We start from the raw sequence: 46,740 nt of genomic DNA, 5'->3' as shown, positions 1-46,740 counted from the left end.
CCATCGGGGCCCCCGGGTGGCCGGATTTGGCTTTCTGTACAGCGTCCATGCTCAGCGCACGAATAGCGTTAGCAAGCTCTTTACGTGAGGACATTTTGACTCCAGTTCGGACTGTTGAAGGCCATGCCCTTAACGACTTGACGAGAGCGCGTTTTGGGCTACGCCGGAAAAAAGTGTGAACAATGTAACCCAAGCGACAAGTCATGTACATGGAGCATCCTTTTGCCCTTTAAGAAATCTCTGGAACAGGTTGTGCTACCCCGGAATCCGCTCGCCCGCATCCTGCGATACTCTTTATAATTTACGCAGAATACGGTTCCCTGCCGTCGCCGTATTTTCGGATAAACAACCATAAGATTGTGGAAGATAAAAAATGAAAATTCGCTCAACCGTACTTGCTCTTGGGATCGCAGCAACCCTCACCGGATGTCAGAACATGGACTCCAATGGTCTGCTCAGCTCAGGCGCCGAAGCCTTCCAGGCGTACTCCCTCAGCGATGCGCAGGTGAAAACCTTAAGCGACCAGGCCTGTAAAGAGATGGACGCCAAAGCGAAAATCGCCCCGGCCAGCAGTGAATACAGCCAGCGTCTGAGCAAAATCGCGACCGCGCTGGGCGATAACATCAATGGCCAGCCAGTGAACTACAAGGTCTATGAGACCAAGGATGTGAACGCCTTCGCGATGGCGAACGGCTGCATCCGCGTTTACAGCGGGCTGATGGACCTGATGAACGATAATGAAGTTGAAGCGGTTATCGGCCACGAAATGGGCCACGTTGCGCTGGGCCACGTGAAGAAAGGCATGCAGGTCGCGCTGGGCACCAACGCCGTGCGTGCGGCGGCGGCCTCCGCCGGCGGCATCGTCGGCAGCCTGTCGCAGTCGCAGCTGGGCGATTTAGGCGAAAAACTGGTGAACTCGCAGTTCTCCCAGCGTCAGGAATCGGAAGCGGATGACTACTCTTATGACCTGTTGCGTAAGCGCGGCATCAATCCGTCGGGACTGGCCACCAGCTTCGAAAAACTGGCCAAGCTGGAAGCCGGTCGTCAGAGCTCTATGTTTGACGATCACCCGGCCTCAGAAGCGCGCGCCCAGCATATTCGCGATCGCATGAAAGCCGACGGGATTAAATAATCGACAGCGGGAGGCATTATCGCCTCCCTTTTTTTATATACCTGTAAAAATATTTAGCCGCATGAATTGATAATTTAAGCGCACAAACCGTTAATTATTGTTGCACCTCGTCACAGCCAATTATTTTAAGCGCTGCCACTCAGCAAAATATTATTTGGCAAATGAAAAACGGTGTACACAATCCGCCTTTCAGAACCGCGTTCCTCCAGATAATAAATAGTCCACCCCTCTTCGCCAAACGCAGCCGGCGTGCGCCACACGGCTTGTTTCCTGGCGATACCATTGCTCACACAATGATTGCTTTCGACATTATTTCAGGAGAATATCGCGACTGCAGTGATTCCATTGAATATATCGACAGACAGAGAAGTGCCTTCAGTGAAAAAAGAATTATCCTTAATTGCACTTGGCATAATTGCCGCCGCACCGACTTTCGCCAGCCAACAATCCGCCAGTCAGGGCTTTATTGACGACAGCCATCTGGATCTCTTTTTACGTAACGCGTATATCAAACGTGATTATCGCGATGGGTTGCCGGATAAAGCCGAATGGGGCCAGGGGATTATCGCCACCTTCGAATCGGGCTTTACCCAGGGACCGGTCGGCTTTGGCGTGGACGGTATCGCTCAGTATGCGGTGCGCCTTGACGGCGGTCGCGGGCGCAGCGGCGCGGGCGGGATCGACTTTTTCGCCCAGGATGACGATGGCCGCGCGAAATCCGACCTCGCGAAATTCGGCGCTACCGGCAAAATGCGCTTTTCGAATACCGTGCTCAGCTACGGCAGCCAGCGGCCGATGCTGCCCATCGTCTACGCTGACGATTCACGCCTGCTGTACGAGAGCTATACCGGCACCATGCTCACCTCACGCGAAATCGACGGTCTGGAAATTAACGCCGGCTACCTGACCGATCAGCAGCGCAAAAGCGACGACAGCCATAACAGCGGCCTGAAAAGCCTGACCTTCGGTGGGGCAAGCTACCGGTTCAACGACCAGCTCAGCGGCGCGCTGTACGCGTCACACGTCGAAGATGTGCTGAACAAACAGTATCTTGGCCTGAACTACAAGCAGCCGTTCGCCGCCGACCAACAGCTGGTTCTCGATTTCAACGGCTATCACTCACGCCTGGATCAAGAATATGCCGACGCCAATGACACCGGGCGCAGCAACAGCATCTGGAGCCTGGCCGCCAGCTACATCTGGGATATTCACACCTTTAAAGTCGCTTATCAGCAAAGCAGCGGCAGCACCGGTTACCACTACGGCGGTTACCAGAACCAGGGGGGAGTTGGCGATGGCGGGAACACCATCTGGCTGGCCAACTCCTACTGGTCTGATTTTAACGGTGAAGATGAACGCTCCTGGCAGGCATCGTACGGACTGGATTTTGCCGGGCTGGGATTACCGGGGCTGACCTGGACCACCGCCTACGTGCGTGGTGATAACATTAAAACGTCAGAGACCAGCAACGGCAAAGAACACGAATGGTTCAACCAGGTTCAATACCAGGTGCAAAACGGCGTGGCGAAAGATTTGAAATTCAGACTACGCTATTCGGTGCTGCGCGTTTCCAGCAACGCCAGCGACTATAACGTTAGCGGGAATGAAGTCCGGTTCTACGTCGAATATCCGTTTAACGTGTTTTGACGCGATGATGACCCCTCTCCTGTGCGCCGGCCCTCTCCCGGCGCGCAGGAGCACTCGCCCGGCGCCTTGATAACCCCTCTGTGCCGCGCGCAACCCTCTCCCGGGAAGGGAGAGGGTCGGGGTTACCCGGCTTATTCGCCCTTCTTCGCCGCCTGGATGTAGAGCATTTCCAGAGCGAGGGTCGCCGCCGCCAGAGCGGTGATTTCGGACTGATCGTAGGCCGGAGCGACTTCCACCACGTCCATCCCAACGATGTTCAGATCCTTCAGGCCACGCACCAGTTTGATCGCCCGGTCTGAGGTTAACCCGCCGATAACCGGGGTCCCGGTGCCTGGCGCAAACGCCGGATCCAGACAGTCGATATCAAAGGTCAGGTACACCGGCATGTCGCCGACGATCTGCTTCACCTGGGCAATCACGTCATCAACGCTGCGGTCGTTGACCTGGCCGGCGTCGAGCACGGTAAAACCATTGTCTTTATCGAATTCAGTACGGATTCCGATCTGCACGGAGTGGTTCGGATCGATAAGCCCTTCGTTCGGTGCGGTGTAGAACATGGTGCCGTGGTCGAACTCGCAGCCGTTGGCGTAAGTGTCGGTGTGGGCATCGAAGTGCACCAGCGCCATTTTACCGAAGTGCTTAGCGTGGGCGCGCAGCAGCGGCAGGGTAACAAAGTGGTCACCGCCGAAGGAGAGCATGCGCTTGCCTGCCGCCAGCAGTTTCTCGGCGTGGGCCTGCAGTTTCTCGCTCATTTCACGCGCGTCGCCGAAGGCGTACACCAGATCGCCGCAGTCCACCACGTTCAGGCGTTCGCGCATGTCGAAGTTCCACGGGAAACGGTTGTGCTCCCAGGCGAGGTTAGTGGAAACCTGGCGGATCGCCGCCGGACCATGACGACCACCCGCGCGCCCGGAGGTCGCCATATCAAACGGCACGCCGGTGATGACCCAGTCCGCATCGCTTTCATACGGCATGAAGTTCATTGGCAAACGCAGAAAGCCAAAGGCGTTGGATACCAGGGAGTTATCGTATTGATGACCTAAAGTGCTCATGGATATGACCTCTTCTCGCAGTCGTGGAACGTAAAAAATAAGTATAAAAAAACCCCTCCGCGTCGTTAGGCCCGACGAGGAAGGGTTTGATAGATAAATCGCTTATTGGCGTGAATTATCGCCGGTAATGCATACGGGTTCAAGTGAGTATCGCATTCTGCCGGATGACGGCTTCGCCTTATCCGGCCTACCTTCACAGGCCCGGTAAGCGCAGCGCCACCGGGCATCAATGGTTACTCGTCTTCCAGATAAGTATAGCCGTACAGTCCCGCCTCAAACTCTTCGAGGAACTGCTGCTGCAGCGCGTCGTCCAGGTCGGTGTTTTTCACCTGATCGCGGAACTGGGTCAGCAGCGTGTTCGGATCCAGCTGCACATACTGCAGCATATCCGCCACGGTATCGCCCTCGTCGGACAGCTCAACCTCAACGCTGCCATCAGGGAAGACGAACACGTCCACCGCCTCGGTGTCGCCGAACAGGTTATGCATGTTGCCGAGGATCTCCTGATAGGCCCCGACCATAAAGAAGCCCAGCATCGGCGGGTTCTCCGGGTCGTATTCCGGCATCGGCATGGTGGTGGCGATCCCATCGCCGTCCACATAGTGATCGATGGCACCATCGGAGTCGCAGGTGATGTCCAGCAGCACCGCGCGGCGCTCCGGCGACTTGTTCAGCCCTTCCAGCGGCATCACCGGGAACAGCTGATCGATCCCCCAGGCATCCGGCATCGACTGGAACAGCGAGAAGTTGACGTAGATTTTATCCGCCATGCGTTCCTGCAGCTCATCGATGATGGGACGATGCGCGCGGTTGCTCGGGTCGAGCTGCTTCTGCACTTCATGACACATGTTCAGATACAGCTGTTCGGCCCAGGCGCGCTCCTGCAGGTTGAAAGTGCCGGAGGAGTAGCCGATATGGATATCGTGCAGGTCCATCTGGCTATCGTGCAGCCATTCGCGCAGCGAGCGGCGGTTGCCGGTCTCGTGCATCTCCAGCCAGGTTTCCCACATGCTCTGCAGCGGACGCGCGGCGTCTTCCGCCGGCGGGGTCGCCTCAGTGTATTCGTTACGCTCCACGCCGATGATGTTGGAAACCAGCACGGTATGGTGCGCGGTCACCGCGCGGCCGGATTCGGTGATCACCGTCGGGTGCGGCAGGCCGTTCTCTTCGCAGGCATCGCCGATCGCCCAGATGATGTTGTTGGCGTATTCATTCAGACCGTAGTTCACCGAGCAGTCAGACTGCGAGCGGGTCCCTTCATAGTCCACGCCCAGACCGCCGCCGACGTCAAAGCACTGAATGTTGACGCCCAGCTTATGCAGTTCGACGTAGAAACGCGCGGATTCACGTACGCCAGTGGCGATGTCGCGAATGTTGGCCATCTGCGAACCGAGGTGGAAGTGCAGCAGTTGCAGGCTCTCAAGATGCCCTGCGGCACGCAGGATCTCGACCAGCTGCAGTACCTGGGTCGCCGCGAGGCCAAACTTGGACTTCTCTCCGCCGGAGGATTGCCATTTGCCGGAGCCCTGCGAGGCCAGACGCGCACGCACGCCGAGGCGCGGCACCACGTTCAGGCGCTCGGCCTCTTCCAGCACGATGGCGATTTCCGACATCTTCTCGATGACCAGATAGACCTTGTGGCCCATCTTCTCGCCCACCAGCGCCAGACGGATATATTCGCGGTCTTTATAGCCGTTACAGACGATGACGCTGCGGGTCATCCCGGCGTGCGCCAGCACGGCCATCAGTTCCGCTTTCGAACCGGCTTCCAGTCCCAGCGGCTCGCCGGAATGGATCAGCGATTCAATCACGCGACGGTGCTGGTTAACCTTAATCGGGTAGACGAGGAAGTAATCGCCGTTATAACCGTACGATTCACGCGCGCGTTTGAAGGCGGCGTTGATCGAGCGCAGGCGGTGCTGCAGGATCTGCGGGAAGCAGAACAGCGCCGGCAAACGTTGCCCTTGCGCCTCGCGGGCTTTGACTAATTCCGCGAGGTCCACGCGCGCTTCCGGGACGTCCGGATCCGGGCAAACGCTGATGTGGCCCAGTTCGTTGACGTCATAATAGTTATTGCCCCACCAGGCAATATTATAAGTACGCAGCATCTTGCTGGCTTCCTGGGAGCTCATCGCTACCTCCTGCATGGAACGTAGTACACCGTGTTCGCCTGCTGACGAAGGCGAAACCATAGACATGTCGTCAGACATAGCGAACCTCAATTTTTAATAATAAGTGTAAGACAGTTAACTACTATCGCAGTCCAAAGATGCGATAACAACCCATGAACAGTCCTAAAGCCCAGCACTATCTGCTGGTTTTGCGACTGCGCGACCGGTTTCTTATTCATATCATCGTAAAACACGTAGCCGAACAGAGTATGACAGTCCGGAGAAACCACGAGAAAACTCTTGCCTGGCAAGAGCGCCCTTGTTCAGTTTTCTGACGACCGACCGGCCCTGGAATCCTGAGAAGCGCCGAGATGGGGTGAACATCGGCTGGTTTGCATGAGAGAGATGCAGGTTGCGGAGTGCTGACGCGCGACAGAACGACGCGACGAATCAAGCGAAAAACGTTGGTTCATTATCTGGTATCACCTCCACACCGCCCTGCGACAGGGTCGGCGACAAGCCAAAGCTATACATACCGGGCAACAGGCGCTACGCCGCTGCGAGATTCTGTAAATACAGACTGCTTAACCCGGCTGGAAGTGGCACCACAGGGCGATGCCCCGTGCGCTTTTTTAATGAGCCGCGCGCGGCGTTTTATACCGAGAAGCAGGGTAAAAAGCAAAATAAAAATGTGTGCGTTTGCGTGGTTGTCAGGAAAATTTGCCAGGCGGGTTTTCCCATAAATGCGACCGCCATCAAAAAAGGCTGGAAATGGGCTCAAGAATTGACCTAAAATAGCCATCCAGAAGTTAATCCGTCTATACTGATTAACACTCAGACTGCTCGTGTCGCTACCTGCGCGGCTTTGCGCTGATTATCCACCAAAGCCACATTACACAACAGTATGAGCTATCCGAATCGTCCACAGGTGAAATAAAATATGGCAAAACACCTTTTTACGTCTGAGTCCGTATCAGAAGGGCATCCTGACAAAATTGCTGACCAAATCTCTGATGCCGTGCTGGATGCGATCCTCGAGCAGGATCCGAAAGCACGTGTCGCATGTGAAACCTATGTCAAAACCGGCATGGTGCTGGTAGGCGGCGAAATCACCACCAGCGCATGGGTTGATATCGAAGAGATCACCCGTAACACCGTCCGCGAAATTGGCTACGTGCATTCCGATATGGGCTTTGACGCCAACTCGTGTGCCGTTCTGAGCGCCATTGGTAAACAGTCTCCGGACATCAACCAGGGCGTCGACCGTGCCGACCCGCTGGAACAGGGCGCAGGCGACCAGGGTTTGATGTTTGGCTATGCGACCAACGAAACCGACGTGCTGATGCCAGCGCCGGTGACCTATGCTCACCGTCTGGTGCAGCGCCAGGCTGAAGTACGTAAAAACGGCACCCTGCCGTGGCTGCGTCCGGATGCGAAAAGCCAGGTGACCTTCCAGTATGACGACGGCAAAATCGTCGGCATCGATGCGGTGGTTCTGTCCACGCAGCACGCGGAAGATATTGACCAGAAATCTCTGCAGGAAGCGGTGATGGAAGAGATCATCAAGCCGACCCTGCCGACCGAATGGCTGAGCGCTTCGACCAAGTTCTTCATCAACCCGACCGGACGTTTCGTTATCGGCGGCCCGATGGGCGACTGCGGTCTGACCGGTCGTAAGATCATCGTTGATACCTACGGCGGCATGGCTCGTCATGGCGGCGGCGCGTTCTCCGGTAAAGATCCGTCTAAAGTTGACCGTTCCGCAGCCTACGCGGCGCGCTATGTGGCGAAAAACATCGTTGCCGCAGGCCTGGCCGATCGTTGTGAAATCCAGGTCTCCTACGCTATCGGCGTTGCTGAACCGACTTCCATCATGGTGGAAACTTTCGGCACCGAGAAAGTGCCTTCTGAACAGCTGACCCTGCTGGTGCGCGAGTTCTTCGACCTGCGTCCGTACGGCCTGATTCAGATGCTGGACCTGCTGCACCCGATCTACAAAGAAACCGCTGCCTACGGTCACTTTGGTCGCGAGCATTTCCCATGGGAAAAAACCGACAAAGCGGCTCTGCTGCGCGAAGCGGCCGGTCTGAAATAACCTCCCCGTTTCCTCTCTTCAAGGCCAGCCTCGCGCTGGCCTTTTTGTTTCCGTCGCCCTCCCCCTGCGCCTCGCTTCAGCGGAACGCTGCAACATGATGAAAGCGATTACATAGTGATGAATGCCACTTCCTGCCTACAGCAGGCATTTCATGCGTGTTTTTTTCACAATGTTACATATTGTTTCGGTCAACTCTGATTACCGTTTTTCAAATTGTCGACTATCCTTGCATATACTGCTGATTTAAAAAGCATTTAATGCATTACGTTTCTTTACCTTTGTGTAAACGATTACACAGCCGTGACTATAATCACGTTTTTTTACCGTCGAGTGTCCTACCCTAACCATCGACAGAATCAATAACTCAACTGGAGGGCGTTATGCCTGACAACAAAAAACAAGGGCGTTCGAACAAGACCATGACGTTCTTCGTCTGCTTCCTCGCCGCACTGGCTGGCCTGCTGTTCGGCCTTGATATCGGTGTTATTGCGGGTGCCTTACCCTTTATTGCCAATGAGTTCCAGATTTCAGCCCATACCCAGGAGTGGGTGGTCAGCTCCATGATGTTCGGTGCCGCCGTCGGTGCGGTCGGCAGCGGCTGGCTCTCCTTCAAACTGGGCCGTAAAAAAAGCCTGATGATCGGCGCCATCCTCTTTGTCGCCGGCTCTCTGTTCTCCGCTGCCGCGCCAAACGTCGAGATCCTACTGGTTTCCCGCGTGCTGCTGGGCCTGGCGGTGGGCGTTGCCTCTTATACTGCACCGCTGTATCTGTCGGAAATCGCGCCAGAGAAGATTCGCGGCAGTATGATTTCGATGTACCAGCTGATGATCACCATCGGGATCCTCGGCGCCTATCTCTCTGACACCGCCTTCAGCTATAGCGGCGCGTGGCGCTGGATGCTCGGTGTGATCATTATTCCGGCGATTTTACTGCTGATCGGTGTCATCTTCCTGCCGGACAGCCCGCGCTGGTTCGCTGCGAAACGTCGCTTCGTTGATGCTGAACGCGTGTTGCTGCGTCTGCGCGATACCAGCGCCGAAGCGAAACGTGAGCTTGACGAGATCCGCGAAAGCCTGAAGGTGAAACAGTCCGGCTGGTCGCTGTTCAAAGACAACAGCAACTTCCGCCGTGCGGTGTTCCTCGGTATTTTGCTGCAGGTGATGCAGCAGTTCACCGGCATGAACGTCATCATGTACTACGCACCGAAGATTTTTGAGCTGGCGGGCTACGCCAACACCACCGAGCAGATGTGGGGGACGGTGATCGTCGGTCTGACCAACGTGCTGGCCACCTTTATCGCTATCGGTCTGGTCGACCGCTGGGGTCGTAAACCGACGCTAATCCTCGGCTTTATCGTGATGGCCGCGGGCATGGGCGTGCTGGGTAGCATGATGCACATCGGCATTCACTCCTCTACCGCGCAGTACATCGCCGTCCTGATGCTGCTGATGTTCATCGTCGGTTTCGCCATGAGTGCCGGTCCGCTGATTTGGGTACTGTGTTCCGAAATCCAGCCGCTGAAAGGCCGCGACTTCGGCATCACCTGCTCCACAGCGACCAACTGGATTGCCAATATGATTGTCGGCGCCACCTTCCTGACCATGCTCAACTCGCTGGGCAGCGCCAATACCTTCTGGGTGTACGGCGGTCTGAACGTGCTGTTTATCCTGCTGACTATCTGGCTGATTCCGGAAACCAAAAACGTCTCGCTGGAACATATTGAACGTAACCTGATGCAGGGTCGTCCGCTGCGTGAAATCGGCGCCCGCGACTAACCCGCCTGAGCTTCCTCCCCTCCCGGGAGGAAGCTTCCTCTTGCTCTCCCCCGCCCGTCGCACTATCCTCTGGCGCTATGAAAACACCCCGTATTCCCATCGCTATTCAGCAGGCCGTGATGCGCAGCCTGCGGGAGCATCTCGCCAAAGCGAACCTCAAACTGGAACGCCGCTACGCGGAGCCGACGCTGGTCTACCAGCAGCGCGGTACCTCCGCCGGCACCGCCTGGCTGGAGAAAAACGAAATTCGTTTAAACCCGGTGCTGCTGCTGGAAAATCAGCAGGAGTTTATCGATGAAGTGGTACCGCACGAGCTGGCGCACCTGCTGGTCTGGCAGCACTTTGGCCGCGTCGCGCCGCACGGTAAAGAGTGGAAATGGATGATGGAGAGCGTCCTTGGCGTTCCCGCGCGTCGCACCCACCGTTTTGAACTCGATTCGGTCCGCCAGAACACCTTCCCCTATCGCTGTCGCTGTCAGCAGCATCAGCTCACCGTCCGTCGCCATAACCGGGTGGTGCGCGGCGAGGCCACCTACCGCTGCGTTCACTGCGGCGATCTGCTGGTGGCTGAAAAATAACCATCGGAATTAATTAGAAACTTTCTGATCTGACTGATTGCATCCGGCACCCTCATTCGCTACGTTGCGGGCTCGTTTTGACACGGAGTTAACGATGTCCCGTATGCATGTTTTAGCCGTAGCGGTATTGAGCACGGCAGTCAGTGGCCCGCTTGCGGCCGCCGGTATTAGTAGTTTTTCCCAGGCCAAGGCCGCTGGCGTCAAAGTGAACGCCGACGTTCCGGGCGACTTTTATTGCGGCTGTAAAATCGACTGGCAGGGTAAAAAAGGCGTTATCGATCTGGAATCTTGCGGCTATAAAGTGCGTAAAAATGAGAACCGCGCCAGCCGGGTTGAATGGGAACACGTGGTGCCAGCGTGGCAGTTCGGCCATCAGCGCCAGTGCTGGCAGGAAGGCGGGCGGCAAAACTGCGCCAAAGATCCGGAGTACCGCAAGATGGAAAGCGATATGCACAACCTGCAGCCGGCGGTGGGAGAAGTGAATGGCGATCGCGGCAACTTTATGTACAGCCAGTGGAACGGCGGTGAAGGCCAGTACGGCCAGTGCACTATGAAGGTCGATTTTAAAGATAAAGTCGCTGAGCCCCCTGCCCGCGCCCGCGGCGCCATCGCCCGCACCTACTTCTATATGCGCGACCGCTACCAGCTGAATCTTTCCCGCCAGCAAACTCAATTGTTTACCGCCTGGGATAAACAGTACCCGGTCACCGCCTGGGAATGTGAGCGCGATGAGCGCATCGCGAAAGTGCAGGGCAACCATAATCCGTATGTCCAGCAGGCTTGCCAGGCGCAAAAGAGCTAACCTACACTAGCGGCAATTGTTAATTTGCAGCCCTGTGCTTCCCGCCCGGTGGCGGGAAGCTGGCATCTGCGCAACGAACGGAATATCAAGCATGCGCATTCCTCGCATCCATCATCCAGAACGCCTCATTGTCGGCAGCCAGATTGCGCTGAGCGATGACGCGGCCAACCACGTCGGTCGCGTCCTGCGCATGGCCACCGGTCAGCACTTACAGCTTTTTGACGGCAGTAACCAGGTGTTTGACGCCGTCATCACCGAGGCTGGCAAGAAAAATGTCACGGTTGAGGTGCTCAGCGGCGACCCCGACGATCGTGAATCGCCGCTGCATATTCACTTAGGCCAGGTGATGTCGCGCGGTGAAAAAATGGAATTTACTATCCAGAAATCGATCGAACTCGGGGTAAGCCTCATAACGCCACTGTTTTCCGAGCGCTGCGGCGTTAAACTGGACGCCGAACGTTTGCAGAAGAAGATCCAGCAGTGGCAGAAAATCGCTATTGCCGCCTGCGAACAGAGCGGTCGTAACGTGGTACCGGAAATACGTCCGGCTATGCAGCTGGAAGAGTGGTGCGCCGAGCAGGACAGCGGGCTGAAGCTCAACCTGCACCCGCGCGCCAGCGCCAGCATTAATACGCTGCCGCTACCGGTTGAACGCGTCCGTTTGCTGATTGGTCCGGAAGGTGGGCTATCGGCAGAAGAGATAGCGATGACCGCGCAATACCAGTTTACTGATATCCTGTTGGGACCGCGCGTTCTGCGTACAGAGACTACTGCGCTCACCGCCATCACCGCCCTGCAGGTGCGTTTTGGCGACTTAGGTTGAGGCGTTAACGGAGAAGAACCATGATCAAGCTTGGCATCGTGATGGATCCCATCGCAACCATCAACATCAAGAAAGACACCAGCTTCGCTATGTTGCTGGAAGCGCAGCGTCGCGGCTATGAACTCCATTATATGGAGATGAACGACCTCTATTTGATCAACGGCGAAGCCCGCGCCCGTACGCGCACGCTGAGCGTCGAACAGAACTACGATAAATGGTATGACTTCACCGGTGAGCAGGATCTGCCGCTGGCCGATCTTGACGTTATTTTGATGCGTAAAGATCCGCCGTTCGATACCGAATTTATTTATGCGACCTACATCCTGGAGCGGGCAGAAGAGAAAGGCACGCTTATCGTCAACAAGCCGCAGAGCCTGCGCGACTGTAACGAGAAACTGTTCACCGCCTGGTTCTCTGAACTGACGCCGGAAACGCTGGTCACCCGCAATAAAGCCCAGCTGAAAGCCTTCTGGGAAAAACACGGCGATATCATCATGAAGCCGCTCGACGGCATGGGCGGCGCCTCTATTTTCCGCGTCAAAGCCGGCGATCCGAACCTTGGCGTGATCACGGAGACCCTGACCGAGCTCGGCAGCCGCTACTGCATGGCGCAGAACTATCTGCCCGCCATTAAAGACGGCGACAAGCGCGTGCTGGTGGTGGACGGCGAGCCGGTGCCTTACTGCCTGGCGCGTATTCCGCAGGGTGGCGAGACCCGCGGTAATCTGGCCGCTGGCGGCCGTGGCGAAGCTCGCCCGTTGACCGAAAGCGACTGGGAAATTGCCCGCCGCGTCGGCCCGACGCTGAAAGCCAAAGGTCTTATCTTCGTCGGCCTGGATATCATCGGCGACCGTCTGACGGAAATTAACGTCACCAGCCCCACCTGCGTGCGTGAGATTGAAGCCGCCTTCCCGGATATTTCGATCACCGGCATGCTGATGGACGCTATCGAAAGACGTATCACCAAATAAACACCAGGGCGGATAAACGTCCGCTCATGGCGCAGCGAGCGCGGTTGACCGCGCTCGTGAAACGCTGCCAGCCAGGCGCCACTCGGGCGCCAGCCAGATAAAGTGCATCGACACTATTCTACTTTGCCCGCATACTGGGTGTTGCTTTTTGAACCAGGAACAGAACCTCTGACAATGAATTTACAGCATCACTTTCTGATTGCCATGCCTGCGCTTCAGGATCCTATTTTCCGCCGCTCCGTGGTCTATATCTGCGAGTATAACGACGAGGGAGCCATGGGCATTATTATCAATAAGCCGCTGGAAAATCTGCAGGTGGAAGGGATCCTTGAGAAGCTCAAGATTGTTCCGGAGCCGCGCAATCCGGAGATCCGTCTGGATAAACCGGTGATGCTGGGCGGCCCGCTGGCGGAAGACCGCGGCTTTATTCTGCATACCCCACCCTCTGACTTCTCCTCGAGTATCCGCATTTCGGATAATACAGTGGTCACCACCTCGCGGGATGTTCTTGAAACCTTAGGTACCGACAGACAGCCGGGCAACGTACTGGTTGCGCTGGGCTACTCCTCATGGGAGAAAGGGCAACTGGAGCAAGAGATTTTAGATAATGCCTGGCTCACCGCCCCTGCTGACCAGAATATTCTCTTCCGCACGCCCATCGCCGATCGCTGGCGCGAGGCGGCTAAACTGATTGGTATCGACATTGTGACGATGCCAGGCGTCGCGGGGCATGCATGATGAGCGGAACCTTTCTCGGCTTTGATTTCGGCACCAAAAGCATCGGCGTGGCGGTGGGGCAACGCATCACCGCAACCGCGCGACCATTACCGGCGCTGAAGGCGCAGGACGGTAAACCGGACTGGAATATCATCGAAAAACTGCTCAAAGAGTGGCAGCCTGAGGCGGTGATCGTTGGCCTGCCGCTGAATATGGACGGCACCGAGCAACCGCTGACGGCGCGCGCACGGAATTTCGCCAATAAAATTCATGGCCGCTTTGGCGTCGCGATCGTCCTTCACGATGAACGTCTGAGTACGGTGGAGGCTCGGGCAGGCTTATTTGAACACGGCGGCTACCGGGCGCTGAATAAAGGTAGCGTTGATTCGGCTTCAGCCGTGGTCATTCTGGAAAGCTACTTCGAGCAGAGCTTTTAGGCTCTGCTCTCCTGCGCCGCCGGCAAATTGCTGACGGCGCGCTTCAGGCCGCTTAGTGGCGCAGATGTTCGTTCGCCCAGCTCACCGCTTGAGTACGATTCTTCACGCTCAGTTTACGAAACACATTGTACAGGTGCGTACGCACCGTGTTCTCGCTGATAAACAGGGCACGGGCAATATCCAGATTCGTCGCCCCACAGCGCAGCTCGTTGAGGATCTCACATTCCCGCTCAGTGAGTGGCGAGTTCTCAACGGGCGCCGATGCATGGTCCGCAGCGTACATCGCCGGGTGCATCACGCTCAATTCAGCCGTCTGTTCGCCGTTCAGTACGGCCTTAACGCCCTCAATTAAGCGCGATTCATCATCGTCATGGCGGAACACGCCATATAAAGCCGGCCACTGCGCCATTTCGTATAACTCATACTTTTGTGCGCTATTAATAATCAACAAGCGAGGATTATCTGCCTGCAGTCGAATAATGTTTCGCCACACCCCATTTAATTTCTTATTTGACACTGCAATATCAAATAATATTACCGAATCTTTCGCCAGGCGCTGCGCCAGTGGTTTATTAATGTTTTGTAAAACCACTGGTGCCATCAGGGTTTCACTCAGATAGCTGGCAAAGGCTTTGCTTTGAATTGACGGGTGGGTAATAAATGTAACCTGACGAGAAGATGATGAATTTCCATTAAAATTAATCACTTAAAACTCTCCTTAGCTGCTACCCACCGCCATGGTGGTTAAATGAATAAAAAAATATACAAACAGTCGTGAATTTATAAATAGCCTTGGCAACTTACAAATTGAAACGTTATTCCATGAGAATCATCCTATTCCCGTAAACAGCATAAATCGAATACCTCAAAGCTGTCAAAAGGTAATCAAACTTTTTTCCTGGAAATGCGTATTCACTGTCGACATATCGCAACTGAATGTGTTATTTGAATTTATTCAGAATGGTTATTTGTATTACCAAATAATATAAATAAACAGCCATCAAACATTCAGTTAACATATCATTTAACCCACCCTGCCTGCTTCACGCTTCTCTTACAGCTCGCCTGCGGCGACACGTTGCTGAAAACTCTGTGTAAATGTCAGCATTCCGGCCTGCATCCCGGTCTGCATCACGCCGGGCAACTGGTGCACTTTTCCTTCACGGATCAAATTCGCCACGGCGGGGGTATTGACCAAAAGCTCGTATAGCGCAACTCTCCCGCCCTGACGTGCAGGTAACAATTTTTGCGCCAGCACCGCGCACAGGCTTCCGGCCAGCTGACTACGAACCTGATCTTTCTCCTCTGCCGGAAAGACATCGATCAATCTCTCCACTGCCGGCGCCGCACCGCGGGTGTGTAACGTCGCCATCACCAGATGCCCGGTCTCCGCAGCCGTTAACGCCAGACGAATGGTTTCGCTGTCGCGTAGCTCGCCGAGCAGGATCACATCCGGATCCTGGCGCAGCGCCACGCGGAGCGCCGCGGCGAATGAAGGACAGTGACGGCCAACCTCCCGCTGCTGGATCAGGCAGCGCTCGCTGTGATGAATAAACTCTACCGGGTCCTCCAGGGTCAGAATATGGCCATCAAGACGCTGGTTGAGATGCCCCACCATCGCCGCCAGGGTGGTCGACTTGCCGCTGCCCGTCGCTCCGGTGACCAGCAGCAGGCCACTCTCTTCCGCCAGCAGTTCGCTCAGGGCAGGCGGGGCGCCCAGCGTCTCCAGACGCGGGCACTGTTCAGGAAGGAGCCGCAGCACCAGCGATATTCCACGCGTATGGGCGAAAGCGCTGGCACGCAGCCGCGAACCGCAGGCCAGGGTCAGCGCAAAGTCAATCTGGCCCTGTTCCTGCCAGTGCTGTAACTGTGCGGCATCAAGCCAGCAGTTGAGTAAATCCGGGATATCCGGCGCGGGAAAGGGGGCGGGCTCCAGCCTGCCCTGCCGCCGCCAGCGCGGTGCGGCGGAATTGCACAGGTGTAGATCGGAGACATTATGCTTTACACTAAGGGCTACGATTTCTTCCAGCTTCATAACTCATCCTCGGAATATGAACGATATTGCGCATAACCTGGCACAGGTCCGGGACAAAATCTCCGGTGCCGCCGCTCGTTGCGGGCGTGCGCCAGAAGAAGTGACATTGCTTGCAGTGAGTAAAACAAAACCTGCGAGCGCGATCGAAGAAGCCATCGCGGCAGGCCAGCGGGCATTTGGTGAAAACTACGTCCAGGAGGGCGTGGAAAAGATTAACCATTTCCAGCAGGCCGGCGTCAGTGGGCTGCAGTGGCACTTTATTGGCCCTCTACAGTCCAACAAAAGCCGGCTGGTGGCAGAGCATTTTGACTGGTGCCACACTGTCGATCGGCTGAAAATCGCCACCCGCCTGAGCGAACAGCGCCCGGCGCATCTGCCGCCGCTGAAGGTGCTGATTCAAATCAACATCAGCGATGAGCAGAGTAAATCCGGCATCCCGTTGGAAGCACTCGATGCATTAGCGGCGGAGATCGCTGAATTACCTCATCTGGAGCTGCGCGGCCTGATGGCCATCCCCGCGCCTGAGTCAGAATATGTAAGGCAGTTTGCCGTCGCCCAGCAAATGGCGGTAGCATTTGCGCGATTAAAAACGCGGTACCCCACGGTCGATACGTTGTCTCTGGGAATGTCGGACGATATGGAAGCCGCAATCGCGGCGGGAAGCACGATGGTGCGCATCGGCACAGCTATTTTTGGTGCGCGCGACTACAGCAAATAATAAGGAATCTGAGGAACGCCATGAAGACGTTGACTTTCCTGCTTTCAACGGTCATTGAGCTTTATACGATGGTCGTGTTGTTACGCGTCTGGATGCAGTGGGCGCGCTGCGACTTTTACAACCCGTTTTCGCAGTTTGTGGTGAAGGCCACGCAGCCGATTGTCGGGCCGCTGCGCCGGATTATCCCGGCGATGGGGCCGATTGACAGCGCCTCGCTGCTGGTGGCATTTATTCTCTGCGTCATCAAAGCGATCGTGCTGTTTATGGTGATCACCTTCCAGCCGATCATCTGGATCTCCGCCCTGCTTATTTTGCTGAAAACCATCGGCTCATTGATCTTCTGGGTGCTGCTGTTGATGGCGATCATGAGCTGGGTCAGCCAGGGCCGTAGCCCGGTAGAGTACGTGCTGATGCAGCTGGCGGACCCGCTGCTGCGCCCTATCCGCAACCTGCTGCCGTCGATGGGCGGTATCGATTTCTCACCGATGGTGCTGGTGCTGCTGCTGTACGTGATTAATATGGGCGTCGCCGAGGTGCTGCAGGCCACCGGTAACGTGCTGCTGCCGGGGCTGTGGATGGCGCTATGAGTGCCGTTGAAACCTGTGCTGACGGGCTGGTGCTGAGGCTGTACATTCAGCCGAAGGCCAGCCGCGATAGCATCGTGGGCGTACATGGCGACGAGCTCAAAGTCGCCATTACCGCCCCGCCCGTTGATGGCCAGGCCAATGCCCACCTGGTGAAATTTCTCGCCAAACAGTTCCGCGTCGCCAAAAGCCAGGTACTGATTGAAAAAGGCGAGCTGGGTCGCCATAAGCAAGTTAAAATCATCGCCCCACAACAGATCCCGACTGCGGTCGCGGCGCTAACTGAATAAACAGGATTCATCATGCAAAAAGTCGTCCTCGCGACCGGCAACGCCGGTAAAGTGCGCGAACTGGCCTCGTTGCTGGAAGATTTTGGTCTCGATATCGTCGCTCAGACCGAGCTGGGCGTGGACTCTGCGGAAGAGACCGGCCTGACCTTTATTGAAAACGCGATTCTGAAAGCGCGTCATGCGGCACAGATCACCGGCCTGCCGGCCATTGCCGACGATTCCGGTCTGGCCGTCGATGCTCTTGGCGGTGCGCCGGGTATTTACTCCGCCCGCTATTCCGGCGTCGACGCCACCGACCAGCAGAATCTTGAGAAGCTGCTCGACGCATTAAAGGACGTGCCGGACGACCAGCGTCAGGCGCAGTTCCACTGCGTGTTGGTCTATCTGCGCCATGCCGAGGATCCCACGCCGCTGGTGTGCCACGGCAGTTGGCCTGGGGTAATCACCCGACAAGCCGCCGGTACGGGTGGCTTCGGCTACGACCCGATCTTCTTCGTCCCGTCAGAAGGGAAAACCGCGGCCGAACTGAGCCGTGAAGAAAAGAGTGCGATTTCCCATCGTGGGCAAGCGCTAAAACTGTTACTGGAAGCATTACGTAATGGCTAATTTGCCGCCGCTGAGTCTCTATATTCATATTCCCTGGTGCGTGCAGAAATGCCCGTACTGCGACTTTAATTCGCATGCGCTGAAAGGCGAGGTGCCGCATGACGATTACGTCCAGCATCTGCTAAACGACCTGCAGGCCGATGCGCAATATGCCCAGGGACGGGGAATAGGCACTATTTTTATCGGCGGCGGTACGCCGAGCCTGCTGTCCGGCCCGGCCATGCAAACTCTGCTGGATGGCGTCCGCGCCTGCCTGCCGCTGGCCGTTGGGGCGGAAATTACTATGGAAGCCAACCCGGGCACCGTGGAGGCCGATCGCTTCGTTGATTACCAGCGCGCCGGAGTGAACCGCATCTCCATCGGCGTACAAAGCTTTAGCGAACCGAAGCTGCAGCGCCTGGGGCGGATCCACGGTCCGGAAGAGGCCAAACGGGCGGCACGTCTCGCCAGCGGCCTGGGCCTGCGCAGCTTCAATCTCGACCTGATGCACGGTTTGCCGGACCAGTCGCTGGAGGAGGCGCTGGACGATCTGCGTCAGGCGATTGCGCTGAATCCACCGCACCTGTCGTGGTACCAGCTGACCATTGAGCCGAACACCCTGTTCGGTTCCCGGCCGCCGGTGCTGCCGGATGACGACGCGCTATGGGATATTTTCGAGCAGGGGCATCAGCTGCTGAGCGCCGCCGGCTATCAGCAGTACGAGACTTCCGCCTACGCTAAACCGGGCTTCCAGTGTCAGCATAATCTCAACTACTGGCGCTTTGGCGACTACCTCGGCGTCGGCTGCGGCGCGCACGGTAAGATAACCTTCCCTGACGGACGCATCCTGCGGACCGCCAAAACCCGCCACCCACGCGGGTATATGGAGGGCCGCTACCTCGAGCGTCAGCATGATGTGGAAGAGGCGGATAAACCGTTTGAGTTCTTTATGAACCGTTTCCGCCTGCTGGAGGCCGCGCCGCGCGCAGAATTTAGCCGCTATACCGGTCTTGATGAAGCGGCGATCCGCCCGCAGCTGGACGCGGCGATAGCCCAGGGGTATCTACAGGAAGACGAGCAGAACTGGCAGATCACCGAGCACGGTAAGCTGTTTTTGAATTCCCTGCTTGAGTTATTTCTGAACGAGTAAACGCAGAGGCGGTCCTGTCGGAAAGCGGACCGCCATGTCTTTATTTCAGCGAGCCAACCAGCGATTTCCGGCTATCCTCCAGCGAGACCACCCGGCTGCAGACGTCCTTACCAAACTGCTGGAAATCGGCCTCCTGGTTTTTCCATTCATCCTGGATCGCCGTTTGCAGGCCGCCGAGGCTGCCGAGAATGCCCTGCAGCGGGTTGCCGCCGCCTTTGAGCACCGCTTTCGCGCCCATCTCGTTAATACTGTCCTGCAGAATGCCGCCCATCGCCTGATTCACCAGTTGCTGGCCATCGGCGCGTACCTGGTCGATAGCTTTATAGTGGAAGGTCAGGCCATCGCTGCGGCGCTCAATGATGCGGTTCATCTGTTCTTTCAGCTGCGCGTCCAGCTTGGTCAGGCGACCATGCATGCTGCTGTTGGCGCCAACCTGTTCAGTGATGATTTTATCCAGCGCCTTACGGCCTTTTTCGACTCGCGAACGCGCACCTTCGTCAATCCACGGCAGGCTGCTGCGCAGGCTGGCCTGGTAATCCTGCGCCTGTTCGCGCTGGGCGGCGCTCAGAGTATAGGCTTTACCGTTAAAGGTCAGGTTGCCGTCCGGCTTTATCACCAGATTGCCGTTTTCCCCTTTCACCTGCACCTGCTGCGGGCTAAGGATCACATCGTCACGCGGCGTGACGCTACATTGGTAGTCCGCATGGGCAGACAAAGCGGTGACGGAGAGCGCCACCGCCAGCAGCGTTTTACGCATCATAAAACTCCCTTAAGACAAAACGGGCCGGCAGTTGCCGACCCTTGTCAAACTTAGTCCCACCAGACGTCAAAAAGTTCGCTGGTGCGCACATCCTCTAACTTACGCGCTTCCAGCCATTTGCGTACGATGGCCTGATGCTCTTCGGTGCACTTACCGATCTCCTGCATGCAGATGAGACCTTCCCAGGAGAGATAGCCGCTGCCGTCGAAGGCCAGCTTGTTCGGCTCAATCACCTCTTCGATCAGATCGTTGACCGTCTGGTCGATCTGCTCTTCGGTGGTCCCTTCCGGGAAACGCCAGGCGACGGAGAAGCCTAACTCCTGAAACTCATCGATATGCATTTTTTTACGCAGACGACGGCTACGATTCTTGGCCATTATTTCACCCTCTCGAACATTAAGTCCCATACGCCGTGGCCGAGACGATGACCACGCTGTTCAAATTTGGTTACCGGGCGCGATTCCGGGCGCGGTACGTAATCGTTGCTTGCCGACTGGTTACGATAGCCTTCCAGCGAGGACATCACTTCCAGCATATGCTCGGCATAGGCTTCCCAGTCGGTCGCCATATGGAAGACGCCGCCGAGTTTCAGTTTGCTTTTGACCAGCTCAGCGAAAGGCGGCTGCACGATACGACGTTTATTATGACGCGCTTTATGCCACGGGTCAGGGAAAAACAGCTGCACCATATTCAGTGAGTTATCCGGGATCATGGTATGCAGCACTTCCACCGCATCGTGACACATCACACGCAGATTTTGCACACCTTCTTCTTCAGCAGAAGCCAGACAGGCGCCAACGCCCGGGGAGTGCACTTCAATGCCAAGGAAATTCTGTTCCGGTTTGGCTTTTGCCATCGCCACCAGCGAAGCCCCCATGCCGAAACCAATTTCTAGTGTGACCGGCGCTTCGCGGCCAAACAGGGCAGCGAAATCGAGCGGCGCATCGTTGAATTCAACGCCCATCACCGGCCAAATGTTATCCAGCGCATGCTGCTGCCCTTTCGTCAGGCGCCCCTGGCGACGGACGAAGCTACGAATACGGCGCAGCGGGCGGCCGTTTTCATCGAATTCCGGAGAAATGACGTCGTTTTTCATAAAAGTTAAGTCTGCTAGTGAAAGTGTTCGGAAAACGGGCATTATCCAAAGTTACCCGGCGGATGCAAGGGTTTACAGCCACTCGCCCTTGTGCTGCAATCTGCCACCCTGTAATCGCGATCCCGGAGCCATAGCTTTGACTTTTCTCGCCGCGCAATTTTCAGCCCAGGTTCTGGACTGGTACGACAAATACGGGCGTAAAACCCTGCCCTGGCAAATCGCCAAGACGCCCTACAAAGTATGGCTCTCCGAAGTGATGTTGCAACAAACCCAGGTGACCACGGTAATCCCGTATTTTGAACGCTTTATGGCGCGTTTCCCAACGGTAGTGGATCTCGCCAACGCGCCGCTGGATGAAGTGCTGCATCTGTGGACCGGTCTCGGCTACTACGCGCGGGCGCGCAACTTGCATAAAGCCGCCCAGCAGGTGGCGACACAGCATGGCGGCATCTTCCCGCAAACCTTTGACGAAGTGGCAGCGCTGCCCGGCGTCGGGCGTTCAACGGCAGGGGCGATTCTGTCGCTTTCGCTCGGTCAGCATTATCCGATTCTCGACGGCAACGTGAAGCGCGTGCTCGCCCGCTGCTATGCTGTCAGCGGCTGGCCGGGGAAAAAAGAGGTCGAAAAACGGCTGTGGGATATCAGCGAAGAGGTGACCCCGGCGCAAGGGGTAGAACGCTTCAACCAGGCGATGATGGATCTCGGGGCGATGGTTTGCACCCGCTCGAAGCCGAAGTGCGAGCTGTGCCCGTTGAGCAACGGCTGCGTGGCCTATGCGAACCATTCATGGGCGGAATATCCGGGCAAAAAACCGAAGCAGATCATCCCGGAACGCACCGGCTATTTCCTGCTGATGCAGCACGGCGACGAGGTGTTTCTCTCCCAGCGTCCACCTGTGGGTTTGTGGGGCGGATTATTCTGTTTTCCGCAGTTTGCAGACGAATCCGGGCTGCGCGAGTGGCTGGCGCAGCGTCAGATAAAGACCGATAATCTGACGCAATTAACCGCCTTTCGCCACACTTTCAGCCATTTCCACCTGGATATTGTGCCGATGTGGCTTACAGTGCACTCATCTGGCGCATGCATGGATGAAGGCAACGCACTCTGGTATAACTTAGCGCAGCCGCCGTCGGTCGGACTGGCGGCCCCCGTGGAGCGCTTGTTGCAACAGTTAAAAGCCGGAACGCCGGTATAAATTTTCGGCTATCAAAGAGGATTGATTATGAGCAGAACCATTTTTTGTACTTTCCTGCAGCGTGAAGCGGACGGCCAGGATTTCCAGCTGTATCCGGGTGAGCTCGGCAAGCGCATTTACAACGAAATCTCCAAAGAAGCCTGGGCGCAGTGGCAGCACAAGCAGACCATGCTGATCAACGAGAAAAAACTCAGCATGATGAACCCGGAGCACCGCAAGCTGCTGGAGCAGGAGATGGTGCAGTTCCTGTTTGAAGGGAAAGACGTGCATATCGAAGGCTACACGCCGCCAGAAAAACAGTAAGGGCCCTGTGGCCTTTTAAAAACAAACACAACACGCACGCCCGGAATGATGAAAAAATACTTAGCGCTCGCGCTGATTGCGCCGTTGCTCGTTTCGTGTTCCAGCTCCAATAAAAAAGGCACCGAATATAACGAGGCCTGGGTCAAGGACACGAACGGATTCGATATCCTGATGGGCCAGTTTGCCCACAACATCGAGAACATTTGGGGGTATAACGAAGTCCTGCTCGCCGGGCCGAAGGACTACGTCAAATACACCGATCAATATCAAACCCGTAGCCACATCAACTTTGATGCCGGGACGATCACCGTCGAGACCATCGCGGGCACCGATCCGCGCGGACGACTGCGCCAGGCGATCATCAAAACGCTGCTGATGGGCGATGACCCCAACTCCATTGACCTCTACTCCGACGTCGATGATATTCAGATCTCCAAAGAGCCGTTCCTCTATGGTCAGGTGGTCGATAACACCGGTGAATCCATCCGCTGGGAGTGGCGCGCCGCGCGCTATGCCGATTATCTACTGCAAACCCGTCTGAAGAGCCGCAGCAACGGCCTGCGCGTGATCTACAGCATCACCATCAATCTGGTACCGAACCACCTCGACAAACGTGCGCATAAGTATCTCGGCATAGTGCGTCAGGCCTCGCGTAAATACGGTGTTGATGAGTCGCTGATCCTCGCAATTATGCAAACAGAATCATCGTTTAACCCGTATGCGGTGAGCCACGCCGATGCCATGGGGCTGATGCAGGTCGTCCAGCACAGCGCGGGGAAAGACGTCTTCCGTTCGCAGGGCAAATCCGGCCTGCCGAGCCGCAGCTATCTGTTTGACCCGGCGAATAACATCGATACCGGCACCGCTTATCTGGCGATGCTGAACAATGTTTATCTCGCCGGCATCGATAACCCAACCTCGCGTCGCTACGCGGTGATCACCGCCTATAACGGCGGCGCCGGCAGCGTACTGCGCGTGTTCTCCAGCGATAAAGTCCAGGCGGCGAACATCATTAACAGCATGGCGCCAGGCGACGTCTACCAGACGCTCACCACCCGCCATCCGTCGGCCGAATCGCGCCGGTATCTGTATAAAGTTAACACTGCGCAGAAAAGCTATCGCCGCAAATAACCCCCCTCTCTTACAGGCCCGGACATCGCACTGGGCCTCTCTTTTTTATAGGACATACTTCGTAATATCTTTTCGATTTTCTGCGGCAGTTAACAGAAGCTTCTCACCCCTGAATGATAGAATCGCATCAAAATAACGGTGGTTATGTTATTTAATAAACATAACAAGCCCATATTCGTGAGGATAAATACATGAATCTTAAGCTGCAGCTAAAAATACTGTCGTTCCTGCAGTTCTGCCTTTGGGGGAGCTGGCTGACCACGCTCGGCTCGTACATGTTTGTCACGCTGAAGTTTGACGGCGCGGCAATCGGCGCAGTGTATAGCTCGCTCGGCATCGCCGCCGTCCTGATGCCAACGCTGCTCGGCATCGTCGCCGATAAATGGATCAGCGCTAAATGGGTTTACGCCGTTTGCCACCTGGTGGGCGCGCTGACGCTGTACCTCGCGGCGCAGGTCACCACGCCGGGTGAGATGTTCCTCGTGATCCTCCTCAACTCGCTGGCCTATATGCCGACGCTGGGGCTGATTAACACCATCTCCTACTACCGCCTGCAGTCGGCAGGACTGGATATCGTCACCGATTTCCCGCCGATTCGTATCTGGGGCACCATCGGCTTTATCTTCGCCATGTGGGGCGTGAGCTTCTCGGGCTTTGAGCTGAGCCATATGCAGCTCTATATCGGCGCGATCCTGTCGGTGGTCCTGGCGCTGTTCACCCTGACGCTGCCGCATATTCCGGTCGCTAACGCCCAACGCAATCAGAGCTGGACCGAGATGCTCGGCCTGAACGCCTTTGCGCTGTTTAAAAACAAGCGTATGGCAATCTTCTTTATCTTCTCGATGATGCTCGGCGCCGAACTGCAAATCACCAATATGTTCGGCAACACCTTCCTGCATAGCTTCGATAAAGATCCACTGTTCTCCGGCAGCTTTATCGTCGAGCACGCCTCGGTGCTGATGTCGATTTCGCAGATCTCCGAAACGCTGTTTATCCTGACCATTCCGTTCTTCCTCAGCCGCTACGGCATTAAGAACGTGATGCTGATGAGTATCGTCGCGTGGATGCTGCGCTTCGGCCTGTTCGCCTTCGGCGACCCGACGCCGTTCGGCACCGTACTGCTGGTGCTGTCGATGATCGTCTACGGCTGCGCCTTCGATTTCTTCAACATCTCCGGTTCGGTATTCGTTGAGAAAGAAGTGCGTCCGGAAATCCGCGCCAGCGCCCAGGGGATGTTCCTGATGATGACCAACGGCTTCGGCTGCATTCTTGGCGGGATGGTGAGCGGCAAAGTGGTTGAGCACTTTACCGTCGAGGGGATCACTAACTGGCAGAGCGTATGGCTGATTTTCGCTGGCTATTCGCTGGTGCTGGCCTTTGCCTTCGTGGCGCTGTTCAAGTATCAACACGTCAGACAGCCTGCCGCCGCGCGCCAGAGCGCCTGATCGTCATTGCCCGGTGGCGGCTGGCGCCTTACCGGGCCTACAGAATTTGTAGGCCGGATAAGGCGCCAGCCGCCATCCGGCAAAAATACGCGCACAATACCTGGTCGCGGTTTACGCTTTCAACACATACCCGTACAACCGCTTAATGCCATCTGGATCCGTTTCGCTATAGACCCCCTGCAGCTCCGGCGAGAATCCCGGCAGCATATTGACGCCCTCCTCCAGCGCGAGGAAATAGCGCAGTACCGCCCCGCCCCAGATCTCACCGGGCACCACGCATAATACCCCTGGCGGATAGGGCAGCGCCCCCTCTGCCGCAACGCGGCCTTCCGCCTCGCTCAGACGCACCAGCTCCACGTTGCCGCGGATAAATTCGCGGTTAGCATCCTGCGGATTCATCACCACGCGCGGGAAGCTCCGTTTACGGAACATCTCCTTTTGCAGGCTCTTCACATCAAAGCTGACGTACAGATCGTGCATCTCCTGGCACAGCTCGCGGAGGGTGTAATCGCGATAGCGCACCGGATATTTGTTGTAGATGGTCGGCAGCACGTCAGCCAGCGGCGTATCCGATTCAATATGCTGTTCGAACTGTCCCAGCATCGCCACCAGCTGCGCCATTTTTTCGGCGCTCTCCGCTGGCGTCAGCAGGAATAAAATCGAGTTGAGATCGCACTTCTCCGGCACGATGCCGTTTTCACGCAGATAATGCGCCAGAATGGTCGCCGGGATGCCGAACTCACTGTACTCCCCACTCTCAGCGTCAATGCCCGGGGTGGTCAGCAACAGCTTGCACGGGTCGACAAAATACTGGTCGTCCGCATAGCCCTCAAAACCATGCCAGCGCGCGTCCGGTTCAAAGCTGAAGAAGCGGCGCTCCCGGGCGATCGCCTCGGTCGGGTGATCCTGCCATGGCCGCCCCGCCACCACCGGCGGAATAAAGGGCTGGATCATCTTGCAGTTAGCGATGATCGCTTTCCGCGCCTCGATGCCCAGCGCCACGCACTCGGCCCACAGGCGGCGGCCGCTCTCGCCTTCATGAATTTTGGCGTTGACGTCCAGCGCGGCAAACAGCGGATAGAACGGGCTGGTGGAGGCATGCAGCATAAAGGCGTTATTCAGCCGCTTGTGCGGACAGAAGCGCGCCTGGCCGCGCAGATGGTTATCCTTTTTATGGATCTGCGACGTCTGCGAGAAGCCGGCCTGCTGCTTGTGCACGGACTGGGTGACAAAAATACCCGGATCGTCCGGGGTCAGCTCCAGCAGCAGCGGCGAGCAGTCGGCCATCATCGGGATAAACTGCTCATAGCCCACCCAGGCCGAGTCGAACAGGATGTAATCGCAGAGGTGGCCGATTTTATCCACTACCTGGCGGGCGTTATAGACCGTGCCGTCGTAGGTCCCGAGCTGGATCACCGCCAGACGAAACGGGCGGGAGGCATTGGCTTTCTCTGGCGCCGCTTCGCGGATGAGATCCCGCAGGTAACGCTCATCAAAGCAGCGCTCGTCAATGCCGCCAATAAAGCCGAACGGATTGCGCGCGGCTTCAAGATAGACGGGCGTCGCTCCCGCCTGAATCAGCGCCCCGTGATGGTTTGACTTGTGGTTGTTACGATCGAACAGCACCAGATCGCCGCGGGTCAACAGCGCGTTGGTCACGACTTTGTTGGCCGCCGAGGTGCCGTTAAGGACGAAGTAGGTTTTATCCGCATTGAACACCTTCGCTGCGAATTTCTGCGCGTGCTTGGCCGAGCCTTCGTGGATCAGCAGATCGCCTAATTTTACGTCGGCGTTGCACATATCGGCGCGAAAGACATTTTCGCCAAAAAAGTCATAGAACTGACGGCCTGCAGGGTGCTTTTTGAAAAACGCTCCGTGCTGATGCCCCGGACAGGCAAAGGTGCTGTTATCCATCTCGACGTACTGGGTCAGAGTATTGAAAAACGGCGGCAGCAGACGCGCTTCATAATCACAGGCCGCCGCCTCCAGCTCCAGCCACTCCTGATCTTTACCGGCGATCACCGCCTGTACACCCTCTGGCTTCTCGACCGCCGTCTCACTCAGCAGGTAGACCGGCAGATTAAATCCGCTGCGTCTGAGGAGGGCAAGGATGCCGCTGCGACTGTCAGCCGCAGTGATGACGACGGCCGCCACATCGGTAAAATCGGTACTGTCCAGCGCCACAACGCGACGGTGGGTGGACAAGCGGGTGACCAGCTCGCAGCTGGCGGCAATGTGCATGGATTTCATAAGCGCAAATGCCCGTATCGGGAGTGTAAAAATCTCAGACAAGGAAACCTTGCCCAACGATGTGTCCGGGTCTGACGGATTTCAGCTCCGACCGCCGGACATCAGTAAAAGCAGACGCGTCCGATCTTACTGTTGCCCTACAGTGAGCATACGTGTCCTTCACCGCATGGTGAACAGAGGGGTAAGCGTAGCAAGATGAGGCAGCCCGCGCATCTGTGCGCGACGTCGCTGGCGAGATAATGGCAGTGTCGTCATCGGCGGCCTCATATCAGGGAGGAGAAAATTCGCGCAATCATGGCACCTTTCCCGAACAGGCGCAAGATGAAAACCGTATGCACTTATATCACGGATACACAAGCTTTCGCGGCGGGTTAACGTCATAATAATGCGGTTATCAGGGATATTTAACAGGAGTCAGCGTGGTTACAGGACCTTTTATTAACGCCAGCGCGGTGCTGGTCGGCGGTGTGCTGGGCGCCTTGCTCAGTCAACGGTTGCCGGAACGGATCCGCACATCAATGACCTCAATTTTTGGCCTGGCATCATTAGGCATCGGCATTTTACTGGTCATTAAGTGCGCCAATCTGCCGGTGATGGTGCTGTCGACCCTGGTGGGGACGCTGCTCGGCGAAATATGCAATATGGAAAAAGGCATCAATACGCTGGTCAGTAAGCTCCAGCAGTTGATGTCAGCGAAAGGCAAGAAAAAGGCCTCGGCTCATGACTCTTATATTCAGAGCTATGTGGCGATTATCGTCCTGTTCTGCGCCAGCGGCACCGGCGTCTTCGGCGCCATGCGCGAAGGGATGACTGGCGACGCCAGCATTCTGATTGCCAAAGCGTTTCTCGACTTTTTCACCGCCACCATTTTCGCCTGCACCCTGGGCATTGCCGTCGCCGCCATCAGCGTGCCGATGCTGCTCATCCAGCTGACTCTTGCAGCCTGCGCGGCGATTATTATGCCGCTCACCACGCCGATGATGCTGGCGGATTTCAGCGCCGTCGGCGGTATGCTGCTGGTGGCCACCGGGCTGCGCATCTGCGGGATAAAAATGTTTGCCGTGGTGAATATGCTGCCTGCGCTGGTGCTGGCGATGCCAATTTCAGCGGCCTGGACGCTGTTTTTTGCCTGAAGACGCGTGCTTTTAGCGCAATGTGGTGATAGATTGTTCAGTCTGCTGCAAAACAGATAAATTTCGTTGACGAGGCGCGGCGATTACGGTTTAATGCGCCCCGTTGCCCGGATAGCTCAGTCGGTAGAGCAGGGGATTGAAAATCCCCGTGTCCTTGGTTCGATTCCGAGTCCGGGCACCACTATTCAAAGCCGGTTGGTCAGATTTGCAAGATGCAATCCTGACGGACACGAAGGCGAGCCAGTAAAAACACGATGTAACGCTGTTACTTGTGGTTGAAAAAAGGCTCTTGGAAAACAGACTTGCTCCAACAAGTCTGTTTTTTCGCATCTGATATTTACAAGAAATCTTTTCAATGTCAAATAATGTAAGTATTTGACGCCATTCCTGAAGCCTTCCTCACTACATCAATTCGGTTTCGAGTATATCCCGCAGACTATCAACACTTTCATCAATGTATTCCAGCGTCGATGTAATGCTGACATGGCCCAGCAGTTTCTTCACCGCGTACAAATTACGTTCAGGTGATTTCATCATGTGCGTTGCCACCGTATGGCGGAACCGGTGCGGCGTGATCGTAAACTTACACTCCCGGGACAAGCGGCGGAAGAACGCTCTCAGCGGGTACTCGTTCATCACCTCCGGATACTTACTCTTTCTCATCAGGTCGAACCAGCCTACATTGAACACCTGATCGTCCGGCTCCATCCCTGCCTCACCGGCTTTTCTCACCAGTTCCTCCAGCGACGGATACAACAACGAGACAATCGGAACACGGTGCTCGCGATGGTTTTTCGCTCCCTCGATATTCAGGTCAATCCATCGTTCCTCAAGATTGATATCGCCCAGCCGGATATGCAGAAGCTGGTTCTGCCGTATCGCGGTGTAGCGAAAAACATTCATCACCGTCAGCCAGAACCACACCGGACGCAGAGCGTTTCTACGACCATTGAACATACTGCTGTTCCCCTTCCCTGTCTCAGCGTCCAAATGTTGTTCCATCAGTCGGTACATCGCGTCCATTTGCGTCTGTGTCAGCGTCTTCTTCTTTTTCGTGCCTGGGCGAACGACCGCACCGTTAAAAGGGTTTTCGGCCTGCGGCAACAACCCCTGCTTGATACCAAAATTAAACAATGCCCTCATGTGGGCAACTTTGTTATTCCACGTTCGGGTCGCACAGTTCTGGTCATTCAGTACCGTATGACGCCACTTCAGCACCGTCAGGTGATCGATCTTCGTAGGGTTAAACGGTGTGAATCCTTCGAATGAGCGGACCACTTTCTGGTAGCTCCACTCCGTCGCCGGTCGTAATGATTTACTGTAAAAATACTGTTCAGTAAGAAGACCAAAGGTACACGAATCCATTAGAATATCCTTATATAACAATCAATAACGGGTTATCCCCTGGATTGTTATCGCTGTCATAGACCTTGCTGGCAAGTACCAGGTAGCCGCTCAGTTTCTGAAAGCGCCCTTCCCGTTGCTCGTTCTGGTACAACTGGCAGGTATACATCGTGCCATTATCCTGCCGGTGATGGCCCAGCCGCTCAAACGCTTTCTGAAGCCGAGCCTTATCCTCTCCCGGCGCGTTCGTCTCCGTCAGATACTGGTGAAAAATCCCCGGCGCACGCAGAAACACGTAACCGGCAACCAAGTGAATCCGCCCGTCAGGTTTGTTCGGAATCAGACTACCGGCACGACATCCTGTGACCAACCATTGCCAGAATGCCTCTCCGGGATCGTTCAACTCGGCGGATGGCGTGATTTCTCCGGTTTCTGCTGCATCAGCGCTGGCAAAGCCCATCATCACCAGCAATGCATCAGTATCATCCGGTTCCTCTTGCCCATCCGGGGATAGCTGGCCAACATCCAGCAGCGAAACAGATTCTGCGGCCAGAAGGTTTTCCTCTTCGGAGTACGACGCAACCAGCTCTGGCACATCATCAGCTAATCCGGACAGCAGCGAATCACCCTGCAATGATTCAGCCAGGACTGGAACTATTGCCGCCGGTGCAACCAGTGTCTCACTTTCCGGCGCTCCGGCAGTGAGGCGTATAGCCTCAGACACAATGGCATTGACCACACCCGACTGCGCCCGGAAGCCAGTCAGGTACGTTGACAGGGTCTTGATGGCCTCCGGCCAGCTACTCAGCCAGCCAATCGCTTCAGGAGGAATAATCTTCCACGCCAGCTTTGCGCCAAAACTTTGCAGCCGTTCCGGAGACTGTTCCGGTTCAAAACGAAAGCGATAAGGTTCTGGAGGCGCATCCAGTAACGGAAACCAGCGTTTACCGTTCTCCAGCTCAACGTGAAGATGACAAAGATACTCAAGCGAAGGCAACATAGCCGCATAGACCACCACCGCATTCCAGGCCGCGCTCTGCGCCGCCTGCTCTTCCGGCGGTGCGCCAACTGGCAGCATGTAGCTTTTCGACAACCGCGCCGCATACGACACAGTTTCCAGCATATAGTCAGCCATCCCCCCGGGGCGGGCATATGGCCCACTTTCCTTAAGAGGAAATTGCTGCATCAGAGTCACGCAATGCTCCAGCGGAGCAAGGTAATACTGGCGATACATGTCTTTCGGCAGGGACGAATAATCCCAGAGCGATTGCAGCCATTGCTGACGACGGGTTGACGCCAGCAGTTCACTGGCGGTCATGGGTAGAAAGTAGCCTGGAGGTAAAGAGAGTTCTATCGACTTAATGGTCGGCGGAGCATCCGGGCGTGAACGCCCTGGGCGGAGAAAAGATTTAATATTCAACATAGTAGGGTTTTCTGCGTTAGAAATTCTGCTACGTTAAACCCAGGAAGAAAAAAGGCCAACTATCTAATCAATATCTCTAATCCATAAATTTATCAGTTCCTTGGCTTAGCCTTCAGACTTAAATCTCTACACCAACGTGATCTAATAGGCATTTTTAACTTGCAATTATTGACATTTATGATGTTTCCCATATGATGTACATTGTCAATAGGCACGATGTGGGTCAGCTGAGTTAACTCAGTGATGGGGTTCAATTCCCCTACGCCGTATCTCTTATTTGGTAATATTTTATATTATCTTGGTTAATCCGTTTCAATTCATTTATGACACTGACATCTGCCACTAAATAGTTTATATCTTTTGCTTGACTAATATCTTCTGCATTTATACACAAGCAATCTCTCATGTTTGCTCTATTTAAATTTGCCCCTGTGAATTTAACTTTATCGAATCGTCCCCCTCTGAAATCGCAACTCTTAAACTGACCATTAGACAGTATACCACCAGTGAAATCACAACCTTTGAAAGTAACATTCTTACATTTGACATGATTCATTTTCACATTAGAAAGTTTACAATTTTCAAAGACTACATTTCTCATGGTTGTATTATCAAAACTTACAGCATGTAGATTTGTGTTTTTAAAGAAAACATCATTCATGTAAATACCTTCCATTCTAGCGCCGATAAAATCACTATCAATAAACTCTAAGGATCTTATCTCAATTCCTTCGCCAGATAACTCCATTCTTTGTAAGGAAAATGACTTAATACCTAACTCATTTAACCTTCTAAATAATCCTATTTTTTTTAAATTGACTTGCGATTCATTATACTTAGATATATCACCTAATTCATCAATCATCTGTTCCTTAAATTGCTTCCTAGAATTTCGATCTTGAAAGTAAAAAAGTAACAATCCAAAAAACAAAAAATCAATTAGAGATGAGTTGAGATTAATAAGTACGCCATCCCAAAAAGCCTTATTATATATACCAATTGAAAAATTAGGGAGTATATATTTACTAAGCACAGGGAATAACAACGATATCAAAACTGTAATAGCAAAAAAAACAATAAAAACAGAAGAAATAAACTTCATAGGATGGTTTTGTAACTTATTGTACCAAAAAATAATTTTGTTTTTTACATCATTCAGTTCCATTCTGGCTCACTCTATAATATTGTCATCAGCACAAAATTAATATCTTAAAAACTGGCCATCCTAAATTGGATGACCAGAATATATAATAACTCGTATTCTTATTACAATGAAGACATGAATGTACGTTCACATAAAACTAGGTATTCAAACGCTTCCCGGGCAAAGCGAGCGGCACGAAACACTGCGCGGTTATCTTCCTTCAGCGTTTGCAGCCACGATGCAATATAGCTTTCATGTTGCAAGTCGCCATGGATGCCAACTTCAGCACACAGAAAGGCCGCTCCCATCTCCGCGATCAATTCTTCAAATCCATAAACTGGATCGCCAAACTTCTGTGAGGTAGAAACAATGCCTTCACGCGCCAGTCGCGAAGCGTGACCGGTGGAATGCACCAGTTCATGCAGCAGCGTACTGTAGTAGTCTTCCGCCGAATCAAACTGAGCAGCTTCCGGCATCATGATGTGGTCAACACCCGGGCGGTAATACGCACGATCCTGATGACGATGTATCACAGACACGCCGCTACAGGTTGCTATCTGTTCTGCCCGGGTAATACGTTCCACGTCGGGCAAAACCGGTATTGCCGGGCAAAGTTTATCGGGCAGGTTTTCACACTGCTCAACGTTGAAGAGGTGGAAGCTGGTCATAAAACAGCGATCCCGCATGACCACCTCACCGTTCTCATCAAACACCGGCTGGCCGCTGTTATCCGTAGCTTCTTTCTGGAACGGTTTAAACAGCGTCACCAGCGTCGATTTTTCACCTTTCCGGACATTACCACCTGCATCCAGTGCCTGTTTGAAGGTCAGCCAGCGATTTGAGTGAAATCCCTTATCGGCGGCATCGATCCATAACAGCATCACGTTAATACCGCTGTAGTTCCGGCCAGTGATGGCATTAGCAGGCAACCCCTCCTTTCCGGTTTGCCACGCTTTACGCCAGGGTGTCGTCCCATTCTCCAGCGCCGTAATAATCTTATCGGTAACGGTCTGGAACAAATCCTGCCGTGGGACAGATTTGCGGTTGGTAGTTTTCTTCGTCATATGCCATTCCCGTCAATAAAAAACGGGGATGGCTCCCAAACGGGGAACAATCCCCGTTTGGGTTAAAGTGAAAAGTCAGTCCATCGCAGCCATAGCTATCGATTCATCCATGCCAATCTTGAAAAAATAATCCCAGGTTCCCGGACATACCGCTCTGGCAAGCTCAATAACCTCATCAAAAAGAGTCTTGCATGAAGGGTGCGCATAACGCGGCAAATCGCCAGCACATCCCCACGCAAAGGTTCGGGCCAGACTGGCAATCGTCCACTGATTATCCGTGAAGTTATCCTCATCCTGTTGTGTTCCGATATCCAGACGTTCGAATGCGGCCACAGCCAACAAGTCACCTTCAAGTTTTGCCAGCTCGCATAAATTTTCAGCAGAAAATACGCTATTTGTCTGGTCTGTAATCATGGTCAGTTCCTCAATAATTAAAAAGGAACCGTCCTCCCCACCGGGAAACGAGTTCCCTGTGGGGGTGATATGGATTTATGTAACCAGACAGAAGAATCCCTACCCGGGCTAAAGTAAAAAATCAGTCTATCGCGGCCATAATCTCGACCGACTCAGAGTGATCCAACGCGTAATCACGCAAAGCGTGGTAAAGCAGGATATCGCTGTCCTCTTCCGTCGTATTGGCAATCTGCCCGAGGGCAAACAAAGACAGCGTGATGCCAAAAAGACGCTTAGCCCACGCAAAAAACGGAGCCACACGACGTGGAGTATGCAGATATTTCAGAAGAACCAGGCCAAAGGGAACAGGCTGCATATCGATCGTCGTTACGTTATCCATGACATACCTCCCCGGAAACCAGCACACCGTTAACGCGTTCCTGCAAACGCTTCCTGGCAGAAAGAAAATTTCGCCGGTCACGTTCAGTTGCACGCTTACAGTTGATATCCGCTGTGATTTCCAGCGCCATAATGGACTGACTACGCCAGGAAGCTCGTTCATCATTCCCCGCGCAAGCGTTGTAATGAACAATCGCCTGACGGAATAATCGCTCAGTCGTATTGCGATAATCCGCAACCGGAAGATAAGTGTATTTCGATGTCATACTGATATCCCTGTGAATAAAAGCAGGGATCGCTCCCTGAAGGGAAATCAATCCCCGCAAGGGTCAAGGTAAGGTTTAAGCGAGACAGCCGTACTGGTGCCTGAAGCCGTGTTCCGTCAACGTTCTTTCTAATTTCCGGACCGCATCAAGCATTTCATCGCATTCGCTGTTAGTCATGACAAAATCACGCATCGTGTTCCATGTCAGACTTTGAGTCAGATGCGACAATGCCAGCGCTTCGTCATCAGTCAGTTCAAGCTGAATTTTCATCTCTCATTCTCCCAGGGTTACTACCAGTGCATCATCAACATATCTGGCGACAAAGTTTTGCGTCCGTTCGGCAGTTTCGCCTCCCAGACGGACAAACAACGTCAGAGAAAATGTCACCTGCTGAATGTCGGGATCTGGACGATGGTTCCAGGCATCCTGCGCGGCTTTAATGAGCGCAAATTGCCGACGTTCCCACTGGGAAAAATCAAACACTTCAATAGCGTGTTCCCAGGCCGGGAGCGTGATAGAAACAGGCGTAAATGCCAGAGATAAACGAGTAGTCATCGATGTATTCCTTACATAAAAAAGGGAACACCGATCCCCTGCGGGAAACGTGTTCCCTTAGGGTGAGTGACAACATTGATAGCGGAAAATCCGCTGTGGTGAGAAGTGTACCTTCATCGCAAAAGCGACCGCTGTTTTCAAAGGCTAAACAACGTTACCGCCCGAAGGCATCGTCTCTCAGGTCATGACAATTTTGGCTGGTAATCACCCGAAGGCGTCCCTCTCAGATTACCGGGACATTGGCTGTTGTCGGAGACAACGGATTAACGTTTAAATGCTATCGCTTATATTCCACAGAGGCAAGCAGGTTTAATTATTCCTCGATATCAGGTTTATTATAGACACGTTCAATATAACGCCCGCGACCATCACCGTGTCCCAGATCCATAGACACCATGGCTTTCGCCTCATCGTCACTCATCCCTTTACTTTTATGATATTCCATCGCTTCGCCTGCCCAGGCATATCGCAGACTATGAGGCGCATATTTCCCCACTAACCCCGCATTTCTGACAATATTTCGATAACGATCAATTGCTGATTTCAAATCTGGTTTATCAACCAGCTTACCATTCTGTTCAGCAGCAACTTTCAGAGCATTATTAACAGCGATTAACATTTTATCGCGATCTATAATAGTCGTATCTCTTGGCCTCCCTCCTTTTGTGCCAAATACGATCCTGATGCGATCATCACCATGCGATAATGCACGTTGCCAAGTTTTTAATGATTTAACAGATTGCACTGCTTCTTCTGTCCTCAGACCAAAACAACGAGCAACCTGCATTGCAGCGGCTACGCCAACGTCTTGCCTCTCTGAATAAGCGAACGCTGCGAGATAGCGTTCGCTACTTATTGCGACTTTAGTACCGTCACGACTGGCATCGGCTAATCCGAGAGCTGAATTACTTAATTTTTCATGACCCGGATCAGCAAGTTTTGTCCGACCGGCAACGGTCAGCATATTTCTGATTGCGGCCATTTCATTCTGCATTGTTCTTTTAGATATCCCCTCAGCCTTGCGACTCTTGACATACAGCTCAATATGATTGGTTTTTATATGTTTCACATCCCGGATCTGAATATTTAACTTAGCTATTCTCTCCGCTACACGGGAGGCGATCTTTGAACGATCCGCGATAGTCTTGAACCCACCACCTCCCTGCCTTGCCAGCGTAACCAACTGCTTACTTAATTTCGACATACCTGTCCCCTTTCACAAAGAAATACAGATCAAGCTCTTCTCCAGAAATATGGAAACGAGCGCGATCTATATTCTGAATTTTCATACAGAACATGAGTGGTACATCTGGCCCCGACGGCACGGTTAGGTTTTGCGCTTCCTGCGTCTCGACGGGTATCTGTGCATCGGGGTGACAACATGTTGAGTTTTTACGAGGTTCCCCAGCTCGCAGAGCTGTTCGCGGCGTATGCCGTCCTGACGTTAGTCAGACTACCTCCATACGTCAGCTTTCACTGACATTGCCATTGATACCGAGTCGAATTTTCTCCTGAAGTTGATACGCCTGCTCTCATGGTTTCTCCGTGAATGGATGCGTTCCGTGATAAGACGTTATGGTTAAAAAGTGTGCTTAAAGATGCTATTTCCCCAGTCTGAACACCGTGACTACGTGTGCGTCAGACTGTACAGAGTGCTGAAAGACCGCATTCCGTCTGCTAAGACGATGCCCTTTAGCGCAGCGTCACTTGGTATCGCTACCGCTCTTACACAAGTGACGCTGCGCATATCCCATCGCCAAATGCTGCTCTTGCAGATGCCAAATGTTCCAATTGGCATAGCAACGAGCCGCAAATGTTGCCGGGATAAGCTGGACGTAAGTCCAAAGGAAAACAGCTTTAAGGATTTCGGGCAGACATTGTTGCCCTGCGTTGAAGTGTACCTTTATCGCGTTTGCGATCACCGTTCTCAAAGGTTAAACGGTGTTACCGCCCGAAGGCATCGTCTCTCAGATTACGACGATTTTGGCTGCGGCCACCCGAAGGCATCAGTCTCAGGCCGCGCTTCTTTCCCTATGATATTGGCTTACGATCACCCGAAGGCGCTTCTCTCAAATCGCTGGCGCAGTTCCGATTGCGCTGAAGCATTGGCTGTTGTCGGAGACAACTGTGTAGCAAATGCAGAATATATTACCTCAGAATAATTATCAATATAATATTCACATTAATATAATAGGACTATCAGACATTTTCCTAGATGCGGTCAATGGTTTTCCATTACCTTTTTTCATTCTTATAATCTGGCCTACTATCCCATAAAATGCTGGGGTTATTCCCGGTATATTCTTATGTTCCCCGTGATCATTATAGCTAGCCATTTCACCAAATTGGTGCCATAAACCATTGCGATCTATATAATCATTGACGTGTTTTTGCTCCGTACATTTTTCACTCTTGAAAATCTCAATGTAATGCATTACTTGTTTTGCTTCTAATAAACACAATCCATTTTTTGATTCATATCTATCAGAATGAAATTCAACCCCTTTCAGTAAAGGAGTTATTTCTTCATCAGGAATATCAGTATAACAACTCCATATATTGTTAACTGAAATTCCTTTTACCGTTTTTTTTAATTGAGTACCAAAAATAAAAATCATCGTAATTATTATTTTTAATTAGATTTCGGGAGTTTTCACTCTTAATATCTCCAATATGAAAAAACACCATAAGATCACGCTGAACAAAATTACTTGTCGTAAATGGAATACCTTCAATAAAACCATATCCTTTAGATAGATATTTGACTACTTTTCCGTAATATATCATTATTAAATCACCTTAAAATATTATTTTACAAATTATATACTCGAGAACAAAAGCATTCATCAATTATGTGAAAGGAATTATTTCATTCATATAGCTGATGTAAAATGGATTATTGTATCTTCTCAGGAAAAGTGCTGAAATTTTATTTTGACTGGCCTTACTAATATGCTAGGGTTCTCTTATCAGGAGGGACTTACAATGAAAGATAGCGATAAAGCATCACCTCAATCAGATGTGTGGGCGATGATCTTCAATGGCTTAGTTGAAGCTATAAAGATGATTTTTTCAGTTATCCTTGCTATCGCTGCCGCTGGGAGCAAAACCTCTCACCCAGCGACTCCATCTATGGAATCAGAAGACCATCATTCTGGTTTCCGTAATGGTCATAGTGGACCAGGTTATTATGATAGTAACGATCACAAGTTAAGGCACTTTGATGATTAACTTCTGAATAAGACGTTTACACAGAATCATAGATAGGATCTTATTTAAGCATCATCAGTTGTGAGGGCCGTATATAATTTTTTTCCCTCCTCTCTTATTTCTTCGCGGAGAGATTCCAAAGTATCTATGTCATCTACCGGTAGCTTAATTCCTCTTTCCTTTCTGTCATTGTATGCTTTATTTGCAACTTCCTCGTAGCGTGCAGCTTCCTGCAAATATCCCTCAGCCTTACTGTAAATAGTTTCTAATAAACCAGGCGTTGCATTAATAACATCTGATACTTCTTTTGCATATTCATCCTTCACCAAGCCAGCAATGGCCTCGACCCCGGCCTGTATACCGTGACACATCATCATAGAATTCCCTTCCTTAAGATAATGAACGCACATCATTAATGGCATCTGCTCAAAAGATAGGAGTGCTGAGCGATGTGATGTGCTAGCGAAATCAATCAGTTTTTTATAATCCTTTTTATTTTTTTGTTTTGTTACTAACCAAGTTACCCCTGCAGTGAGGATGCAGGGAATAACAGTAAAAGTGGATACCAACCATTGAAAATCAGTCATTTAAATAAAAGCCATGTGAGATAATGTACATACTATGCATTATTCACCAACGCTATTATTTGATTAATGGTGCTGATTCCGTGGGTTGATAGATTCCTCACGTTGGACGCGACTCCTGCCAGCAACTCAACATCCACCCAACTTGCTCAATTGTCCACAGACATAAGCAGCTAACGCTTCCTCGATAGCGACACGATATGATTTCGTACCCATGCATCAGTCAGCGGATGCGCATTTAGCAAGGCAACCTCAATGCTAACTCCTTGTGCAAACCAACAGTTGCAAAGACAAAGCAGTGTCACAATTGGCTACGTATTTACACGTCACCTAGCATACTCTACATTAAAAGCAGCGATCACTTTATCGTGTAGCGCCGCGCATTCCTCATAAATAGCGTTTAGAGCTTCATCGCGATCCACTGGAATTTTAGCCACCAACTTAATACGCTCCTCACGAGTCGCCTTAGCTAGAGTAGCCATCTTCGCCGCTTCCATTACCAGATTTTCAGCCCGTTTAGCCAGATGCCACGCGCCACCCGTCGCTACTTCCTTCAAATTTTCGGCTCCAGTAGCTTTCTCCGAGTCTATTACTTCGCATAATTGGATGATGCTATTTTGTACACCTGCGGTTTCTGCTGCACCTGCGGCCTCCACGTAGTAACGCAATGACTGAAGCATTAACTTTTCTTCCCGATCTATATAGCGCTCTGCAAATAGTCGCTCATTCATTGCACGGGTTCCTACCATGCGGCGCTGCATAACACACCACATAACACCGCTGGCAATAACGCAAGGAACTACGGTAAACACGCTTAATAGCCAACCTAAATCTCCCATTTCGTCTCCTCGGTTTGTTAGGGAAAGATAACGGCGGCAGTCTGCATCATATCGATTTTGATTGTTTGTGTTTAATGGCTCCCCTTAATGGTTGGGAGATGAACGGCGAGTATCGCGACGAATTTGAGGGACGGTTTTCTATTCACCACAGGTTGTAGGACAAACCTACAGCCTGTGTATTTTTATTTATTTTTTCCCAGCCGAAGCACCTTTCGTAGCAACAGTTTTTACCACTTCACCTGCCACTCCAGGACCTTTAGCCCCTGCTTGTTGCGATCCTTCCGATGCTTTTGCAATCGCAGACGAAACAACGGCACCTATCTGAGCACCACTCCACCCCACAGCCCCAAACCAGAACATAGGCAACATCACATACATCGCCCCCAGTACCAGATTCATTATCCAGCCATCTGAGCCGGTGCTGGCAAGCCAGTTATTGAAGCTGTTCGTATACCCTTTGTAGCTGGCGTACATCAGCTCGATGAGCTTGTCATCCATCCAGCCGCCAAGCTCCCACCAGAACGGGACAAATATCAGTGCAAACATCGCAAAAGTAATGGTGACCACCACTTTCGGATCGTAAGCGCCAAACAACATGACCAGTGGGATACACACCACGATAGCCATCAGCAAAACAGCATGAACCATTGGCAATGCCTGCCGCAGGGCATCAAATGCCGGGAGCTGCGTCACCTGAGCAGAAAGCGCACCAAGACCACTCAGCGCCTGCTTAATGCCGGTATCGATGCCCGAACCCTGCCCCTGCTGGTTACCCATCATGTAAGTATCGCCACCACCGGACAGGTGCGTGTTCTGCGGACTCACCAGCCAGCGCAACAGGCTTTCTTCCCAGTTTGAAGGAGACTTTGCCTTCATCATATTGACCGTCCTGGTATCAAAGCTTTCCAGCAGGCGGCTTTTCAGCCCCTTACCCGATGCGCTCCACCAGTCTTTGCAGGTTGGATAGCCGCCACGGCCAACATTGGGATATCCACTGTCCCGGCTTTCGCTATACGGCCACGCGGCTCGCGGCGACGTCGAGGTGTAATAGTCGTAATACCCTGAAGTATTGAGAAAATAATCAGAACCAATCCAGCCAACTGAATCAATCGTGGCGGCGGTAAGTTTCGGATTGCTGTTCTTCAGCTTGTAATACGACTTTGCATAGCACTGGCTGGCAAACTCCTGCACTTCCTCCCGGATAATGGGATCGATCAGCTTAGTGTGCTGAACCTCAAAACGTAACAACCGGAAGTCATTTCCGCAGGGGATTGAAGCGATAGCCGCGTGCGTCACCCCTTTGGACAGGGAATGCACCAGATACCACCACGCCGGGATTTTCGCCGTCTGGCCGTTGAACTCTGCAATCAGCGGCCCGTAGCCGGATTCGTCCGGTTTCGGTACGTTCACGCCACATTGAGCTGAACGGGTACGATCAAATTTCATCGTCGTGATATCGATATCCTGCATTGGCATCGCACAAAACATGATAACCACGAACGCAACATACAGAACGTGCTCCATTCGCGGCAGCGCCAGCGCGCCCTTATTTCCTTCGTCATCCCCCTCTTCCCGAACCTTCAGCCAAACGCCAGCGATTTTAAACGCCAGCGGAATAGCAAAAATACCTGTGGTGGTAATAATCATCCACAGCGCGTTATTGATGAGCCAGCCCATAAAGACCAGCACCATTTCCAGATAGCTGTCAGCCGTCATCACATCCCCCAACGCGAACTGGTGATTTCAATCATCACGAACAGGCAAACCGTCATTATTTCCAGCCGGTAAACCTGAAAGCGCCGGGTACAGTGACGCAGGAAATAGCCCCGGACACGGTGCAGCCAGAAAAACGTGATAACCGTGTACAGCGCCAGTCGCCAGAACAGGAGCGGCGTTTTTATCTGAAGCAACCACGTCCTTAGTTCCGTTTCGCTACCCGCGAAATGCAACAGCGTGAAGCTAACCCCCCCGAGAGCCAGTATGGCGACAATACAGAATAGTGAGACCCGCAACACTCGCTGCCAGAGTGGTTTACGAATAACGTCCATCTTATTCCTCCACCTTCTGATTCAGGTTCTGCATGGCGTCATCATTCTGCTGCACCGGCTGACGCAGACCATGATCGGCCTCGCGGCTTTCCTGGCGCGTCAGGGTGACCAGAATGGAGTTATTGCTGATGGCTTTACGGATCTCCATTTCGTTTTTCAGCGCCATCACCTCACGGTCGAGGAACTCCAGACGGCGGTCGGACTCGTCAAGCGCCATTGTCTGATCCGCCGCATTTGGTTCCGACTGACCGGCCATCAACATCCGGCGCATACCGAGCGCGGTGGAAATGGTCTCTGACATCGCCAGCTCGCTGGCAAGACGCTGTACTAAAGCCGCATTATCCGGGTCATCCTTCAGCGCCTGAATAACACCGCGAGATACGACCAGATCCCCCGTTTTCAGCGTCGCCAGATTAGTTGCATTGGGCGTCAGGTTTCCGTTAACCAGCTTCACAAGGATTTCAAGATTCTCCTGCGTGGTTTCTTCCAGCATCGGCGAAAAACCGACGCCGGCAGTTGATGCGCCAGGTTCGTTTTCCACTCCGCCGCTGCTGCAATCGCTGGCCTCGGAACAGGTACGAATCGCCCTGTCACCCAGCACTTTAACAACGGCTTCCGCCGCCTCTTCGCTGGTCTTATACTTCTTGCACAAAGAACCATTACAGGCCGAGCCGCTGACGCCGCCACTACTGGTAACAGATTGCTTATTCAGAATATTGAAGCCCGCTTTTGCCAGGTCATGCGTGGGCTTAATTGCAGGCTGGCCGCTGCCACCACGTTTTTGCCCACCAATCCACTTCACCCCTTCTTTGCCGGTGGTGGTTTTTAGTTGGTTATCCGCAGCCACCGCATCCGACGTTGTGGAGACGATATTTTTGAACTCTTCCCCTATCGCCGCCTGCGTCCATTGGCTGGACGTGGTGTAATCCGCCATTTTCTTCGACATGTTCTGGCAATTGAGCTGGGCTTTATCAAACGAGACATTGGCCTGAAGCACGCCGTTGGTCAGTAGTTCATACAAGCCCGGGTTTGCTCGTTGGATGATCATCGCAGGCAAACTTGCAACCGCGCCGGTGGCGCTACTGATCACGTTGCTCATCATGTCCTTAAAGCCGCTGGTCGCGCCATTGAGCTGGTTTTTAACGGTAGTATTGATATCAAAATTGCCGCACATCAGATCGCTGTTCCAGCTAATCCCCATGCCCAGTTTTTCCATATTGTTGTTGCTGGGCGGCTGCGATATCACCGTCCCACCACCGATGGTATAAAAGAGGTTATCGTTAACCGCGCCTTTCAGCCCCTTACTGGAATCGGTGTTAATCACATCACTATCCAGATCGAAAACCGCCCGGGCCGGGAGACTCAGCGCAAAGCATCCCATCAGAACACCTACAAAAACGATGCGTTTATTCGTCATACTCAACTCTCCTTGTTATTGATAATCGATGCTGTAGAGGAACGTCTGGCCCCGTCGCTTACAGCAACTGTAGGGTTGCCATAACGCCCAGGCGTAATTACCATCGGTTGCAATGGGATTGGGGCTGTCCGGGAAAACAGCGCAGGATGTGGACAGCGACGGCGTGAGCTGCTGCCATTTATGATTGCGGGTGCCGGTGTTTTCCGTGACCGGCGAAGGAGGCCAGTAGCCCGGGCTGGCACTGGCCGTCATGGGTTGATAAACGTGTATTTGCCCGGTTCGGGTGACAACATCTGCCGCACGCTGCGCGACAACAGCTGCCGCTTTATAGTCATCAACCTGAGTAACAAACCCGCTGCGGGGGTAGACATTCCCCCACATATTGCCGCCAGTTGTAGAACCGATTTCTCGCAGCCCGGGTGTCAATGCTTCGGGATAAAACGACTCTGGTAAACCAGAACGCCACATTACTGCATCCAGGGTACTGAGAAGATACGGCATCAACGCCGTGGCAGAGCTGGAACAGGTATACCCCATCTGCCCCATGAACTTATTGAAGACGGGAGCGGCCAGCGCCGGATGGCCGATAACATCAGCATTTTTAAATTGCAGGTTATCTTTCCGCTCAACGCGTTTCTGCTCGTTCGCGCCGCCCCCTTCGGCAATACCGGAAAGGCCAGTTCCCAGAAACGACATTTCCGTCCAGGGATTGCTTCCCGTCTGGTTGTAGCTGGAAACAACCGCGTTAGGGATGTAGTGGCGTACTTTGGTGGAAGTCTTTACAACGCAGCCTACAGGCGTACAAAGCAGCCAGTAGCAAATGCCGACGATTTTGTATTCCAGGCACTGGGGGGATAGCGCACTGGCGATGATCTGCGCGGAGTTAATCGCTCCGGCCGCAAAGGGGTGAGCTGCACAACCCAACGCTAACGCAATCCCCAGTCGGTGCTGTCGAAGCTGTTTCATCACCGCGCCCCCTGAAATTCAGCAAGGCGGGCTTCAGCCACCGCAACGTCCGCCGTACCGTAAATCACGTAGCGATCGTCAAACACCACGGCGGGATACTTCGCCAGCTTAAGGCTGTATGCCTGTAGCACGCCCTGGTAGGCCAGTCCTATTTTTTGCTGTTTTTGCTGCCACTCTGGAGACTGGATGATGTTTTTTGCGATCTGTGCTGCCTGCACTGGATCAGCAGGCAACTCACCAAACAGCTGGCGCTGAACGGTATCCGGAGCATCCAGGTAAAGCACCTGGATGCTGGCAGCATTCAATGGGGGATTATGGCTGTCGGTGTAGACGACGGTCGCTGCCGGTGCCTGAGCAGCGACCGTCAGCAGTGGGATCAGGAACTCTGAGGGGGTCATAACGCACTCCTTTGATGAGGAAAATCACAGGGTGCACAGACCTGAAATGGGAAACTATCAACAAACACAAATGAGAATTCGAAAATTCCCACTTGAAATTACTTCGCTCCTCACAAAAAAGTGGGGGACTTTATGGGGTCGCATAACAGCCACGTAAAGTGTAAAATTCACGTTTCAAATCTTGATTTGGGTTTTCTTAGCCCTAATGAAAAGGATACTGAACAATGGCTGATCCAAATTTTACCAATCGCTGCCTAGAGCAGGAAATTTATGCCTATGGAACCGCTTATTTATTCGAATCCCGGACACGAAATTTCCGTTTTCGATTACGCATACTTAGTTTTCTATCCCTTGCTGTACCCTTAAGCGTTGGTGGAATTGCAATGGTAGCAACAGATGAAAAGTTATTACCAATTATTGTTTCTATTAGTGGGATATTAAGCGTCCCGCTATTCATTATGACTCTATGGTCTCTAGTTTTTCGTTGGGAAGAAAAACTTACAGCATCCGAATACGCCTGTAAAACAAACAATGATTTAAAAAATAAATGGCATGATTTATCCCAATACTCAGGGACTGATGCAGAAGAGAAGTTCCGTTCTCTTATAGAACGTGATCGTATACAGGAGCAATATGACAGATCACAAGATGTCTCAGAAAAAGATAAAAGACGAATGATGAGAGCGAGCCTGATTCAATACCGTCGAAAATGTGCAACCTGTGGGACTCAACCCACCTCAATGTCCGCAAAAAAAGTTACATGTACCACTTGTGGTAAATTCTAAGGAAAATATAAATGAGTGATAAAGCGAAGCGAGTTCTAGCAGTATGGTCTACATTAACAAAAGCCGAAAGAGATGAGGCTATCAAATTAATTAATAACTTCCAAAATTCTGATGAAAAAAGAAAAGAAGAAATCGCGTTGGAGTCGTTTAACGAAAGCGCCTCACTTCGCAAATCTACGACGATGAACTTTGGCCCCTTGGGAGGCGGCTGCCCATACTGTGGAAAATAATAATTGATAAAATAAGCTCCAGATTTTTCTGGCTGGAGCTTATTTTTTATAAAACCCTTACTACTTCCTGCAACAAATAAGCAGCATCCACCGCATCAGACACATTGATATACCAGCGTGGTGCATGTTCGTAATCCTCCGCCAACGGCCAGCGCAGACTGCCGGTTACAGTCAGCAGCAGGTTAACCGTACCCAACTTCCCCACCACCTGAACAGCCAGGCAGTTATGCCCGGCCACGCGATGAGGTGAACAGGTAAACGTCGCCTTCTCTCCCACCCGCTCGCGGATCTGCCGGCATAATTCCGCCAGTTGCGCATGATGGTGCTGGCTGATTCGCGGATTGCCCTGTGGCGGCGCATCAAACAACACGCCGGTACTGGAAATATTACCGTCCACTACATCCAGCACTGTGGATCTGAATCGCATCATGCCGCCTCCTTAGTGGCAATCCCACGGGCAATATCGAGTTGATGCGCAATACGCTTCGCTGCGTCCAGCTCGCTAATACCATGCTCAACCATCAGCGCCCGACGCGCCGCCTTCTCATCCTTCTCGGTCATGCCCAGCGCCAGATACAGGCTCGGCGGCACAGCCCGGAACAACGCTTCAATACGGCTTGCCAGCACCACGCCTTCGGTGTAACAGCGCGGCGTTTTGGTCGCGGAGAGCAGCATCGCTTTTTGCTCGGCAGTGAGCTTTTTAAAGCGGGCTATCTCTTCCACCTCTTCAGGCGGCATTACCAGACACAGCCACCATTCAATCATATTGAGCATCTTCTTAGCCGTGGCCGGGAAGTCTTCCAGGTTCTGCGTTGCCAGCCATAACCACGCGCCGAGCTTACGCCACATCTTCACCACCT

At 53.2% G+C, this 46,740-nt stretch carries 54 protein-coding genes and 1 tRNA gene (1 of these 55 running past the window's edge); 24 read left to right on the top strand and 31 right to left on the bottom strand.

The features are described from left to right. Window positions 1–94, bottom strand: a 94-nt coding sequence (locus CWM61_RS30200) for a hypothetical protein (protein ID WP_168926389.1), incomplete at its 3' end; no start/stop codon positions are given. Window positions 95–373: 279 nt separating this feature from the next. Between CWM61_RS30200 and CWM61_RS20505 the strand changes: the two genes are divergently transcribed. After that, entirely contained in the window at window positions 374–1,132 is a 759-nt protein-coding gene (locus CWM61_RS20505) for a M48 family metallopeptidase (RefSeq protein WP_012540572.1), read from the top strand. Window positions 1,133–1,510: 378 nt separating this feature from the next. Further along, window positions 1,511–2,779, top strand: coding sequence for an OprD family outer membrane porin (locus CWM61_RS20500; protein WP_100631833.1), 1,269 nt, complete (start codon window positions 1,511–1,513; stop codon window positions 2,777–2,779). 131 nt (window positions 2,780–2,910) lie between these two features. Here CWM61_RS20500 and speB read toward each other — a convergent pair whose 3' ends face one another. The 4 genes from speB to CWM61_RS29955 all read right to left on the bottom strand — a co-directional run bounded on the left by speB (window position 2,911) and on the right by CWM61_RS29955 (window position 6,744). Further along, entirely contained in the window at window positions 2,911–3,831 is a 921-nt protein-coding gene (gene speB / locus CWM61_RS20495) for an agmatinase (RefSeq protein ID WP_002916572.1), read from the bottom strand. Between the two features lie 233 nt (window positions 3,832–4,064). Next, a complete protein-coding gene (speA, locus tag CWM61_RS20490; RefSeq protein ID WP_071839037.1) occupies window positions 4,065–6,041 on the bottom strand; it encodes a biosynthetic arginine decarboxylase in 1,977 nt (658 codons plus the stop codon). An 8-nt stretch (window positions 6,042–6,049) separates the two neighbouring features. Further along, window positions 6,050–6,181 carry an acid stress response protein YqgB gene (yqgB, locus tag CWM61_RS20485; RefSeq protein ID WP_002916578.1) on the bottom strand — a complete coding sequence of 44 codons (132 nt, stop codon included), beginning with the start codon at window positions 6,179–6,181 and terminating at the stop codon, window positions 6,050–6,052. Between the two features lie 287 nt (window positions 6,182–6,468). Next, complete coding sequence (locus tag CWM61_RS29955; RefSeq protein WP_136027425.1) at window positions 6,469–6,744, bottom strand: hypothetical protein; 276 nt, start codon at window positions 6,742–6,744, stop codon at window positions 6,469–6,471. A 138-nt stretch (window positions 6,745–6,882) separates the two neighbouring features. On the opposite strand from CWM61_RS29955, the gene metK reads away from it, so the two are divergent. From metK to ruvX, 8 genes are all read left to right on the top strand, one after another. Further along, window positions 6,883–8,037: a methionine adenosyltransferase gene (metK, locus tag CWM61_RS20475; RefSeq protein WP_061153336.1), complete on the top strand. Its 1,155-nt coding sequence runs from the start codon at window positions 6,883–6,885 to the stop codon at window positions 8,035–8,037. A gap of 380 nt (window positions 8,038–8,417) precedes the next feature. Next, on the top strand, window positions 8,418–9,812 hold the full coding sequence (locus CWM61_RS20470) for a sugar porter family MFS transporter (protein WP_061153335.1): 1,395 nt from the start codon (window positions 8,418–8,420) through the stop codon (window positions 9,810–9,812). A gap of 77 nt (window positions 9,813–9,889) precedes the next feature. Next, complete coding sequence (locus CWM61_RS20465) at window positions 9,890–10,390, top strand: SprT family zinc-dependent metalloprotease (protein ID WP_074387596.1); 501 nt, start codon at window positions 9,890–9,892, stop codon at window positions 10,388–10,390. 94 nt (window positions 10,391–10,484) lie between these two features. Further along, complete coding sequence (gene endA / locus CWM61_RS20460) at window positions 10,485–11,192, top strand: deoxyribonuclease I (protein WP_100631832.1); 708 nt, start codon at window positions 10,485–10,487, stop codon at window positions 11,190–11,192. Window positions 11,193–11,283: 91 nt separating this feature from the next. After that, on the top strand, window positions 11,284–12,015 hold the full coding sequence (gene rsmE / locus CWM61_RS20455) for a 16S rRNA (uracil(1498)-N(3))-methyltransferase (RefSeq protein WP_061153332.1): 732 nt from the start codon (window positions 11,284–11,286) through the stop codon (window positions 12,013–12,015). Between the two features lie 20 nt (window positions 12,016–12,035). Beyond that, window positions 12,036–12,986, top strand: a complete 951-nt coding sequence (gene gshB / locus CWM61_RS20450; RefSeq protein ID WP_008806462.1) for a glutathione synthase — start codon at window positions 12,036–12,038, stop codon at window positions 12,984–12,986. 174 nt (window positions 12,987–13,160) lie between these two features. Next, a complete protein-coding gene (locus CWM61_RS20445) occupies window positions 13,161–13,724 on the top strand; it encodes a YqgE/AlgH family protein (RefSeq protein ID WP_012540566.1) in 564 nt (187 codons plus the stop codon). After that, a complete protein-coding gene (ruvX, locus tag CWM61_RS20440; RefSeq protein WP_061156319.1) occupies window positions 13,724–14,140 on the top strand; it encodes a Holliday junction resolvase RuvX in 417 nt (138 codons plus the stop codon). The genes CWM61_RS20445 and ruvX overlap by 1 nt, the downstream gene beginning before the upstream one ends. A gap of 52 nt (window positions 14,141–14,192) precedes the next feature. On the opposite strand, the gene CWM61_RS20435 is transcribed toward ruvX, so the two are convergent. Both CWM61_RS20435 and CWM61_RS20430 read right to left on the bottom strand, forming a co-directional pair. Continuing rightward, a complete protein-coding gene (locus CWM61_RS20435; protein ID WP_100631831.1) occupies window positions 14,193–14,846 on the bottom strand; it encodes a LuxR C-terminal-related transcriptional regulator in 654 nt (217 codons plus the stop codon). A 348-nt stretch (window positions 14,847–15,194) separates the two neighbouring features. Then, the gene (locus CWM61_RS20430; RefSeq protein ID WP_100631830.1) at window positions 15,195–16,175 is read right to left on the bottom strand and encodes a type IV pilus twitching motility protein PilT; all 981 of its coding nucleotides are present in this window, start codon (window positions 16,173–16,175) and stop codon (window positions 15,195–15,197) included. 16 nt (window positions 16,176–16,191) lie between these two features. Here CWM61_RS20430 and CWM61_RS20425 point away from each other — a divergent pair, with 16 nt between their 5' ends. The 5 genes from CWM61_RS20425 to hemW are packed head-to-tail and all read left to right on the top strand — an operon-like array spanning window position 16,192 to window position 19,502. After that, entirely contained in the window at window positions 16,192–16,893 is a 702-nt protein-coding gene (locus CWM61_RS20425; RefSeq protein ID WP_061153329.1) for a YggS family pyridoxal phosphate-dependent enzyme, read from the top strand. 20 nt (window positions 16,894–16,913) lie between these two features. Continuing rightward, on the top strand, window positions 16,914–17,480 hold the full coding sequence (locus tag CWM61_RS20420) for a YggT family protein (RefSeq protein WP_004205182.1): 567 nt from the start codon (window positions 16,914–16,916) through the stop codon (window positions 17,478–17,480). Next, the gene (gene yggU / locus CWM61_RS20415; RefSeq protein ID WP_002916614.1) at window positions 17,477–17,767 is read left to right on the top strand and encodes a DUF167 family protein YggU; all 291 of its coding nucleotides are present in this window, start codon (window positions 17,477–17,479) and stop codon (window positions 17,765–17,767) included. Before CWM61_RS20420 ends, yggU begins: the two co-directional genes overlap by 4 nt. Before the next feature lie 12 nt (window positions 17,768–17,779). Then, window positions 17,780–18,373, top strand: a complete 594-nt coding sequence (locus tag CWM61_RS20410) for an XTP/dITP diphosphatase (RefSeq protein WP_012540562.1) — start codon at window positions 17,780–17,782, stop codon at window positions 18,371–18,373. Beyond that, window positions 18,366–19,502, top strand: coding sequence for a radical SAM family heme chaperone HemW (gene hemW, locus CWM61_RS20405; RefSeq protein ID WP_100631829.1), 1,137 nt, complete (start codon window positions 18,366–18,368; stop codon window positions 19,500–19,502). The genes CWM61_RS20410 and hemW overlap by 8 nt, the downstream gene beginning before the upstream one ends. 40 nt (window positions 19,503–19,542) lie before the next feature. Here hemW and CWM61_RS20400 read toward each other — a convergent pair whose 3' ends face one another. Genes CWM61_RS20400 through trmB form a run of 3 tightly spaced genes read right to left on the bottom strand, consistent with a single transcriptional unit; the run spans window position 19,543 to window position 21,358 of the window. Next, window positions 19,543–20,262 carry a DUF2884 domain-containing protein gene (locus tag CWM61_RS20400; protein ID WP_012540560.1) on the bottom strand — a complete coding sequence of 240 codons (720 nt, stop codon included), beginning with the start codon at window positions 20,260–20,262 and terminating at the stop codon, window positions 19,543–19,545. Window positions 20,263–20,312: 50 nt separating this feature from the next. Then, window positions 20,313–20,639, bottom strand: a complete 327-nt coding sequence (locus CWM61_RS20395) for a YggL family protein (RefSeq protein ID WP_012540559.1) — start codon at window positions 20,637–20,639, stop codon at window positions 20,313–20,315. Continuing rightward, window positions 20,639–21,358, bottom strand: coding sequence for a tRNA (guanosine(46)-N7)-methyltransferase TrmB (trmB, locus tag CWM61_RS20390; RefSeq protein WP_061153326.1), 720 nt, complete (start codon window positions 21,356–21,358; stop codon window positions 20,639–20,641). Before trmB ends, CWM61_RS20395 begins: the two co-directional genes overlap by 1 nt. 136 nt (window positions 21,359–21,494) lie before the next feature. Between trmB and mutY the strand changes: the two genes are divergently transcribed. The 4 genes from mutY to CWM61_RS20370 all read left to right on the top strand — a co-directional run bounded on the left by mutY (window position 21,495) and on the right by CWM61_RS20370 (window position 25,432). Next, window positions 21,495–22,553 (top strand): A/G-specific adenine glycosylase, encoded by a 1,059-nt coding sequence (gene mutY, locus CWM61_RS20385; RefSeq protein ID WP_074387590.1) that lies wholly within the window; start codon window positions 21,495–21,497, stop codon window positions 22,551–22,553. Window positions 22,554–22,580: 27 nt separating this feature from the next. After that, window positions 22,581–22,856, top strand: coding sequence for an oxidative damage protection protein (locus tag CWM61_RS20380; protein ID WP_004105744.1), 276 nt, complete (start codon window positions 22,581–22,583; stop codon window positions 22,854–22,856). A 48-nt stretch (window positions 22,857–22,904) separates the two neighbouring features. Further along, entirely contained in the window at window positions 22,905–23,987 is a 1,083-nt protein-coding gene (gene mltC / locus CWM61_RS20375; protein ID WP_100631828.1) for a membrane-bound lytic murein transglycosylase MltC, read from the top strand. A gap of 191 nt (window positions 23,988–24,178) precedes the next feature. Next, a complete protein-coding gene (locus CWM61_RS20370; RefSeq protein WP_074387589.1) occupies window positions 24,179–25,432 on the top strand; it encodes a nucleoside permease in 1,254 nt (417 codons plus the stop codon). Window positions 25,433–25,543: 111 nt separating this feature from the next. Here CWM61_RS20370 and CWM61_RS20365 read toward each other — a convergent pair whose 3' ends face one another. Then, window positions 25,544–27,682, bottom strand: a complete 2,139-nt coding sequence (locus tag CWM61_RS20365; protein WP_061153322.1) for an ornithine decarboxylase — start codon at window positions 27,680–27,682, stop codon at window positions 25,544–25,546. Window positions 27,683–28,101: 419 nt separating this feature from the next. On the opposite strand from CWM61_RS20365, the gene CWM61_RS20355 reads away from it, so the two are divergent. Then, a complete protein-coding gene (locus tag CWM61_RS20355; protein ID WP_100631827.1) occupies window positions 28,102–28,815 on the top strand; it encodes a DUF554 domain-containing protein in 714 nt (237 codons plus the stop codon). Between the two features lie 105 nt (window positions 28,816–28,920). Beyond that, window positions 28,921–28,996: transfer RNA gene (locus CWM61_RS20350), tRNA-Phe, on the top strand. 221 nt (window positions 28,997–29,217) lie between these two features. Here CWM61_RS20350 and CWM61_RS20345 read toward each other — a convergent pair. The 11 genes from CWM61_RS20345 to CWM61_RS28855 all read right to left on the bottom strand — a co-directional run bounded on the left by CWM61_RS20345 (window position 29,218) and on the right by CWM61_RS28855 (window position 38,021). Further along, complete coding sequence (locus tag CWM61_RS20345; protein WP_100631826.1) at window positions 29,218–30,180, bottom strand: tyrosine-type recombinase/integrase; 963 nt, start codon at window positions 30,178–30,180, stop codon at window positions 29,218–29,220. 10 nt (window positions 30,181–30,190) lie between these two features. Then, the gene (locus tag CWM61_RS20340; RefSeq protein ID WP_100631825.1) at window positions 30,191–31,582 is read right to left on the bottom strand and encodes a TraI domain-containing protein; all 1,392 of its coding nucleotides are present in this window, start codon (window positions 31,580–31,582) and stop codon (window positions 30,191–30,193) included. 259 nt (window positions 31,583–31,841) lie between these two features. Next, window positions 31,842–32,747: a pentapeptide repeat-containing protein gene (locus tag CWM61_RS20335; RefSeq protein ID WP_100631824.1), complete on the bottom strand. Its 906-nt coding sequence runs from the start codon at window positions 32,745–32,747 to the stop codon at window positions 31,842–31,844. A 101-nt stretch (window positions 32,748–32,848) separates the two neighbouring features. Beyond that, entirely contained in the window at window positions 32,849–33,790 is a 942-nt protein-coding gene (locus tag CWM61_RS20330) for an ArdC family protein (protein WP_100631823.1), read from the bottom strand. A 75-nt stretch (window positions 33,791–33,865) separates the two neighbouring features. Then, the gene (locus CWM61_RS20325) at window positions 33,866–34,204 is read right to left on the bottom strand and encodes a hypothetical protein (RefSeq protein WP_100631822.1); all 339 of its coding nucleotides are present in this window, start codon (window positions 34,202–34,204) and stop codon (window positions 33,866–33,868) included. 121 nt (window positions 34,205–34,325) lie between these two features. Next, on the bottom strand, window positions 34,326–34,583 hold the full coding sequence (locus CWM61_RS20320) for an antirestriction protein (RefSeq protein WP_100631821.1): 258 nt from the start codon (window positions 34,581–34,583) through the stop codon (window positions 34,326–34,328). Then, on the bottom strand, window positions 34,576–34,848 hold the full coding sequence (locus CWM61_RS20315) for a hypothetical protein (protein ID WP_100631820.1): 273 nt from the start codon (window positions 34,846–34,848) through the stop codon (window positions 34,576–34,578). Before CWM61_RS20315 ends, CWM61_RS20320 begins: the two co-directional genes overlap by 8 nt. A gap of 75 nt (window positions 34,849–34,923) precedes the next feature. Further along, a complete protein-coding gene (locus tag CWM61_RS20310) occupies window positions 34,924–35,118 on the bottom strand; it encodes a hypothetical protein (protein ID WP_000701593.1) in 195 nt (64 codons plus the stop codon). A 3-nt stretch (window positions 35,119–35,121) separates the two neighbouring features. Further along, complete coding sequence (locus CWM61_RS20305) at window positions 35,122–35,403, bottom strand: hypothetical protein (RefSeq protein WP_100631819.1); 282 nt, start codon at window positions 35,401–35,403, stop codon at window positions 35,122–35,124. A 313-nt stretch (window positions 35,404–35,716) separates the two neighbouring features. Then, entirely contained in the window at window positions 35,717–36,607 is an 891-nt protein-coding gene (locus tag CWM61_RS20300; protein ID WP_100631818.1) for an integrase domain-containing protein, read from the bottom strand. Between the two features lie 973 nt (window positions 36,608–37,580). Further along, window positions 37,581–38,021, bottom strand: a complete 441-nt coding sequence (locus CWM61_RS28855; RefSeq protein WP_133122468.1) for a hypothetical protein — start codon at window positions 38,019–38,021, stop codon at window positions 37,581–37,583. A gap of 367 nt (window positions 38,022–38,388) precedes the next feature. Between CWM61_RS28855 and CWM61_RS28850 the strand changes: the two genes are divergently transcribed. Beyond that, on the top strand, window positions 38,389–38,634 hold the full coding sequence (locus CWM61_RS28850) for a hypothetical protein (protein WP_071785618.1): 246 nt from the start codon (window positions 38,389–38,391) through the stop codon (window positions 38,632–38,634). A gap of 44 nt (window positions 38,635–38,678) precedes the next feature. Here the strand turns inward: CWM61_RS28850 and CWM61_RS28845 are convergent, their stop codons facing one another. The 7 genes from CWM61_RS28845 to CWM61_RS20265 form a co-directional block, all read right to left on the bottom strand. Beyond that, window positions 38,679–39,200, bottom strand: coding sequence for a hypothetical protein (locus CWM61_RS28845; RefSeq protein ID WP_023157795.1), 522 nt, complete (start codon window positions 39,198–39,200; stop codon window positions 38,679–38,681). A gap of 323 nt (window positions 39,201–39,523) precedes the next feature. Next, a complete protein-coding gene (locus tag CWM61_RS20290) occupies window positions 39,524–40,036 on the bottom strand; it encodes a hypothetical protein (protein ID WP_040252051.1) in 513 nt (170 codons plus the stop codon). A 186-nt stretch (window positions 40,037–40,222) separates the two neighbouring features. Then, on the bottom strand, window positions 40,223–41,752 hold the full coding sequence (locus CWM61_RS20285; protein ID WP_100631817.1) for a conjugal transfer protein TraG N-terminal domain-containing protein: 1,530 nt from the start codon (window positions 41,750–41,752) through the stop codon (window positions 40,223–40,225). Continuing rightward, a complete protein-coding gene (locus tag CWM61_RS20280; protein ID WP_079935430.1) occupies window positions 41,752–42,084 on the bottom strand; it encodes a hypothetical protein in 333 nt (110 codons plus the stop codon). The genes CWM61_RS20285 and CWM61_RS20280 overlap by 1 nt, the downstream gene beginning before the upstream one ends. Before the next feature lies 1 nt (window position 42,085). Continuing rightward, a complete protein-coding gene (locus tag CWM61_RS20275; protein ID WP_100631816.1) occupies window positions 42,086–43,501 on the bottom strand; it encodes an integrating conjugative element protein in 1,416 nt (471 codons plus the stop codon). A gap of 15 nt (window positions 43,502–43,516) precedes the next feature. Then, a complete protein-coding gene (locus CWM61_RS20270) occupies window positions 43,517–44,467 on the bottom strand; it encodes a TIGR03756 family integrating conjugative element protein (RefSeq protein WP_100631815.1) in 951 nt (316 codons plus the stop codon). After that, window positions 44,467–44,865, bottom strand: a complete 399-nt coding sequence (locus CWM61_RS20265) for a TIGR03757 family integrating conjugative element protein (protein WP_100631814.1) — start codon at window positions 44,863–44,865, stop codon at window positions 44,467–44,469. The genes CWM61_RS20270 and CWM61_RS20265 overlap by 1 nt, the downstream gene beginning before the upstream one ends. A gap of 224 nt (window positions 44,866–45,089) precedes the next feature. On the opposite strand from CWM61_RS20265, the gene CWM61_RS20260 reads away from it, so the two are divergent. Further along, on the top strand, window positions 45,090–45,650 hold the full coding sequence (locus CWM61_RS20260) for a mobilome CxxCx(11)CxxC protein (RefSeq protein WP_100631813.1): 561 nt from the start codon (window positions 45,090–45,092) through the stop codon (window positions 45,648–45,650). An 11-nt stretch (window positions 45,651–45,661) separates the two neighbouring features. Beyond that, window positions 45,662–45,880 (top strand): hypothetical protein, encoded by a 219-nt coding sequence (locus tag CWM61_RS20255; RefSeq protein WP_100631812.1) that lies wholly within the window; start codon window positions 45,662–45,664, stop codon window positions 45,878–45,880. Window positions 45,881–45,926: 46 nt separating this feature from the next. On the opposite strand, the gene CWM61_RS20250 is transcribed toward CWM61_RS20255, so the two are convergent. Both CWM61_RS20250 and CWM61_RS20245 read right to left on the bottom strand, forming a co-directional pair. After that, window positions 45,927–46,310, bottom strand: a complete 384-nt coding sequence (locus CWM61_RS20250) for a hypothetical protein (RefSeq protein WP_100631811.1) — start codon at window positions 46,308–46,310, stop codon at window positions 45,927–45,929. After that, window positions 46,307–46,740, bottom strand: partial view of a conjugative transfer ATPase gene (locus CWM61_RS20245; protein WP_165785293.1) — the final stretch only. The gene runs 2,335 nt beyond the window's last position; 434 of the gene's 2,769 nt are visible here — the last part of the coding sequence; the start codon falls outside the window, past its right edge; it ends in the stop codon at window positions 46,307–46,309. The genes CWM61_RS20250 and CWM61_RS20245 overlap by 4 nt, the downstream gene beginning before the upstream one ends.

It is taken from the genome of Klebsiella sp. K-Nf6 (assembly GCF_002806655.1).
GTDB lineage: Bacteria > Pseudomonadota > Gammaproteobacteria > Enterobacterales > Enterobacteriaceae > Klebsiella > Klebsiella variicola.
The sequence above is the reverse complement of the archived record's forward strand: the minus strand, read 5'-3'. Positions and strand labels throughout refer to the sequence as shown.

Bases quoted from the DNA above. Each gene is read 5' to 3' on its own strand.
- endA (WP_100631832.1), top strand. From the start codon at position 10,485: ATGTCCCGTATGCATGTTTTAGCCGTAGCGGTATTGAGCACGGCAGTC.
- CWM61_RS20320 (WP_100631821.1), bottom strand. From the start codon at position 34,583: ATGGATAACGTAACGACGATCGATATGCAGCCTGTTCCCTTTGGCCTG.
- CWM61_RS20330 (WP_100631823.1), bottom strand. From the start codon at position 33,790: ATGACGAAGAAAACTACCAACCGCAAATCTGTCCCACGGCAGGATTTG.
- CWM61_RS20300 (WP_100631818.1), bottom strand. From the start codon at position 36,607: ATGTCGAAATTAAGTAAGCAGTTGGTTACGCTGGCAAGGCAGGGAGGT.
- ruvX (WP_061156319.1), top strand. From the start codon at position 13,724: ATGAGCGGAACCTTTCTCGGCTTTGATTTCGGCACCAAAAGCATCGGC.
- CWM61_RS20380 (WP_004105744.1), top strand. From the start codon at position 22,581: ATGAGCAGAACCATTTTTTGTACTTTCCTGCAGCGTGAAGCGGACGGC.
- CWM61_RS20280 (WP_079935430.1), bottom strand. From the start codon at position 42,084: ATGGACGTTATTCGTAAACCACTCTGGCAGCGAGTGTTGCGGGTCTCA.
- CWM61_RS20445 (WP_012540566.1), top strand. From the start codon at position 13,161: ATGAATTTACAGCATCACTTTCTGATTGCCATGCCTGCGCTTCAGGAT.
- CWM61_RS20345 (WP_100631826.1), bottom strand. From the start codon at position 30,180: ATGGATTCGTGTACCTTTGGTCTTCTTACTGAACAGTATTTTTACAGT.
- speB (WP_002916572.1), bottom strand. From the start codon at position 3,831: ATGAGCACTTTAGGTCATCAATACGATAACTCCCTGGTATCCAACGCC.
- CWM61_RS20395 (WP_012540559.1), bottom strand. From the start codon at position 20,639: ATGGCCAAGAATCGTAGCCGTCGTCTGCGTAAAAAAATGCATATCGAT.
- CWM61_RS20325 (WP_100631822.1), bottom strand. From the start codon at position 34,204: ATGATTACAGACCAGACAAATAGCGTATTTTCTGCTGAAAATTTATGC.
- CWM61_RS28845 (WP_023157795.1), bottom strand. From the start codon at position 39,200: ATGACTGATTTTCAATGGTTGGTATCCACTTTTACTGTTATTCCCTGC.
- CWM61_RS20290 (WP_040252051.1), bottom strand. From the start codon at position 40,036: ATGGGAGATTTAGGTTGGCTATTAAGCGTGTTTACCGTAGTTCCTTGC.
- speA (WP_071839037.1), bottom strand. From the start codon at position 6,041: ATGTCTGACGACATGTCTATGGTTTCGCCTTCGTCAGCAGGCGAACAC.
- yggU (WP_002916614.1), top strand. From the start codon at position 17,477: ATGAGTGCCGTTGAAACCTGTGCTGACGGGCTGGTGCTGAGGCTGTAC.
- CWM61_RS20425 (WP_061153329.1), top strand. From the start codon at position 16,192: ATGAACGATATTGCGCATAACCTGGCACAGGTCCGGGACAAAATCTCC.
- hemW (WP_100631829.1), top strand. From the start codon at position 18,366: ATGGCTAATTTGCCGCCGCTGAGTCTCTATATTCATATTCCCTGGTGC.
- CWM61_RS20310 (WP_000701593.1), bottom strand. From the start codon at position 35,118: ATGAAAATTCAGCTTGAACTGACTGATGACGAAGCGCTGGCATTGTCG.
- CWM61_RS28850 (WP_071785618.1), top strand. From the start codon at position 38,389: ATGAAAGATAGCGATAAAGCATCACCTCAATCAGATGTGTGGGCGATG.
- yqgB (WP_002916578.1), bottom strand. From the start codon at position 6,181: ATGAATAAGAAACCGGTCGCGCAGTCGCAAAACCAGCAGATAGTGCTG.
- CWM61_RS20410 (WP_012540562.1), top strand. From the start codon at position 17,780: ATGCAAAAAGTCGTCCTCGCGACCGGCAACGCCGGTAAAGTGCGCGAA.
- CWM61_RS20305 (WP_100631819.1), bottom strand. From the start codon at position 35,403: ATGACTACTCGTTTATCTCTGGCATTTACGCCTGTTTCTATCACGCTC.
- gshB (WP_008806462.1), top strand. From the start codon at position 12,036: ATGATCAAGCTTGGCATCGTGATGGATCCCATCGCAACCATCAACATC.
- CWM61_RS20430 (WP_100631830.1), bottom strand. From the start codon at position 16,175: ATGAAGCTGGAAGAAATCGTAGCCCTTAGTGTAAAGCATAATGTCTCC.
- CWM61_RS20365 (WP_061153322.1), bottom strand. From the start codon at position 27,682: ATGAAATCCATGCACATTGCCGCCAGCTGCGAGCTGGTCACCCGCTTG.
- CWM61_RS20255 (WP_100631812.1), top strand. From the start codon at position 45,662: ATGAGTGATAAAGCGAAGCGAGTTCTAGCAGTATGGTCTACATTAACA.
- CWM61_RS20420 (WP_004205182.1), top strand. From the start codon at position 16,914: ATGAAGACGTTGACTTTCCTGCTTTCAACGGTCATTGAGCTTTATACG.
- rsmE (WP_061153332.1), top strand. From the start codon at position 11,284: ATGCGCATTCCTCGCATCCATCATCCAGAACGCCTCATTGTCGGCAGC.
- CWM61_RS28855 (WP_133122468.1), bottom strand. From the start codon at position 38,021: ATGATTTTTATTTTTGGTACTCAATTAAAAAAAACGGTAAAAGGAATT.
- CWM61_RS20270 (WP_100631815.1), bottom strand. From the start codon at position 44,467: ATGAAACAGCTTCGACAGCACCGACTGGGGATTGCGTTAGCGTTGGGT.
- CWM61_RS20370 (WP_074387589.1), top strand. From the start codon at position 24,179: ATGAATCTTAAGCTGCAGCTAAAAATACTGTCGTTCCTGCAGTTCTGC.
- CWM61_RS20465 (WP_074387596.1), top strand. From the start codon at position 9,890: ATGAAAACACCCCGTATTCCCATCGCTATTCAGCAGGCCGTGATGCGC.
- mltC (WP_100631828.1), top strand. From the start codon at position 22,905: ATGAAAAAATACTTAGCGCTCGCGCTGATTGCGCCGTTGCTCGTTTCG.
- CWM61_RS20470 (WP_061153335.1), top strand. From the start codon at position 8,418: ATGCCTGACAACAAAAAACAAGGGCGTTCGAACAAGACCATGACGTTC.
- metK (WP_061153336.1), top strand. From the start codon at position 6,883: ATGGCAAAACACCTTTTTACGTCTGAGTCCGTATCAGAAGGGCATCCT.
- CWM61_RS20250 (WP_100631811.1), bottom strand. From the start codon at position 46,310: ATGATGCGATTCAGATCCACAGTGCTGGATGTAGTGGACGGTAATATT.
- trmB (WP_061153326.1), bottom strand. From the start codon at position 21,358: ATGAAAAACGACGTCATTTCTCCGGAATTCGATGAAAACGGCCGCCCG.
- CWM61_RS20400 (WP_012540560.1), bottom strand. From the start codon at position 20,262: ATGATGCGTAAAACGCTGCTGGCGGTGGCGCTCTCCGTCACCGCTTTG.
- CWM61_RS20265 (WP_100631814.1), bottom strand. From the start codon at position 44,865: ATGACCCCCTCAGAGTTCCTGATCCCACTGCTGACGGTCGCTGCTCAG.
- CWM61_RS20335 (WP_100631824.1), bottom strand. From the start codon at position 32,747: ATGGAACTGAATGATGTAAAAAACAAAATTATTTTTTGGTACAATAAG.
- CWM61_RS29955 (WP_136027425.1), bottom strand. From the start codon at position 6,744: ATGGCTATTTTAGGTCAATTCTTGAGCCCATTTCCAGCCTTTTTTGAT.
- CWM61_RS20285 (WP_100631817.1), bottom strand. From the start codon at position 41,752: ATGACGGCTGACAGCTATCTGGAAATGGTGCTGGTCTTTATGGGCTGG.
- CWM61_RS20505 (WP_012540572.1), top strand. From the start codon at position 374: ATGAAAATTCGCTCAACCGTACTTGCTCTTGGGATCGCAGCAACCCTC.
- CWM61_RS20260 (WP_100631813.1), top strand. From the start codon at position 45,090: ATGGCTGATCCAAATTTTACCAATCGCTGCCTAGAGCAGGAAATTTAT.
- CWM61_RS20275 (WP_100631816.1), bottom strand. From the start codon at position 43,501: ATGACGAATAAACGCATCGTTTTTGTAGGTGTTCTGATGGGATGCTTT.
- CWM61_RS20340 (WP_100631825.1), bottom strand. From the start codon at position 31,582: ATGTTGAATATTAAATCTTTTCTCCGCCCAGGGCGTTCACGCCCGGAT.
- CWM61_RS20315 (WP_100631820.1), bottom strand. From the start codon at position 34,848: ATGACATCGAAATACACTTATCTTCCGGTTGCGGATTATCGCAATACG.